Genomic DNA, 57,213 nt, shown 5'->3' with positions numbered 1-57,213 from the left:
TCATTGAAGAGTTGCTTGACGCGCCGATGACCGTGGTCGAGTCGGCACGCCTGGGCAAGGTGTCGCGCATCAACGACGCTGCGGGTCGCTATATCGAGTTCTGCAAGAGCAGTGTGCCGTCCAATACCGACTTCTCCGGCTTGCGTATCGTGCTCGATTGCGCCCATGGTGCAACCTACAAGATCGCCCCGAGCGTATTCCGCGAGCTGGGTGCCGAGGTGTCGGTGATCGGGGCGCAGCCGAACGGCCTGAACATCAATGACAAGTGCGGCTCGACCCATATCGAGGCGCTGCAGGAAGCTGTGCTGGCCGAGCAAGCTGACATGGGGATCGCCTTCGATGGCGATGGCGACCGCGTGATGATGGTGGATCACACGGGAGCCGTGGTCGATGGTGACGAGATTATCTTCCTCATCGCCCGCGACCTGCTCGATCGCGGCAAGCTGCATGGCGGTGTGGTCGGCACGTTGATGAGCAACCTGGGGCTGGAGCTGGCATTGCAGGACCTGAACATCCCGTTCGTGCGCGCCAAGGTCGGCGACCGTTATGTGATGTCCGAATTGCAGGCACGTAACTGGCAGTTGGGCGGCGAGAACTCCGGTCATGTCGTATGCTGCCAGCATACGACGACTGGCGATGCCGTCATTGCGGCATTGCAGGTGCTGATGGCGCTGAAAACGCGCGGGCAGAATCTGGCCGAGGCGCGCATGGGCATCCGCAAGTGTCCGCAGGTGCTGATCAACGTGCGCTTTGCCGGCGGCGATGTGGACCCGCTGGAACACCCCGCAGTCAAGGAGGCCTGTGCCAAGGTTACCGACGAGATGGCGGGCCGTGGCCGCGTTCTTTTACGCAAGTCCGGCACCGAGCCGTTGGTTCGGGTGATGGTCGAGGGTGACGAAGAGAGTCGGGTGCGAGCTTATGCCGAGCAGCTGGCGAAAGTCGTGACTGAGGTATGTGCTTGATTTCTCTTGTCAGTTCTAAATCTGTCGAGTAATATCTGCGCCCACTTTGCTCAGCGAGGTACAGCATGCGTCGACCCCTGGTGGCCGGTAATTGGAAAATGCACGGTACCCGCTCCAGCGTGACGGAGCTGATCAAAGGCCTGCGGCAACTGGCTCTTCCTACGGGTGTCGATGTGGCGGTGTTTCCGCCCTGTCTGTACATCAACCAGGTCAAGCATGGTCTGGAAGGTAAGGCGATTGCCGTCGGTGCGCAGAATTGCGCGGTTGAACCCATGCAGGGTGCCCTTACGGGCGAGGTCGCGGCCAGCCAGTTGGCGGATGCGAGTTGCTCCCTGGTGCTGGTTGGTCACTCCGAGCGTCGCCTGATCCTGGGTGAGAGCGATGGTGTGATCAGTCGCAAGTTTGCAGCGGTTCAGTCGTGCGGCCTGGTTCCGGTGTTGTGCGTGGGTGAAACCCGCGAGCAGCGCGAGGCGGGCAAGACTTTGGAGGTCGTCGGGCGCCAGTTGGGCTCGGTGATCGAAGATTTGGGCGTCGGGGCGTTTTCCCGCGCCGTTGTGGCTTACGAGCCGGTGTGGGCGATTGGGACGGGGCTGACAGCTTCTCCCGAGGAAGCCCAGGAAGTGCACGCGGCGATCCGTGCGCAGCTCTCGGCGGAAAACGCTGAAGTGGCCCGCGGTCTTCGCCTCCTGTACGGCGGCAGCGTCAAGGCAGCCAATGCTGTCGAGCTGTTCGGAATGCCGGATATCGATGGGGGGCTCATTGGTGGAGCTTCCCTGAATGCGGATGAGTTCGGTGCGATCTGTCGTGCCGCAGGAAGCTGAAGATGCTGGAAACAGTTGTAATCGTGATTCACCTGCTGATGGCGCTGGGTCTGGTTGTACTGGTCCTGCTTCAGCATGGTAAAGGTGCCGACGCCGGTGCGTCGTTCGGTGCGGGTGCTTCGGCCACCGTTTTCGGTAGCCAAGGTTCCGCTACCTTCCTGAGCCGTTTTACTGCTATACTTGCTGCAGTTTTTTTCATTACTAGCTTGGGTTTAGCGTATTTTGCTAAAGAAAAAGCTGATATGATTCGTCATGCCGGCCTTCCTGATCCGGTAGTGATGGAGCAAAAGCAGGAAAAGGCTCCGGCAGCTAACGATGTGCCGGGTTCGCAAGAGCAGCAACAAGCTCCTGCGAGCGGTAACAGCGATGTTCCGGCGGCTCCTGAGCAGAAGTAAGCAGGCAAGAGTTTTTGCCGAGGTGGTGGAATTGGTAGACACGCTACCTTGAGGTGGTAGTGGCCATAGGCTGTAGGGGTTCGAGTCCCCTCCTCGGTACCATATACGATAGGCCCGCTGTGCGGGCCTTTTCGTTCCGGAGTTTCGGTTGACCTTCAAGGGGCTCAACCGTATAATTTCGCACCAGCTTTGACGCGGGATGGAGCAGTCTGGTAGCTCGTCGGGCTCATAACCCGAAGGTCGTAGGTTCAAATCCTGCTCCCGCAACCAGTTTGGCAGAGCCCCTTTTCAGGGGCTTTTTGCTAGCTGGACAGTCCGTGCCGCCAGGTCAGGGCGGTCCTTAAGGGATGGGCGTTTCGCCCATTTTTTATTTCTACAGCATACGCGAGGCGATCAGGTGTCGAGCAAGCTAGAACAGTTGCAGGCCTTGTTGGCCCCTGTAGTAGAAGCGCTCGGCTATGAGTGCTGGGGCCTGGAGTTCATTTCCCAAGGTCGCCATTCCCTGCTCCGGGTCTATATCGACCGTCCGGAAGGCATCCTGATCGATGACTGCGAGATTGTCAGTCGTCAGGTCAGCGGCGTCCTGGACGTGGAAGATCCGATCAGTGGCGAGTACACCTTGGAAGTGTCGTCGCCCGGCATGGATCGGCCTCTCTTTACGCTTGACCAGTTCGCCCGCTACGTCGGCGAACAGGTAAAGATCAAGCTGCGCACGCCCTTCGAACGGCGGCGCAATTTCCAGGGCATTCTCCGTGGTGTGGAGGAGCAGGATGTGGTGGTCCTGGTGGACGACCATGAATACCTGCTGCCGGTCGACTCGATCGACAAGGCCAACATCATTCCCCGATTTGAGTGAGCCGCCACAGCGCGGATTCCAATGGATTGAAAGGCGAGGCGTACGATGAGCAAAGAAGTACTGCTGGTTGTTGAGTCGGTATCCAACGAAAAGGGTGTACCGCCTGGCGTGATTTTCGAAGCGCTGGAACTGGCCCTGGCGACCGCAACCAAAAAACGTTTCGAGGACGAGGTTGACCTGCGCGTGGAAATCAACCGCGCCAATGGCAACTACGAGACCTTCCGTCGCTGGACCATCGTCGAGGACGAGGACTACTCCAATCCGGCATCGGAACTGACCGTCGAAGACGTGCAGGAAGAGCACCCCGGCATGAAGGCCGGCGAGGTCATCGAAGAGAAGATCGAATCCATCGAGTTCGGCCGCATCGCCGCCCAGACCGCCAAGCAGGTCATCGTGCAGAAGGTTCGCGAAGCCGAGCGCGCTCAGGTGGTCGACGCCTACCGCGAGAAGGTCAACGAGATCATTTCCGGCACCGTCAAGAAGGTCACCCGCGACAACGTGATCGTCGACCTGGGCAACAACGCCGAAGCGCTGCTGGCCCGCGACCAGATCATCCCGCGTGAAACCTTCCGCGTCGGCACCCGCGTGCGTGCCCTGCTCAAGGAAATTCGCAGCGAGAACCGCGGTCCGCAACTGGTCCTGTCGCGTACTGCGCCGGAGATGCTGATCGAACTGTTCCGCATCGAAGTGCCGGAAATCGCCGAGCAACTGATCGACGTGATGGCCGCCGCCCGCGATCCGGGTTCGCGCGCCAAGATCGCCGTTCGCTCCAAGGACAAGCGTATCGACCCGCAGGGCGCCTGCATCGGTATGCGTGGTTCCCGCGTCCAGGCCGTTTCCGGCGAACTGGGCGGCGAGCGTGTGGACATCGTCCTGTGGGACGACAACCCCGCGCAGTTCGTGATCAACGCCATGGCTCCGGCCGAAGTGGCGGCGATCATCGTCGACGAAGATACCCACACCATGGATATCGCCGTTGCCGAAGATAATCTGGCACAGGCCATTGGCCGCAGTGGCCAGAACGTACGTCTGGCCAGCCAGCTCACCGGCTGGACCCTGAACGTGATGACCGAGGCCGATATCCAGGCCAAGCAGCAGGCTGAAACTGGCGACATCCTGCAACGTTTCGTCGACGAGCTGGATGTCGACGAGGAACTGGCCCAGGTGCTGGTGGAAGAAGGCTTCACCACCCTGGAAGAAATCGCCTACGTACCGATGGAAGAGATGCTCAGCATCGACGGCTTCGACGAGGACATCGTCAACGAGCTGCGCTCGCGAGCCAAGGACCGCCTGCTGACCAAAGCCATCGCCACTGAAGAGAAACTCGCCGACGCACAACCTGCCGAAGACCTGCTCAGCCTCGATGGCATGACCAAAGAGCTGGCCGTTGACCTGGCGCTGCGCGGCGTAACCACCCGTGAAGATCTTGCCGAGCAATCCATTGACGATCTGCTCGACATCGACGGCATGGACGAAGAGCGTGCCGGCAAGTTGATCATGGCCGCCCGGGCCCATTGGTTCGAGTAAGCATTCGCGGCCTGAGGAGAGAAGTGCATGACGCAAGTCACGGTGAAAGAACTGGCCAAGACGGTCGATACGCCGGTGGAGCGCCTGCTGCAGCAGATGCGTGAAGCGGGTCTGCCCCATAACAACGCCGAGCAGGTGGTAACCGACAGCGAGAAGCAAGCGCTGCTGGCCCACCTGAAGGGCAGCCATGGTGAGCGCGCGGAAGAGCCGCGCAAGATCACCCTGCAACGCAAGACCACTTCGACCTTGAAAGTCGCTGGCAGCAAGACCGTCAGCGTCGAGGTCCGCAAGAAGAAAACCTACGTCAAGCGTGACCCCGCAGAGCTCGAGGCCGAGCGTCAGCGTGAGCTGGAAGAACAGCGCGCCGCGGAAGAAGCGGTTCGTCTGAAGGCTGAGGAAGACGCCCGTCAGCGCGCCGCTGAAGAGGAAGCTCGCCGTCAGGCCGAGGCTGCCCGTCAGGCCGCTGAAACTGTTGCCGCTCCGGCTGCTGCGGAGGCACCGCGTGCCGCTGCACCGGCAGCTGCTCCAGCTGCCGCCGCTGCAGTTGCTCCGGCTCCGGCTGCGGACGACCGCAAGAAGGAAGAGCCGCGTCGTGCGCCCAAGCGCGAAGACGAGGACGAACGCCGTGATCGCAAGCATGCCCAGCATCGCCCGTCGATCAAGGAAAAGGAAAAGACCAGCGCTCCTCGCGTCGTACGCGCTGCGGTGGACGACGAAGACAGCTTCGGTCGTCGCGGCGGTGGTCGCGGTAAGGCCAAGCTCAAGAAGCGTAACCAGCACGGGTTCCAGAGCCCGACAGGACCGATTGTGCGCGAAGTCAGTATCGGCGAGACCATTACCGTGGCTGAGCTCGCTCAGCAGATGGCGGTCAAGGGCGCCGATGTCGTCAAGTTCATGTTCAAGATGGGCAGCCCGGTCACCATCAACCAGGTGCTCGACCAGGAAACCGCCCAACTGGTCGCCGAAGAGTTCGGTCACAAGGTCAAGCTGGTCAGCGAGAACGCGCTGGAAGAACAGCTGGCCGAGTCCCTGAAGTTCGAAGGCGAGGCCGTACCGCGTGCGCCGGTGGTGACCGTGATGGGTCACGTCGACCACGGCAAGACCTCGCTGCTCGACTACATCCGTCGTGCCAAGGTGGCGGCGGGCGAAGCCGGCGGCATCACCCAGCACATCGGCGCCTACCATGTGGAAACCGACCGCGGCATGGTCACCTTCCTCGACACCCCCGGCCACGCCGCGTTCACCGCGATGCGTGCCCGTGGTGCCCAGGCGACCGACATCGTCATCCTGGTGGTGGCGGCGGACGACGGCGTGATGCCGCAGACCCAGGAAGCCGTACAGCACGCGAAAGCTGCTGGCGTGCCGATCGTGGTCGCGGTGAACAAGATCGACAAGCCCGATGCCAACCCGGACAACATCAAGAACGGCCTGGCCGCTCTGGATGTGATCCCGGAAGAGTGGGGTGGCGATGCTCCCTTCGTCCACGTATCCGCCAAGATGGGTACCGGCGTCGACGAACTGCTCGAAGCCGTACTGCTGCAAGCCGAAGTACTGGAACTCAAAGCCACTCCGTCGGCCCCGGGCCGTGGCGTGGTGGTCGAGTCCCGCCTGGACAAGGGCCGTGGCCCGGTAGCCACCGTGCTGGTCCAGGACGGTACCCTGCGTCAGGGCGACATGGTCCTGGTCGGCGTCAACTACGGCCGCGTCCGTGCGATGCTCGACGAGAACGGCAAGCCGATCAAGGAAGCCGGTCCGTCCATTCCGGTCGAGATCCTCGGCCTGGATGGCACCCCGGATGCCGGTGACGAGATGACCGTGGTGGCCGACGAGAAGAAGGCCCGCGAAGTCGCTCTGTTCCGTCAGGGCAAGTTCCGCGAAGTCAAACTGGCTCGTCAGCAGTCCGCCAAGCTCGAGAACATCTTCGAGAGCATGGGCCAGGACGAGAAGAAGACCCTCAACATCGTCCTCAAGGCCGACGTTCGTGGTTCTCTGGAAGCCCTGCAGGGCTCGCTGGTTGGTCTGGGCAACGACGAAGTGCAGGTTCGCGTGGTCGGCGGCGGCGTCGGTGGTATCACCGAGTCCGATGCCAACCTGGCGCTGGCCTCCAACGCGGTGCTGTTCGGCTTCAACGTCCGTGCTGACGCTGGTGCGCGCAAGATCGTCGAGTCCGAAGGCCTCGACATGCGTTACTACAACGTGATCTACGACATCATCGAAGACGTCAAGAAAGCCCTGACCGGCATGCTCGGCAGTGATGTTCGCGAGAACATCCTGGGTATCGCCGAAGTGCGTGACGTGTTCCGTTCGCCGAAGTTCGGCGCGGTCGCTGGCTGCATGGTCACCGAGGGTCTGGTGCACCGCAACCGTCCGATTCGCGTGCTGCGCGACGACGTGGTGATCTTCGAAGGCGAACTGGAATCCCTGCGTCGCTTCAAGGACGACGTCGCCGAAGTCCGTGCCGGCATGGAGTGCGGTATCGGCGTGAAGAGCTACAACGACGTTCGCGTCGGCGACAAGATCGAAGTGTTCGAGAAGGTCGAAGTCGCTCGTACTCTGTAAGGGTATTCGAGCGTGAACGCAGCGCCCGGGCCGGCTTTCCAGTCGTCCCGGGCGTTTGCCGCTTTCAGACCCGCAGTCTCAGGGCTCGGGTAAGCAGGTTAGGAAAATGGCCAAAGAGTACAGCCGTACCCAGCGTATCGGCGACCAGATGCAGCGTGAACTGGCGCTGCTGATCCAGCGTGAAATCAAGGACCCGCGTCTGGGCCTGGTGACCATCACCGGCGTCGACGTGGCCCGTGATCTGTCCCATGCCAAGGTGTTCGTCACCGTGATGGGGCAGGATGACAATGCCGCGGTGGTGAAGCAGAACACCGACATCCTCAACGATGCCGCAGGCTTCCTGCGTATGCAGTTGGGCAAGGCGATGAAGCTGCGTACCGTTCCGCAATTGCACTTCAGCTATGACGCCAGTATTCGTCGCGGCGCGGAGCTGTCGGCGCTGATCGAGCGGGCGGTGGCGGAAGATCGCCGCCACGGCGGCGACTCCGAGGAGTAAGGCGTGGCCCAGGTGAAACGCATTCGCCGTGCGGTCAACGGCGTGCTGGTGCTCGACAAGCCGCGTGGCATGAGTTCCAACCAGGCCCTGCAGAAGGTGCGCTGGCTGCTCAATGCCGAGAAGGCCGGCCACACCGGCAGCCTCGATCCGCTGGCCACCGGCGTGCTGCCGCTGTGCTTCGGCGAGGCGACCAAGTTCTCCCAGTACCTGCTGGATGCCGACAAGGCCTATGAGACCGTCGCTCAGCTGGGCGTCACCACTACCACCGGCGATGCCGAGGGTGAGGTGCTCGAACAGCACGAGGTGACCGTCGGTCGGGAAGCGGTGGAGGCCATGTTGCCGCGCTTCCGTGGCGACATAGAGCAGGTGCCGCCGATGTATTCGGCATTGAAGAAGGACGGCCAGCCGCTGTACAAGCTGGCGCGTGCAGGAGAGGTAGTGGAGCGCGAGGCGCGTTCTGTTACTATTGCGCGCTTGGATTTGCTCGCCTTCGAGTCGCCCTGTGCGACGCTGGCCGTTTCCTGCAGCAAGGGCACCTATGTTCGCACCCTGGTCGAAGACATCGGCCGCGAACTTAAGTGTGGCGCCCACGTCGCCGCCCTGCGCCGGACCCAGGCCGGGCCGTTCCAGCTGAACCAGTCGGTGACGCTGGAGGAACTCGAGAAAGTCCATGCCGAGGGCGGCAATGAGGCCCTCGACCGCTTCCTGTTGCCGGTGGATGCCGGCCTGGAGCACTGGCCGCTGCTGCAGCTTTCCGAGCACAGCGCCTACTACTGGCTGCATGGGCAGCCGGTGCGCGCTCCCGAGTTGCCGAAGTTCGGCATGCTGCGGGTGCAGGATCACCAAGGTCATTTCATCGGTATCGGTGAAGTGACCGAAGACGGGCGCCTGGCGCCGCGTCGACTGATTCGGTCTTAAGGCCGAAACCGAGGGTGGCTGTCAGCAGGCACGGTCACTCCTCTTACTATGAACACAGGGAGAAGTCCCTGGCCTGTTACCTCAGAGGAAGCCCCATCATGGCACTGAGCGTCCAAGAAAAAGCCCAGATCGTTAACGAGTACAAGCAAGCTGAAGGCGACACCGGTTCCCCGGAAGTGCAGGTTGCACTGCTGTCCGCCAACATCAACAAGCTGCAGGACCACTTCAAGGCCAACGGCAAAGACCACCACTCCCGTCGTGGCCTGATCCGTATGGTTAACCAGCGTCGTAAGCTGCTGGACTACCTGAAGAGCAAGGACACCTCTCGTTACAGCGCCCTGATCGGTCGCCTGGGCCTGCGTCGCTAAGACGGCAAGCCTGAAGTGGGAAGCTGGGAGTCCGGGGTCGATGAGCGGTTCATACCGCTCATCGGCTCTGGCTCCCGGCTTTCTCGCTTTTATAGGGAATGAATTCGGGTCCGACTCCCGGCATTTCCACGATTTCCCCCAAGGCAACAAAGAGAAGGTAGAGAAACCGTGAACCCGGTAATCAAGAAATTCCAATTCGGTCAGTCGACCGTCACCCTCGAGACTGGCCGCATCGCCCGTCAGGCCACTGGTGCCGTACTGGTCACCATGGACGACGTCACCGTGCTGGTCACCGTGGTCGGCGCCAAGTCCCCGGCCGAAGGCCGCGACTTCTTCCCGCTGTCCGTGCACTACCAGGAGAAGACCTACGCTGCCGGCCGTATCCCGGGTGGCTTCTTCAAGCGTGAAGGCCGTCCTTCCGAGAAGGAAACCCTGACCTCGCGCCTGATCGACCGTCCGATCCGTCCGCTGTTCCCCGAAGGTTTCATGAACGAAGTGCAGGTTGTCTGCACCGTCGTTTCCACCAACAAGAAGTCCGATCCGGACATCGCGGCCATGATCGGCACCTCCGCCGCCCTGGCGATTTCCGGCATCCCGTTCGCCGGCCCGATTGGCGCCGCCCGTGTCGGCTTCCACCCGGAAATCGGCTACATCCTCAACCCGACCTACGAGCAGCTGCAGAGCTCCAGCCTCGACATGGTCGTGGCCGGTACCTCCGACGCCGTGCTGATGGTTGAATCCGAAGCCGACGAGCTGACCGAAGACCAGATGCTGGGCGCCGTGCTGTACGCCCACGAAGAGTTCCAGGCCGTCATCCGTGCCGTCAACGAACTCGCTGCCGAAGCCGGCAAGCCGTCCTGGGACTGGAAAGCCCCGGCCGAGAACACCGTGCTGGTCAACGCCATCAAGGCCGAGCTGGGCGACGCCATCTCCCAGGCTTACACCATCACCATCAAGCAGGATCGCTACAACCGTCTGGGCGAGCTGCGCGACCAGGCCGTTGCCCTGTTCGCTGGCGAAGAAGAAGGCAAGTTCCCGGCCTCCGAGGTCAAGGACGTTTTCGGCCTGCTGGAATACCGCATCGTTCGCGAGAACATCGTTACCGGCAAGCCGCGTATCGATGGCCGTGACACCCGCACCGTTCGTCCGCTGAAGATCGAAGTCGGCGTACTGGGCAAGACCCACGGTTCCGCCCTGTTCACCCGTGGCGAAACCCAGGCCCTGGTCGTTGCCACCCTCGGCACCGCCCGTGACGCCCAGCTGCTGGACACCCTGGAAGGCGAGCGCAAGGACGCCTTCATGCTGCACTACAACTTCCCGCCCTTCTCGGTGGGCGAGTGCGGCCGCATGGGCAGCCCGGGCCGTCGCGAAATCGGTCACGGCCGTCTGGCCCGTCGTGGCGTCGCTGCCATGCTGCCGACCCAGGACGAGTTCCCCTACACCATCCGCGTGGTTTCCGAAATCACCGAATCCAACGGTTCCAGCTCCATGGCTTCCGTGTGCGGTGCGTCCCTCGCGCTGATGGACGCCGGTGTGCCGGTTCGCGCTCCGGTTGCCGGTATCGCCATGGGCCTGGTGAAGGAAGGTGACAAGTTCGCCGTCCTGACCGACATCCTGGGTGACGAAGACCACCTGGGCGACATGGACTTCAAGGTCGCCGGTACCGACAAGGGCGTTACCGCCCTGCAGATGGACATCAAGATCAACGGCATCACCGAAGAGATCATGGAGATCGCCCTGGGCCAGGCCCTGGAAGCTCGCCTGAACATCCTCGGCCAGATGAACCAGGTCATTGCCGCTCCGCGCGCCGAGCTGTCGGAAAACGCTCCGACCATGCTCCAGATGAAGATCGACACCGACAAGATCCGCGACGTCATTGGCAAGGGCGGCGCCACCATTCGCAGCATCTGCGAAGAGACCAAGGCCTCGATCGACATCGAGGACGATGGCAGCGTGAAGATCTACGGCGAAACCAAGGAAGCTGCCGAGGCCGCCAAGCAGCGCGTCCTGGGTATCACCGCGGAAGCCGAGATCGGCAAGATCTACGTCGGCAAGGTCGAGCGCATCGTGGACTTCGGTGCCTTCGTCAACATCCTGCCGGGCAAGGATGGTCTGGTGCATATCTCGCAGATCAGCGACAAGCGCATCGACAAGGTCACCGACGTTCTGCAGGAAGGCCAGGAAGTCAAAGTCCTGGTTCTGGATGTGGACAACCGTGGCCGCATCAAGCTGTCCATCAAGGACGTTGCCGCTGCCGAAGCCTCTGGCGTCTAAGCAGTAGCGAAATGAAGAGAGGGCCCCTTGCGGGCCCTCTTTTTTTGCCTTGGAATGTGCTATTCGCCGATCTCGCTCCAAGGATGCCCCGGGATGGACAAGCGGTATTGCCACTATCACAGCGCCCAGCCTGCCACCTGGCAGTGCCTGCCGTGCGAGCGACATTACGGGGATTGTTGCGTACCGCTGAACTCCGATGCTCCGGAGTATGCGCCGGCTTGTCCGCTCTGCCGGGGTGCGCTGCGCTATCTCGGCGCCGCCAACACCGCACAGCCGTTCTGGGAGCGCCTGCCGCGCTTCTTCGCCTATGGCCTGCAAACCGGTCCTCTGGCCTTTGCCGCACTGCTGGCGTTGGCGTGCGTGTTCATGCCCAGCGTTCTGCTGCTCTGGCTGCTGCTGTTCGCGGTGGCGACCAAGTACCTGCACAGCGTGATCGAGGCCGCCAGTTTCGGCAGCCAGGAGGCCCCGGGCCTGGCCGAGGCATTCCGCCTGGACAGCCTGCGGGCGTTCTTCCAGCAGTTGGCGGTGTTCGTCATTGTGCTGGTGCTGCTCTGGCTGGCGGCGGACTTCCACAGCGAAGCGATCTACTGGGGCGTCAATGTCGCGATCATGCTGGCGTTGCCGGCGAGCATCATCCGTCTGTCACTGGACAAGAGCCTTGGTGCCGCACTGAGCCCGGCGGAGATCGGCCAGGTCATGAGCGCCATGGGCTGGCGTTACCTGATTCTCTGCGTGTTCCTGTTCATCCTCTGGCAGTCGCCCAGCTACGTCGGCTGGTTCCTGTCCCAGGGCCTGCCCCGGGTGGTGATGGTGCCGGTAGTGGCCCTGCTCAGCGGCTACTTCGGCGTGGTGATGTGCGCCATGATGGGATATGCGGTGTTCCAGTATCAGGGCGAGCTGGGTTATGTGGCAGCCGGCGACGAAGCCCCGGCGGGTTTCGCCGCCCCGGAATGGCGTCGTCGCAAGGCGCTGGCCGAGGCCGAGATACGGGTCAAGGAAGGGCAGAGCGGCGCCGCGCTGGAGATATTGCTCGAAGCGCTGCGTGAAGGGGCGCAGGACCTCAAGCTCAATGAACGCTATCACCAGTTGCTGTTCTCGGTGAATGCCCGCAGTGAGTGCTTGAAGCATCTGCCCCATTACCTGCCGTTGGCGGTTCGTCTCAATACCCCCTTGGCGGTCACGGCATTCCTCAATGCTCGCCAGTTGCAGCCGGACTACCTGCCGGAGGATCCCCTGGTCTGCGAACGCATCGCCGAGGTGCTGCTGGAGCGACACAAGGCGCGAGAAGCGCTGAGCCTGCTGCGCAATCTGCACAAGCGCTTTCCGGATTATCCGGGAGTGCCCAGGGCCTATCTGCTGGCGGCGCGGGGTTTTTCCGAGGAGCTTGGGCAGGTCGAACCGGCTCGCCAGTTGCTTGCGTTCATTCGCCAGCGCTACCCGGCATTCGAGCAAATGAGCGAGGTCGTTCAGCTGGAGGCCGTTTTGGCGAATCTTGGCAAGAGTGCCTGACTGCTGCCATGCAAGTTGCATGGCCATTCAGTGGCGACTGTGCAATCTGCACAGCATTTGTTTTTCTAACTTATTGATTTATTGGTGTTTTGGTGGCTGGAAAAGACTGGCACAAGGCTTGCGAGACTTCTGATACAACTGCCGCCAGGAGGAGGTAGCAGTCTTCAACCAGCAGGAGAGACCGCCATGAAACATCGCTTCAGCAAACTGGCCCTTGCCGCCGCCACCGCAACCGCCTTGAGCTTCTCGTTCGCCAACTCGGTGTTCGCCCAGCCGACGACGCTGGCTGCGAACGATACGGTTCAGAAGACCGAGCAGGCGGTTTCCGACACCTGGATCACCAGCAAGGTGAAATCCATGCTGATCGCCAATAAGGATATTGGCGCCACGGGTATCAAGGTCGAGACCAATCAGGGTGTGGTTTCCCTGTCCGGTAACGTCAAGACCGATGCCGAGCGGGAACTGGCCATCAAGACTGCTCAGGACATCAAGGGTGTGAAGGCCGTTTCCGCCGATGGACTGAAGTCGACCGACTAGGGGGGCGACCGCTGCCGAGCATTGGCTGAGTGTCCTATTGTTACCCCGCCGGGCGTGCCCTGGCGGGTTTTTTTTCCCTCAAAGCGTCCGGGGCGACAGATGCTGCTGGTAGACAAGGATCTGCCGGGTCGAGTCGGCATCCGGAAAGTGCTGGCCAAGAAAGCGAGTCATCTCGGCGATGGTTTGGGCGTCCTGCCGTGGATTCAGGCACTTCGCCAACTGCAGAGTCAGTGACGGCAGCTGTTCAGGCCGTTGCCCGGACGCCACCAGCCTGCGCCAGCAGCCCAGCGCGCGCGCCGGTTCGTCGATCAGCAGCAGCTTGCGCAGCAGATGCAACTGGATGGCCGGATGGCTCAGCAGGTGCGGGCTGTGCGCTCCGCTCTCGTCGGCCAGCCGGCGAACGAAGGTGTCGGCTTCCTGGCTGCGCGGCAGGGCGAAGAGTTGTTTGAGCACGGGGCTCATCAAGGTGCGGTCCTGGCGTGCCTTGGCGACTCCGTACAGGCGTTCGATCAGCGGAAGGCGGCCGGGATAGCGTTCGAGCAGTTCGTTCCCGCGTGCCGCGACCTGATCGAGGGCGAAGCGGCCGATCTGTTCGTCGAGGCTGTTCAAGGCACGCTTGAACGGCGCGTCGGGATCCTCCTTGGCGAGATAAGCGTGATCGACTTTCAAACGACCCAGCTGCCGGGGCAGCCAGACGGCAATGAACCCTGATACCAGGCCGCCGATGTGCGCGTAGTAGTTGACGTGATCCGCTGCACGCAGCAGGCCGAAGAGCTCCTTGCCCAGCCACAGCGGCAATATCCACAGTGCCGGGGCGCTGAAGTAGCCGATCAGGGGCCCCAGCCAGTAGAAGAAGCGGATGCGTCGCAGCCCGTAGACGCCGATGTACATGCCCATCAACCCGGAGATCGCGCCGGAAGCGCCGATTCCCGGCACCCAGGCCGGGTCCAGTGCCCACCAGAGCAGCCCCGAACACAGCCCGCAAAGCAGGTACAGACCCAGGTACACCCAGCGGCCCAGGGCGATCTCCAGGGCAAAGCCGAAGATGAACAGGAACACCATGTTGCCGGCCAGGTGCCAGAAGTCGCCGTGGAGGAACATCGAGCCGAACAGGCCCTCGACGGTGAAGCGCGCCGGCACGAAGCCGAAGCGCAGGCTGCTCAGGCGATCCCGTGCGCTTTCCGCCTTGGCGCGGGCGGCTTGCCAGGCGGCGTCCTGGCCATAGGCCGGCAGGCTGCGCAGGTCATGGCCGAATTCCAGGTCGCTGAGGATGAGCCAGGCCAGTTGCTGGCGGGGCAGGGCCTCCACCGTCTGGCGCTGATCCGCCGTGATTCGCTCGCGGCGCTCCAGGGCGGCGCTGAACAGGGGGCGCTCGCGGCTCAGCAGGTCCGCTTCGAGATAGACCCGGACTGCCTGCTCATGCCGCTCGCCATCGCCACTCTGGTAACCGAAGAAGATCAGGACGTTGAGCAGGATGAGCAGCAGCGTGACGACTGGAGGTTTCTTCCAGTCCAGCGGGTGTTCGGCGGGTACGATGACCATGGGCGACCGATCCTTGGCGCAAAGATGCCGCAGGCTAGCACTGGCGGGGCCAGGGTGTCAGTTGCCGCCGCTGCGCTTGCTCTGGATGGTGGTCAGGCGGTTGCCCTCGAAGCGCACGAAATACAGCATGCCGTTCCAGGGGCCGTAGATCCATTCCTCCACGGCCACCTCGTTGCGCTGGCCCCAGTCGCCAACGACTTCCTTGTAACCGAGGAACGAGCGGTCGACGGGCGGGCCGCAGCGATCGAGCACCTCGCTGGTGAGGTTGCCGGTGCTGATCAGCTTGCTGTTGCAGCGCAGGCTGGCGGCTTCGGACTGCCCGGCGAGCAGCAGGAGCAACAGCAGAGCCGGGCGTAGGGTCTTGGATAGGGTCAATTGCGCTTGAACTCGATGCTCTTGAGCCGGTTGGCTTCGAAGGTGAGGATGTAGATGGTGCCGTTGCGCGGGCCGTAGACCCACTCTTCAATGCGATACTCGCGATTGTCGTAACTGCCGAGGGAATAACCGACCTCATCGCGGTGCTCAGGCGGGCCACACTTCTGTTCGACCTCCCAGGCGCGGTCGCCCGCGTTGACCAGGGCACTGCCGCAGCGCATGCTCTCGGCCTGCGCGGTGGCCGCGCAGAGCAGCAGCGTGCAGGCCGCAAGCGCTTTCATGGTGCAGTCCATCATTCGCTGTCCAGGTGGAGTTGGGTCGCCACGTTGCCACCATTCTCCGCCTCGCCGAGGCTCACGTCGATCAGATAGACGCGGTCGTCACCGAGGCCGCCCTTGGACACCAGATAGTCCTTGATCTGCGTGGCGCGCTCCTGGCCGAGCTTACGCAGCAGCAACTGGCTGTCGCTCCAGGAGGCCAGCACCGCCTGTTCCAGCTTCACCGTACGGTCGGCCTGGCTGAGTTCCTTCCACTCATCCGGCGGCTGCTTCTTCAGGCGCGCACGGTAGATCCCTTCCAGCAGGGCGGGCTGCAGGTCCTCGGGCACTTCCAGCTTGCTGGCATCGCTGGGCACCTTGTCGCCACGGCGCTGCAGCATGCTGTAGTAGTTCTTGCGGTACTCCTCCTGCAGACGCTTGCGGGCCAGCAGCGGACCGTCGCTGCTGGCCGCGCTGACACCCTCGACCTCCAGCCTGAGCGCGGGGCGTTGCTTGAGGGCGTCGGCCAGCTTGTCCAGATTGGCCTGGGCGGCGGGTTCCAGCTCGCTTGAGCCCGGGGCGAAGGTCACGCTGCCGAGGTCGGGGCCTTCGCCACCGGCGAGCCCGGCGATGAACTTGAAGGGGGCCTGGACTGCGCGCAGCACCAGGTTGCGCAAGGTCTGCCAGACGATGGGCATGACGCTGAACTGCGGGTTGTTCAGGTCGCCTTCCACCGGCAACTGGATATCGATGTTGCCATTGGCGTCCTTGAGCAGGGCTACCGCCAGTTTCACCGGCAGGTCCACGGCGTCGGGGCTGTCGACCTTCTCACCCAGTTGCAGGTGTTCCACCAGTACCTTGTTGTCGGCTTTGAGCTTGCCCTGGGTGATCTGGTAGTGCAGGTCCAGGTTCAGCCGTCCCTTGCGGATGCGATAGCCGGCGAACTTGCCCGAATAGGGCGTCAGGGTGGTCAGTTCGACGCGTTTGAAGCTGGTGGCGATGTCCAGTTTCTCCAGCGGCGAGAAGGGGTTCAGGCTGCCCTTGATGGTAACCGGCGCGTACTTGTCGACCTTGCCCTTGATGTCCACCGAAGCCGGCTGCGGATTGCGGTTGTCGAGGGTGCCGATTTCCCCGCTCAATTGCTGGATGGCGGTGGCGAAGTCCGGGCGCAGGGTCAGGTCTGCGAAGTTGGCCGAGCCGTTGTTCACCTTGACGCCGCCGATGTGGATGCCCAGCGGCTTGCCGCCGGCGGCGTTCGCGCTGCCGGATTTGCCGGCCGGAGCCGAAGCGGGTTGCGGGATGATCAGCTCGCTGACGTTGGTGGTGCGGTCTTCGTTGATGATGAAGCGAGCGTAGGGCTCTTCGAGCGACACGCTCTGGATCGCCAGGCTGTCGCCGTGGCGATAGGCCAGGCCATCCAGCGTGAGCGTGGTCCATTTGACGAAATCGCGGTCCTTGATGGTGTCCAGGGTATGCAACTGGGTGACCTGGGCGCTGCCGTCGATGCCAAAGGCGAGTGGCTCGGTGCTCTTCAGGTCGACGTTGAGGTCGCTGGCGAGGAAGCCGCTGCGCAGCTCCAGGCGAATGAACGGATCGATATAGGCCTGAGCGACACGCAGGTCGATGTCGCGGGTAGTGACTTTCAGCTTGGCATTGACCGGGTTGAGGTTGACCTGGCCGCTGGCCTCGATCTGCCCGCGTTGGCCCAGGCCGGTCTTGAGCTTGAGCTGCAGGGGGGAGGTGAGCTGGCTGTCGAGGTTCTGCAGGTCCAGGTCCAGCGGGCCGACTTCCAGCGCGACCGGTTTGGCTGGGGCGCGATCGGCCAGGTGGGCCTTGTAGCCGCGCAGTTGGGTATCGCGCAGCACCACATGCCAGGCCTTTTCCGCTTCGGCGGCCGGAGTCGGCTTGTCAGGAGTGGCAACTGCCGGAGCCTGCGTATTTTGTGCGGTGGCGGGTAGGGCCTTCTCAGGTGCCTGGGCGGTGTTTTCTGCCGGCTTGTCTGCGTTGGGTGTCTCCGCCTTGGCTGGAGCGGGCTGCTCGCTGTTCTGTGGCGGTGGCGCCGTTTCGGCCTGGGAAACCGGTTCCTGCGGGCGTTTGTAGGGCTTGAAATTGTCGAACAGTTTCTGCCAGTCCAGTTGCCCGTCCTTTTCCCGCGCGGCCCAGGCTTCCAGTCCCTGGCTGCGGATCTGGCCCACGATGACCTCGCGCTTGGCCAGGTCCAGGCTGGTTTCACCGACGTCCAGGCTGGCCAGTTTGGCCAGGGGCTTGCCGTCGGGCGATTTCAGGCTGAGTTCGTGCACGTTCACGGCCGCCTTGTCGAGCAGCAGCTGGGTGCCCTGGGAGAGGTCCAGATGGTAGTCGGAGGAGACGCCGAGGATGCCACTTTCCAGACTCAGGGGGGCGTTGTCCCGTACGTAGGGCCACCATGCTTTGAGCGGGACGCCCTGAAGCGACAGGGTGCCCCTGGATGTCAGCGGCACCAGGCTCAGATCGCCTTGCCAGTCGAGCTTGCCGCCGTGCGGTCCGGTGGCCACAAGGGTCATCTTGGCGCCATCTTCTGGCAGCGTACTGAGATTGTTCAGCTCGAAACCCATCGGGTTGAAGAGGAACTCCACTGGCTCGCTCGGCCGGCGATCCAGGAAGTGCAGGCTGCCTTCGGCCAGGCGGATGCGGTCGATGCGCAAGGGGAAGGGCCGGCTGGGTTCTTCCTGCTGTGGAGCGGGCTGACTCGGCGGCAGCCTGAACAGCTGGGTCAGGTTCAGCGTGCCGTTCTCGGCGAACAGCAGCTCCGTGTGCGGCGCATCCAGCTCGATGTCGGCGAGATGCAGGTGGCGCTTCCACAGGCTGTCGAGCTCGAGGTTGGCGTACAGGCGCTCGAAGCGCACCTCTTCTTCGCCGTTCTTGCCCAGATGCAGTCCCCACAGGGTCAGTTCGAGGCTGAACGGGTTGAGCTCGATGCGCTCGAGGCGCGCCGGAACGTTCGCATACTGGGCCAGTTGCTGGTTGACCACGCGCAGGGCGACCCCGGGAAGGATCAGGAAGCCCAACAGGCAGTAGAAGAGGAACAGCAGCAACAGTGCGCCGATTGCGCGTATCAATCCTTTGGGCATGGCGGGTGTCGTTTTCCGTCGTGACGTGCTGGTGAAGTATGGCACGGCTGAGCGTTTGCGATCGCACGAATGCCCTGTCGGGCGTTGTTCGCGCGCGGGTCAGTCATTGAGGCGATGGGTGCGGGCGAACTCTACCAGGTCCACCACGCTTTCCAGGTTGAGCTTCTCCAGGATGCGCGTCTTGTAGGTGCTGACGGTCTTCTGGCTGAGGAACAGTTCCTCGGCGATGTCCTTGTTGCTCATGCCGCGTACCAGGCTGCGCAAGACGACCAGCTCACGTGGGGTGAGGCTGGCGACGGGGTCGGCATGGCTGGCGATGTTGAGCGACTTTTCCGGGAAGCAGCGGTAGCCGGAGACCAGCATGCGCGCTGCGTTGAGGATGGCGCTGGTGTCATTGTTCTTGCTGACGAAACCGTGTGCCCCTGCGGCCTCCACCTTGCTCGAGTACAGCCGCTCGTCCTGGGAACTGAGCACCAGCAGGCGGATTTTCTCATCGAAGATGTGGATGCGCGCGAGCAGGTCCAGACCGTCCATCCCTGGCAGGTTGAGATCGAGGATCACCAGGTCCGGGCGTTCCTTGCGAACGGCATCCAGGCCGCCATGACCATCGGCGGCTTCACGGACGACTTCGAACTGCGAGTCCTGCCCGAGTAGCGAGCGGATCGCCAGACGCATCGCAGGGTGATCTTCGACCAGCACGACTCGCTTCTTCATATTTCACTCCCTGAGTATGACCCTTTCAGCGAATTGAGCTTGAAAATAGCGCAAATGTTCAGGGGCCCACGGAAAAATCCTAGGCCTGCGCAGAAAAGCTTGCTCGGGGTCAAGGATCGATCCCCAGCCGCTTAGCGCGGGAATAAAGACTTGCCGTGCAGGGGGAACTCTGCCTGTGAAGAGCCGGCTCAGCGCAGCGGAGGCAGGCCCATGCGCCGCCGGGCCCGGTGCAGCGAGCCATTGCGTACGGCCCAGCGCAGCAGCGGCACGCTGCGCCTGACGCTGGAGCGGATCAGCTGGCGCTGCAGGTTGCCCAGGCTCAGATCGAGCTGGTCGGCGGCCCATTCCGGCAGCAGATCGACGCCGGCGCGCATCATCAGCATGCCGAAGGGTTTGGCCAGGAAGCTGGGGGCCGGGGCGTTGAACAGCACGCCGACTACTTCGCGGGTGCGTTCGTCGTAGCGCAGTTGCGAGCGCATGCACTGCAGGTAGGCGGCCACTTCCGCGCGGGAGCGAGGGATATTGCGTGCGCCGAGACGCTCGGCGATCAGGGCGATTTCGTCGTAATAGCGGTCCTGCTCTTCACCGGACAGGTTGGGGTTCAGGTAGCGCAGGTGCGACGCGAGGAAGCTGCTGACCTCGGCCACATGGACCCAGGTGAGCAGGTCCGGGTCATTGGCCGAGTAGTGGGTTCCATCGGGGAGTCTGCCCTGGACGCTGTCGTGGATGCGCCGAACGCGCTCGATGAGTTTGTCCGCGTCCGCTCGCGAGCCATAGGTGGTGGCGGAGATGAACTGGCCGGTGCGGCGCAGGCGGCCGAGCATGTCGGTACGGAAGTTGGAGTGATCCCAGACGCCGCCCAGTGCGCCGGGATGCAGCATCTGCAGGAGCAGCGCGGTAATGCCGCCGATCAGCATCGAGCTGAAGTCACCGTGGACTTTCCAGCAGCTCGAGTCCGGGCCGAACAGGCCCGGATCACCCTTGGGTGACTCGAAATCGACCCCGCCCAGAGCGAGGCCCGTCAGGCTGAGCACCTGGCTTTCGATATGGCGGCGAACGGTTTCCATTGCTGCGAACAGGCCTCGGGGCAAGGACGGCAGGTCTGTGGGTTTAACCTAGCATCTTTGCCCCTGGGGCCTGAAGCAGGATCAACGATTCAGGCGATTGTCGATCAGCCCTTGCACCACGCTCGGATCGGCCAGCGTGGAGGTGTCGCCGAGGTTCTCCAGCTCGTTGCAGGCGATCTTGCGCAGGATGCGCCGCATGATCTTGCCCGAGCGGGTCTTGGGCAGGCCCGGCGCCCACTGGATCATTTCCGGCTTGGCGAAGCTGCCGATTTCCTTGCTCACCAGCGCCAGCAGTTCCTGCTTGAGCGCGTCGCTGGGCTGGATGCCGTTCATCGGTGTGACGAAGGCATAGATGCCCTGTCCCTTGAGATCATGGGGGTAACCGACCACCGCCGCCTCCGCTACCGAATCGTGCAGCACCAGTGCGCTTTCCACCTCGGCGGTGCCGATGCGGTGGCCGGAGACGTTGATCACGTCATCCACGCGGCCGGTGATCCAGTAGTAGCCGTCCTCGTCGCGGCGCGCGCCGTCGCCGGTGAAGTAGTAGCCGGGGTAGGGCTTGAAGTAGGTATCGATCATCCGCTGGTGGTCGCCATAGACGCTGCGGATCTGGCTCGGCCAGCTGGCCTTGATGGCCAGCACGCCGGAGCCGGGGCCGTCGATTTCCTTGCCCTGCTCATCGAGCAGAACCGGTTGCACACCGAAGAACGGACGGGTCGCCGAACCGGGCTTGAGCGCAGAGGCCCCGGGCAGCGGGCTGATCAGGATGCTGCCGGTTTCGGTCTGCCACCAGGTATCGACGATGGGACAACGCGCGTCGCCGACCACGTGGTAGTACCACTCCCAGGCTTCCGGGTTGATTGGCTCGCCCACCGAGCCGAGCAGGCGCAGGCTGCTGCGCGAAGCCTTCCTGACCGGCTCCTCGCCTTCGCGCATCAGGGCGCGGATGGCGGTGGGGGCGGTGTAGAAGATGTTCACCTGGTGCTTGTCGATCACCTGCCAGAAGCGCGAGGCGTCCGGGTAGTTGGGTACGCCCTCGAACATCAGGGTGGTGGCGCCGTTGGCCAGCGGGCCGTAGACGATGTAGCTGTGGCCGGTAACCCAGCCGACGTCCGCGGTGCACCAGTAGATGTCGCCGTTGTGGTAGTCGAACACGTACTTGTGGGTCATCGCCGCGCCCAGCAGATAGCCACCGGTGGTGTGCAGCACGCCTTTGGGTTTGCCGGTGGAGCCGGATGTGTAGAGGATGAACAGCGGGTCCTCGGCGTCCATCGGTTCCGGCGCGCAGTCTTCGCTGGCGCCGCGCAGGGCCTCGTGGTACCAGATGTCGCGGCCTTCGACCCACGGGATCTCGCCTTGGGTGCGCTCGACCACCACCACGCTGGAGACCTTCGGGCAGTCCTTCAGGGCCTTTTCCACGTTCTGCTTGAGCGGGATGTACTTGCCGCCGCGTACGCCTTCGTCGGCGGTGATCACGACGCGGCAATCGGCATCGAGGATGCGGTCGCGCAGGGCATCGGGGGAGAAGCCACCGAAGACCACCGAGTGGATGGCGCCGATCCGCGCGCAGGCCAGCATCGCGTAGGCGGCCTCGGGAATCATCGGCATGTATATGCACACCCGGTCGCCTTTCTCCACTCCACGGCTCTTGAGCACGTTGGCCAGTCGGCAGACGTGGCTGTGCAGCTTGCGATAGGTGATCTGCGCGGATTCGGCCGGGTTATCGCCTTCCCAGATGATCGCGACCTGTTCGCCACGGGTTTCCAGGTGGCGGTCGATGCAGTTGTAGGTCACGTTGAGCTGGCCACCCTTGAACCAACTGGCCTGGCCGCGGGCGAGGTCGCCATGGTGGACCGAGGTCCAGGGTTTGAACCAGTCGAGGAAGGCCTTGGCCTGTTCGCCCCAGAAGGCTTCCGGGTGGTCCACCGACTGTCGGTACAGGCGCTGGTAGGCGTCGTTGTCGAGGTAGGCACGCTGGCGTACGGCCTCCGGGACGGGGTGAAGGCTGATCTCGTACATGGGGAATCCTTATTGTTGTGTCAGGCGAGATGCCCACAAGGGTGCATCCAAGGCCTGGCGGGTTCAAGGGTTGTCCATGCTGTTTCGACGCGCCTGCCGGGCGGATCGTTCAGGCGAGGCGTATTCGAGCTGGGCGGCGACCAGCTCCCGGGTCGGCTCGCCATAGCGGCTGGCGATGGCGGAGAGGGTCTGCTCCAGGCTGAGGATGGCGTTGCCGGACGACTGCGGCAGTTCCGGCTCGCCTGGCGCCTCGTCAGGCAGGAACAGCAAGCCGCCAGCGCTGGTGACCGGCTGCCGGGCCTTCGCTTTCACCTCGGTGCGGAAGGTGCGCGCCCAGGCATCCACGTTCAGCGCCAGGCCGACTTCGTCGAAACCCGGTTGCAGCACCACGGCGAAGGTGTCGTGGCGCCAGAACGCGAGGTAGTTGCCCACGGCAGTCAGGTAGCCGCTGGCGCCGAGGGTGAAATGCTGGCTGTCGTGCCGCGGCGACCACTCCGACACCCCCAGGTCCTGTGCCAGCTCCATGGCCCTCGCCGTTCCAGCGATGGCTTCCACCAGCGCCAGGGAGGCGGGCAGGGCGGCGGTGACGCCGGCGGTCGTCATGAGATTGCCGTCGACCACGTAGCGGCGGTTCTCCAGCCAGAGCGCATCGGGAAAGTCGGCCTGACGCTGGCCGCGCGAATACCAGTGGCCGGTGGCGCGCCGCTGGTGCAGCAGACCGGCGTGGCCCAGCACCAGCACGCCATCGCAGACGCCGATCACGATCGCGCCCTTCGTTGCCTGCTCGCGGATGAAGCCGACCAGGGCGGGGTCTTCGCTGTCGTGCACGGCCGGCACTACTACGTAGTCCGCCCCTTGGGGAAAACGTTGCCTGAACTCCTCGAGGGTGGCCTGCGGCTGTATTTTCAGCGCCGGCAGCAGTTGTACCGGGCCGGGTTCGGTCGCCAGTGCCTGGACCTCCGCCACGGCGGAGCGGCGCAGCACGCCGAGCGGTACCACATAGTCGGCCAGTTCGGTCATGCGGTTCTGGGCTACCACGGCGATCACCGGCCGCTCTCGGCCGAAACGCGGTTGATACGGCGGTAACGACGCTTCGCCGGCCTCTGTCTGGGCCGTAACGATCAACAGGACGATGAGCAGGAAAGTGTGGGGGCTCATGGCGATCTCCAGGGTGGGGCTTTCAGCTTGCCCGGAGCAAATCTGTCACTTATGACGACAATGGATGAATATCTGCCAATCGCCTCCCTGGAGAGTGTCCCGGATGAATGCTTCTCACCCTGTGCTGTTACTGGTCTTCCCCGACTTCCAGTTGCTGGACGCCACGGGGCCTGCGGACGTGTTCGCCGCGGTGGATGAACACCTTCTGCCGGTCGCGCGACCGGCTTATCGTCTGCAGGCCCTTTCACCTGTCGGCGGGTTGGTGCGCTCCAGTACCGGCCTGGAGCTGGCCACCTTGCCGCTGCCTGAGCCGGCGGAGGCGTCGGGGTGCACGCTGCTGGTCGCCGGCGGTTACGGCGTTCAGTCGGCCATGCAGCAAGGGGAAATCGCCCGCTGGCTGGCCCAGGCGGCGCCCCTGGCCGCACGTTGCGGCTCGGTGTGCACCGGCGCCTTCCTGCTGGCCCAGGCCGGTCTGCTGGACGGCCGTCCGGTGGTGACCCACTGGCGCTACGCCGAGCTGTTGCAGCGGCTGTTTCCTCGCTTGCAGGTGATGCCGGACGCCCTGTTTGTGCGCGACGCGCAGTTCTACAGCTCCGCCGGGGTGACCGCCGGCATGGACCTTTGCCTGAGTCTGGTGGAGGAGGATCACGGTCGCGAGCTGTCGCTGCAGGTTGCGCGAGGATTGGTGATGTATCTGCGCCGTCCCGGCGGACAACGCCAGTTCAGTGCGGAATTGCTGGCCCAGCAGGCTCCGCCGAACGGGCAGATGGAGCAACTGGTGGCATGGCTGCGCAAGAGGCTTGATCAGACGCTGGACGTGGACGCGATGGCCGCGCAGATGGCGATGTCGACGCGCACCCTGCACCGGCATTGCCAGGCGGAGATGGGCATGACGCCTGGCAAGCTGCTGCTGCAGTTGCGTCTGGAAAAGGCCAGCAAATTGCTGGAGGGTGGAGAGTCTTCGCTCAAGCGCGTAGCGCAGAGCACCGGGTTCGGCAGCGAGTACAACCTGCGGCGCGCCTTCGTGCAGGCTCTGGGTGTAACACCCGGGGAATACCGGCAGCGTTTTTGCCGATGAGCAGGGACGGATGCGCGTTGCGCATCCGTCCACTCTGGCCTCAGCCGCGGTGTCGACCGCGGAAGAAGTCGATCAGGCCCTGGGTGGAGGCGTCCTCGGCGGCACTTTCCTCGCTGCCCACCAGGCGGCCGTAGATCGCCTTGCCCAGTTCCTTGCCCAATTCCACGCCCCACTGGTCGAAGGCGTTGATGCCCCAGAGGATGCTCTGCACGTAGACCTTGTGCTCGTACATGGCAATCAGCGCGCCCAGGCGGCGGGCACTGATGCGCTCCATCACCAGGGTGTTGCTCGGGCGGTTGCCCGGGATCACCTTGTGCGGTGCCAGGCGCTGCACTTCCGCTTCGTCCAGCCCCTTGGCGCGCAGCTCGGCCTCGGCTTCGGCGCGGCTCTTGCCGGTCATCAGGGCCTGGCTCTGCGACAGGCAGTTGGCGTACAGCCACTGGTGATGGTCGGCCACCGGATTGTAGCTGGACACCGGGACGATGAAGTCCGCCGGGATCAGGTGGGTGCCCTGGTGCAGCAGTTGATGGTAGGCGTGCTGGCCGTTGCAGCCCACGCCGCCCCAGATCACCGGGCCGGTGCCGGCAGAGACCGGGGTGCCGTCCTGGCGCACGCTCTTGCCGTTGGACTCCATGTCCAGCTGCTGCAGGTGGTCGGTGATGTTCCGCAGGTAGTAGTCGTAGGGCAGGATCGCGTGACTGCGGGCGCCCCAGAAGTCGCCGTACCAGACGCCGAGAAGGCCCAGCAGCACCGGGATGTTCTTCTCGAAAGGCGCGGTGAGGAAGTGCTGGTCCATGTTGTAGGCACCGGACAGCAGTTCCTTGAAGTTGTTGATCCCCACCGACATGGCGATCGGCAGGCCGATGGCCGACCACAACGAGTAGCGGCCGCCGACCCAGTCCCACATCGGGAAGATGTTCTCGGCGCGAATGCCGAAGGCCGTCGCCGCTTCCTTGTTGCTGGAAACCGCGATGAAGTGGCGATACAGCTCCGCCTCGCTGCCACCCTGGGCCAGGTACCAGGCGCGGGCGGCCTGGGCGTTCTTCAGGGTCTCCAGGGTGCCGAAGGACTTCGACGAGACGATGAACAGGGTGGTCTCGGCGTTGAGCCTGGCGGTCATCTCACGGAACTCACTGCCGTCGATGTTCGCCAGGTAATGGCAGCGCACGCCTTTCTGGGCGAACGGCAGCAGCGCCTCGGACACCAACTGTGGGCCGAGGAAGGAGCCGCCGATGCCAATGTTCACCACGTCGGTGATCGGCTTTTCGGTGTAACCGCGCCACAGGCCGTTGTGCACGGCGGCAACCAGCTCGGTCATCTGGTGCAGTACGCGGTGCACCTCGGGCATCACGTCCTTGCCGTCCACCAGCACCTTGTCGCCGATGGGGCGGCGCAGCGCAGTGTGCAGCACCGGGCGGCGCTCGGAGGCGTTGATCACGTCGCCACGGAACATCGACTGGATGGCCTCGCCCAGCCTGGCCTCTTCCGCGAGCTTGACCAGCAGCTCGAGGGTGTCCTGGCGGATCAGGTTCTTCGAGAAGTCGAGGAACAGGCCGCAGGCACTGAGGGAGAAGCGCTTGAAGCGCTCGGGGTCCTGGGCGAATGCCTCGCGCATGGTGAAACTCTGCAGGTCCTGACGGTGGGCGGCCAATGCCTGCCAGCTCGCCAGTCGGGTGGCATCCAGCGGAGTGAGGTGGTGTTCCATGACGTACCTTCGGGGTGTGACGTGCGGGTTTTGAACCTGTGCTCTCGACCTAGAAAGAAGCCCGGAGGTTCCGGGCTTTTTCTGGGTCAGGCGAGCTGAACCGGGATGGCGTTGCTGGTGTGGCTGAGTTCGTTGCCGGGCGCCATGTACAGCATGCGCGGCTTGTAGCCTTCCAGCTCGGCGTCGCTGAACTGAGCGTACGCGCAGATGATCACCCGGTCACCCACCTTGGCCTTGTGGGCGGCGGCGCCGTTGACCGAAATCATTCGCGAGCCTTCCTCGCCACGGATAGCGTAGGTGGTGAAGCGTTCGCCGTTGTCGACGTTGTAGATCTGGATCTGTTCGTATTCGCGGATACCCGCGAGATCGAGCCATTCGCCATCGATGGCGCAGGAGCCTTCGTAATCGAGCACGGCGTGGGTCACTTCGGCGCGGTGCAGTTTGGCTTTGAGCATGATGCTCTGCATGACGTGGCTCCTCTTTTTCTGGATACGGGAGTGCGGTGCGAGTATGCCCGAGCACCGGAGACCCCTCAAGGTCGCGGCTGGCGCGGCCTTGAGGCGAAATTCCGGTAGTCGTGCGGGGATTCAGTCGATGTGGAAGGCGAGATTGTCGATCAGGCGAGTGGTACCGAGGAAGGCGGCCACGAGGATCACCAGCTGACGATCTTCTGCCGTTGCCGGCCGCAGCCCAACCGACTCGCGGATTTCCAGGTAATCGATGCGCAGGCCGGCCTGTTCGATCTGCTGGCGCCCTTCGGCGAGCAGCGTGGCGTAATCGCGTGAGCCGCCACGGACCTGCTCGGCGAGCTGTTTCAGGGTGCGGTAGAGCACCGGCGCAGTAGCGCGTTGCTCGTCGTTCAGGTAGCCATTGCGCGAGGACAGCGCCAGGCCGTCTTCGGCGCGCACGGTCGGTTCGCCGAAGATCTGCACCGGCAGGTTGAGGTCGCGTACCAGCTTGCGGATCACCGCCAGTTGCTGGAAGTCCTTCTCACCGAACAGCGCCATGTCCGGCTGGACCATGTTGAACAGCTTGCACACCACGGTGGCGACGCCATCGAAGTGGCCGGGACGGCTACCGCCGCACAGGCCTTCGGAGACGCCGGTCACGTGCAGGCGGGTCTGGCCGTCCATGCCGTCGGGGTACATCTCCTCGACGGTCGGTGCGAACAGCAGGTGGCAGCCGGCATTGAGCAGCTTCTCCTGGTCCGCGGCAAGGGTGCGCGGGTACTTGTCCAGGTCTTCGCTGGGGCCGAACTGCAGCGGGTTGACGAAGATGCTGGCGACGACGAAGTCGGCGCGCTGGCTGGCCTTGGTCACCAGCGCGGCGTGGCCGGCGTGGAGGTTGCCCATGGTCGGGACCAGCGCGATGCGCTTGCCTTCACTGCGGGCGCGGGCCACCGCGGCACGCAACTCGCGGACTGTCTTTACCGTGTTCATGAGGCGAATCCGTGCTCCGGGCCGGGGAAGGAGCCGTCTTTCACGGCCTTGACGTAGGCGACCATGGCCGAAGCGATATCCGGCTGGCCCTCCATGAAGTTCTTCACGAACTTCGGCGCGCGACCGGTCAGCGACAGGCCGAGCATGTCGTGCATCACCAGGACCTGGCCGTCGGTGCCGGCGCCGGCGCCGATGCCGATCACCGGGATTTTCACCGCTTCGCTGATTTCCTGGGCCAGCGCCGACGGAACGCACTCCAGCAGCAGCATGGCGGCGCCGGCCTGTTCCAGGGCGATGGCGTCGGCGCGCAGCTGACGGGCCTGGTTTTCCTGGCGGCCCTGGACCTTGAAGCCGCCGAACAGGTTGACCGACTGCGGGGTCAGGCCCAGGTGCGCGCACACCGGGATACCGAGCTGCGCCAGGCGCACGATCGGCTCGGCGAGCCAGGCGCCGCCTTCCAGCTTGACCATGTGGGCGCCGGCCTGCATGACCGTTACCGAGTCGCGCAGCAGACGGTCCAGGGAGGTACCCGATTCGAACGGCAGGTCGGTGAGGATCAGCGAACCCTTGTTGCCGCGCTTCACGGCGGCGGTGTGGTAGGCCATGTCCTGGATGGTGACCGGGAGCGTGCTGTCGTGTCCTTGCAGCACCATGCCCAGGGAGTCACCGATCAGCAGCACGTCGGCGCCGGCCTGGCTGGCAACATGCGCGAACGTGGCGTCGTAGGCGGTCAGCATTGCGATCTTCTCGCCGCTTTGCTTGAGACCTTGCAGGGTGGTCAGGGTGACATCAGGCATGAAAGTGTCCTCAGTTCTGCGCCGGGCAGGGGCAAACGGGCACCTATAGTCCGGATGGGGCGGACCGAAGTCAATTGCGGGTGTTACCGGACTGTTACGGCGTTACTGCCACTACGCCCCACATGGGGCGCAGGATGCCTCAGGACAGCCGCTCCAGGCCGGAGAACGGACAGGCGGCCAACAGGTCCGGCAGCGTCTGGCCGTTGGGCAGTAGCAGCTGCGGGGCGAGGTCCGCCAGCGGGTAGAGCACGAAGGCACGGGCGTGCATGTGGTAGTGCGGGACACGCAGGCGCGGTTCGTCGATCAGGCGGTCGCCGAACAGCAGGATGTCCAGGTCCAGTGTTCGCGGCCCCCAGCGTTCGTCCTTGCGCACCCGGCCCTGTTCCAGTTCGATGGCTTGCAGGGCGTCGAGCAGCGCCAGCGGTTCCAGTTCGGTGTCCAGCGCCGCCACGGCATTGACGTAGCGCGGCTGATCCGGCGGACCCAGCGGGTCGCTCGCATAGAGGGGGGAGACCCCCGCCAGCGTGGTCGCCGGCAGTTGCTGAAGGGCCTTCAGCGCCGCCTCGAGTTGCTGGCGCGGCTCGGCGAGGTTGCTGCCGAGTCCGAGGTAGACACGCTCGCTCATTCGTTACCGGCGCCTTCACCGCTGTTACGCGGACCCCGACGACGGCGGTTGGCACCGCCACGACGACGCTTGCGCGGCGCGCCGCTGCTTTCTTCCTGGCTGGAGAGGTTGCGGATCATGCCGCGACGCTCGCCATCGCTGGCTTCCTGGTAGTCGGTCCACCAGTCGCCCAGGCCGCCGGTTTCCTCGCCGGCGCTCTCGCGCAGCAGGAGGAAGTCGTAGCCGGCGCGGAAGCGCGGGTTTTCCAGCAGCAGGTCGGCTTTCTTGCCCTGGCGGCGCGGCAGGCGTTCCTGCATGTCCCAGATCTCGCGGATCGGGATGGTGAAGCGCTTGGGCACCGCCGTGCGCTTGCACTGCTCGATGATCAGCTCGTGGGCGGCTTCCTGCATCGCCGGGATCGGCGGCATGCCGCGCTCCTGCAGCTTCAGCGCGCGAGCGGGCAGGGCGGGCCAGAGTAGGGCGGCGAACAGGAAGGCCGGCGTAACCGGCTTGCCCATGCGGATGCGTTCGTCGGTGTTGGCCAGGGCCTGGCGCATCAGTTTGCCGGCGTATTCGGGGTCTGCTTTCAGCGCCTTGGCGCTGGCCGGGAACAGCGGTGCGAACAGGTCGTACTCGGTGAGCAGCTCGAAGGTGCGTTCGGCTTTGCCGCTGAGGAACAGCTTGAGCACTTCGTCGAACAGGCGCGCCGAAGGGATTTCGTTGAGCAGGTGCGCCAGGCGGCGGATCGGCGCGGCGCTGTGCTTCTCGATCTCGAAGTCCAGCTTGGCGGCGAAGCGTACGGCACGCAGCATGCGTACCGGGTCTTCCAGGTAACGCTGCTCCGGGTCGCCGATCAGGCGCACCAGGCGGTTGCGGATGTCATGCACGCCGTGGGCGTAGTCGAGGATGCGCTCACCGGTGACGTCGAAATATAGGGCGTTGATGGTGAAGTCGCGGCGCTGCGCATCATCTTCCAGCGTGCCGTAGACGTTGTCGCGCAGGATGCGACCGGCTTCGTTGCGCGAGGCGTGGGCGCTGTCGGCATCGTCATCGGTCTGCGGATGGTTGGCGCGGAAGGTGGCGACCTCGATGATCTCGCGGCCGAAGTGGACATGGACCAGCTTGAAGCGGCGGCCGATCACCCGTGCGTTGCGGAATTCCGCGCGAACTTGCTCGGGGGTTGCGCTGGTGGCGACGTCGAAGTCCTTCGGCGCAATGCCCAGCAGCGGGTCGCGTACGCCGCCGCCGACGATGTAGGCCTGGTAGCCGGCCTTGGTCAGGCGCTCCACGACATTCACCGCGTTCCTGCTGAACTGATCCCGCCGCAGCGAATGCTGATGGTTGCCAATGACTTCCGGGGTAGTGCGGACGGCGCGCGGACGGCGCAGTGGGGATCGGATGGACTGGATCAGCTTTTTCAGCATGTGTGCACTATCGGGGAATGAATGTAGGGGTAGCCAGCGCAGAACCCTGTAGCCTGGGGCTTTCGAGGGGATGTCTGCTGCCTGGAAACAAATGGCAGCAATTCCGGTGCCGTCTGCGCCGCGGCGATTCTAGCATCGTGGGGTGGGATGATGAAGAAAAGAGGAAAAAAGGACTTGCGGGGAGGAGGGGAGAGGGTGTAGCAAAAGCTACTGGGGGAGCCGAGGCTCCCCCCCAAATAGGTGCGTGCTTTGTTTTTATTATGATGCCGGGCTTGTTGTTTTTGTTTGTTGACCCGTCCCTCGAAGCCAGTTGCTTCGGGGATGCTCCCCATGAGGGGATCCAATAGCAAACGGATTGCTTTGGTCGCTGAGTAAGCGATGATCTTGCGATCCAACCAGTCCTCGTGCTGCCTTCAAGCAGTTTTATTCTTCTCTGACTGGTTGCGGGACTGATCCCGACGGCTACTCTTCTCCAAAAGAATCAGTTAGCTGCGCCTCCGCGATTTTGTTTTTGTTGTGCTGGAGTCGTTTCGTCTTGTTCTTATTTTGAGTTGTCGTGCTTGTTATTGTTGTTGTGCCAATAACAAAGCAGATGCCGTGCCAACTTTTGCAAATCCTTATTTTTCAATGGTTTGCGAGGATTCATCGCTGAGGGGCAGGCACAAAAAAGCCGGGTTTTCGTTACCGATGAACCCGGCTTTTGTTACGGAGCATGTCCCCGGTAACAGTGTGGGGACCTGTTACGAGTCCGCCGAAGCACCCGATTTGCGGCGCGGGATGCCCAGGCGCTGGCGGCGTTCCCACAGGCATTTGCGGCTGATACCCAGCTTGCGGGCCAGCTCGGTTTCGGTCATGTGATCCTGGTGCTCGAGGACGAAGTGCTGGAAGTAGTCTTCCAGCGACAGGTCCTCGGTGGGCTCGTGGTTGCTGGCGCTGCCGTTGCTCGGACGGGCGTCGAGCTCTTCCGCGAAGTCGTCTTCCAGATCGTCCAGCTCGATGTCGATGCCCAGCAGGTCGGCCGGAATCTCCTGGCCTTCGCTGAGGATCACCGCGCGCTCGATGGCATTCTCCAGCTCGCGCACGTTACCCGGCCACGGGTAGTGGCGGATGGCCTGTTCGGCTTCGTGGGAGAAGCTCAGCACCGGGCGCCCCATCTGGGAGCACTGGCGCGCCAGGAAGGCGCGTGCGATCTCCATGACGTCCGCGCCGCGCTCGCGCAGGGGGGGCAGTTTCAGCGAGATGACGTGCAGGCGGTAATAAAGGTCTTCGCGGAACTGGCCGGTCTTGGCGAGCATCTTCAGGTCGCGGTGGGTGGCGGCGATCAGGCGCACGTCGACCTTCTGCGACTGCACCGAACCCACGCGGCGGATTTCGCCTTCCTGCAGCACACGCAGCAGGCGCGCCTGGGCTTCCAGCGGCAGTTCGCCGATCTCGTCGAGGAACAGGGTGCCACCGTCGGCGGCTTCCACCAGGCCGGCACGGCCGGCGCTGGCGCCGGTGAACGCGCCCTTCTCGTGGCCGAACAGTTCGGATTCGATCAGGGTTTCCGGGATCGCCGCGCAGTTCACCGAAATCAGCGGTGCCTTGGTGCGCTTGGACAGGTTGTGCAGGGCGCGGGCGACCAGTTCCTTGCCGGTACCGGACTCGCCCTGGATCAGTACGTTGGAATCGGTGGGAGCGACCTTGCGAATCTTGGTGTACAGCTCCTGCATCGGCGGGCAGGAGCCGATGATGCCGATTTCGCCGTCCGCCGGGGCGGTGTTACCGCTGCTACGCTCGGCCGCCTTGGCGTTACCGCGGGCTTCGGCCGGGGCGTTACGGGCTTCCTGGCGATCCTTGAGGATGCGCGCCACGGCCTGGAGCATTTCGTCGTGGTCGAAAGGCTTGGCGATGTAGTCCACCGCGCCCATCTTCATCGAGTCCACTGCCGAACGCAGGCTGGCGTAGCTGGTCATGATCAGCACCGGGGTGCCCTGGGCCAGCTTGATCAGTTCGGTGCCGGGTGCGCCGGGCAGGCGCAGGTCGCTGACGATCATGTCGAAGGTCGGGATGCTGTAACGCTCCTGGGCCTCCTGCACCGAGCCAGCTTCGCTGACCTGGTACTGGTTCCGCTCGAGCAGCCGTCGCAGGGCGGAACGGATGATGGTTTCGTCTTCGACGATGAGGATATGTGCCATGTATTCAGCTCTCTCGACGTGCTCGTTTACTGCTCGGCCGTCGGGCCAGGATGCCGCGGCAAAGTGACGCTGATGCGGGTGCCGCATTCGCGTTCGGGGTCAGCCGGGCTGTCTATGGTGATTTGCCCATAATGCTCTTCCACGATCGAATAGACCAGTGCGAGGCCCAGGCCGGTCCCCTTGCCAGGGTCCTTGGTCGTGAAGAAGGGCTCGAACAGGCGCTCGATGATCGATTTGGGAATCCCGCTGCCTTCGTCCTCGACGATCAGGTCGACGGTTTGTTCCTGGGCCTCGGTGCGTACGCGGATCGCGCCGTTGGGCGGCGAGGCGTCACGGGCGTTGGAGAGCAGGTTGATCAGCACCTGGGCCAGGCGCTGGGAATCGCCTTCGACCCAGTGCGCCGGATCGCACAGGTTGAAGAACTGCACGTCGACGCTGCGCTTGTTCAGCGACAGCAGGCCGATGGCTTCCTGGGCGACGTCGGCCAGGCACACCGGCTCGGCCGCCACCTGCTTGCCGCCGGCATGGGCGAAGCTCATCAGCGACTGCACGATGCGCGACACACGCTTGGTCTGTTCGAGGATCTGCCCGCTGATTTCGGTCAGCTCGCTGTCGCCCTCGCGCTCTTCGCGCAGGTTCTGCGCGAGGCAGGCGATGCCGGTGATCGGGTTGCCGATCTCGTGGGCGACGCCGGCGGCCAGGCGGCCGATGGAGGCCAGGCGCTCGGAGTGGATCAGCTTGTCTTCCAGGGACTGGGTCTCGGTGAGGTCCTCCACCAGCAGCACCAGGCCACTGTTGCCGGGTGCGAGGGGTTCCTCGATCGCCGCCTTGTGCAGGTTCAGCCAGCGGGTCTGGCCCTCGATGGCCAACCGCTGCTTGTGCAGGTGTTCGTCCGGCGCTTCGATGAAGCCTTCCAGAAGCCCCTTCCAGGGATCGGGCAGGGCGGCGAGGCGCGAGCCGACCACGCGTTGCGCGCTGACCCCGGTGAGGTCTTCGATGGCGCGGTTCCACATGAGGATTTCCTGGTCCTTGGCCAGCGAGCACACGCCCATCGGCAGATCCTGCAGGGTCTGGCGATGGTAGCGGCGCAGGGTGTCGAGCTCGGCGGCCAGGCCGGTGAGTCGGGAGTGGTAGTCCTCCAGGCGGCTCTCGATGAAGTGGATGTCCTCGGTGACGTAGCTTTCGCTGCTGGCTTTATAGGGCAGGAAGGTTTCCACCATGTCCTGGGCCACGCTCGGGCCCATCAGGCCGGAGAGGTTGGCCTCGATGCGGTCGCGCAGGCGGCGCAGGGCATAGGGACGGCGTTCGTCGAAGGGCAGGTGCAGGTCGCGCAGGGCCTGCTCTACCTCGCGCTGGGCGGTCTTGGCGCCCAGCGGCTTGGACAGCTGGCTGGCGAACTCCTGCGGAGAGACGGCGATCAGCTCGCGACGTTGCGGGCGGCGGACATTGTCCACGGCGCAGGCTTCGGCGGCGCCTTTTTCCTCGTCGCTGGCCTCGGTGAACAGCGAGACCAGGGTGAATACCAGCACGTTGGCGGCCAGCGAGGCCAGCGCCGCGAGGTGCCAGGTAGTGTCGTCGAGCACGTAGAGCGAATCGAACAGCGGTACGTAGATGCTCTGCAGGTTCGCCATCAGCGGAGTGAGCATGGTCATGCCCCACACCAGCATGCCGGCCACCAGGCCGGCGATGAAGCCGCGGCGATTGGCGGTCGGCCAGTAGAGCACGGCCAGTGCGCCGGGGAGGAACTGCAGGGTGGCGACGAAGGAAACAATGCCCAGGTTCGACAGGTCCTGTTCGGCGCCCAGCAGCAGATAGAAGGCATAGCCGGCCATGATGATCGCGGCGATCAGTGCGCGGCGGGTCCACTTCAGCCAGCGATAGATGTTGCCTTCGGCCGGCGGCTGGTAGAGCGGTAGCACCAGGTGGTTGAGCACCATGCCCGAGAGCGCCAGGGTCATCACGATGATCAGGCCGCTGGCGGCGGAGATGCCGCCGATGAAGGCGGTGAGCGCCAGGGCCGGGCTGTCCATCGAGATGCCGAGGCCCAGGGTGAAGTACTCCGGGTTGGTCGAGGCGCCCAGGTGCAGGCCGGCCCAGAGGATCGGCGGCACCGCCAGGCTCATCGGCAGCAGGAACAGCGGCAGCCCCCAGCTGGCGCTGAGCAGCGCGCGCGGGTTGAGGTTCTCGGTGAAGGTCATGTGGAACATGTGCGGCATCACGATGGCCGAGGCGAAGAACACCAGCAGCAGCGTGCGCCACGGCCCTTCGGCCAGCGGCGTGTGCAGGGTGCTCAGGGCTTCCTGGTTCTGCAGCAGCCAGACTTCCAGTCCATCCGGCCCGCCGAACACGCCATAGAGCGCGAACAGACCGATGGCGCCCAGCGCCACCAGCTTGACCAGCGACTCGAAGGCGATCGCCATCACCAGCCCTTCGTGGCGCTCGCGGGTGGCGATATGGCGCGCGCCGAAGAGGATGGCGAACAGGGTGATCAGTGCGCAGAACGCCAGTGCCGCGCGGTTGGGCTCGGACTCGCGGGTGAGGATGCTGATCGAGTCGGTCACCGCCTGGATCTGCAACGCCAGCATCGGCAGCACGCCGATCAACATGAACACCGTGGTCAGCGCGCCGGCCCAGGTGCTGCGGAAGCGGAAGGCGAACAGGTCGGCCAGCGAGGACAACTGGTAGGCGCGGGTGATGCGCAGGATCGGGTAGAGCAGTACCGGCGCCAGCAGGAAGGCGCCGGAGACGCCCAGGTAGATCGCCAGGAAGCCGTAGCCGTACTGGTAGGCGAGACCGACCGTGCCATAGAAGGCCCAGGCGCTGGCGTACACGCCCAGCGACAGGGTGTAGATCAATGGATGGCGCACCAGCCAGCGGGGCACGAAGCCGCGCTCGGTGATCCAGGCGACACCGAAGAGAACCATCAGGTAGGAGGCGCTGATCAGGATCAGCTGGGTGAGGCTAAAGCTCGTCAGCATCGCGCTGGCTCTGCAGGATGAAGGTGACGACGATCAGGATCAGCCACAGCAGGTAGGGGCGGTACCAGGCGCCGTGGGGTTCGATCCACCAGTCCATGATGGCCGGTGAGAACAGGTAGATGCCCACGACCAGGAGCAACACCAGTCGATAGATGTACATGTCGTCTCTCTCGTTGTTCGGCGGGCAGGCTACCTGTGCGCACAGTCGCCGGCAAGCCGGCCGCCACTGGGGACAGGTACAAGTCTAGAGCCGCGCGTCTTCCAGCGTCAGGCTGCGGGGGATGGCGGTCGCGTCCCAGTTCGCGATACCCCAGGCGAGCACGTCGCGTGGCGTGGCCTGCAGCAGCTCGGCGGGCGGGTTCTGGCCCAGCGCTTTCAGGGCGCGCACCAGCAGCGGAGCGGCCTGGTCGGCTTCCAGCGGCGGCGAGCGGTAGGACTTGCCCAGCTTGTGGCCATCGGGCTGGATGATCAGCGGCACGTGCAGGTAGCGCGGCGCGGCGATGCCGAGCAGCTCCTGCAGGTAGAGCTGCCGCGGGGTGTTGTCCAGCAAGTCGGCGCCGCGAACGATATCGGTCACGCCTTGCCAGGCATCGTCCAGCACCACGGCCAGCTGGTAGGCGAACAGCCCGTCGCGGCGACGGATGACGAAGTCGCCCACTTCGCGGCCCAGGTGCTGGTGGAACTCGCCCTGCAGGCGGTCGGTGAAGCGGTATTCCAGCTCCGGTACGCGGATGCGAATGGCGACGTCGCCGTGCCAGTCATGCTGGGCGTCGCGGCAGGTGCCGGGGTAGATGCCGTGGGTGCCCTCGAGCTGCTTGCGCGAGCAGGTACAGGCGTAGGCCAGGCCACTGCGCAGCCATTGTTCGACCTGGGCGGCGTAGGCGCCGTGGCGGTCGCTCTGGCATTCCACCGGGCCGTCCCATTCGAAGCCGTAGCGCTCGAGGGTTTCCAGGATCGCCGCCTGGGCGCCGGGCATCTCCCGCGGCGGGTCGAGGTCTTCCATGCGCACCAGCCACTTGCCGCCTACTGCGCGCGCGTCCAGGTAGGACGCGACGGCGGCCACCAGCGAACCGAAGTGCAGGTAGCCGCTGGGCGTGGGGGCGAAGCGTCCGACGTAGCGGGAGGCGGGCATGGACAGTCTCTGGAACAGGAAAGGCACAAACGAAACGGGGCGCCGCAGCGCCCCGTTCGGGATCAACCGGGCTCAGGAGCCCAGCTGCTTTTCCTTGATTTCCGCCAGGGTCTTGCAGTCGATGCACAGGGTGGCGGTGGGGCGGGCTTCCAGACGGCGGATGCCGATCTCGACGCCGCAGGAATCGCACCAGCCGTAATCGTTGTCTTCGATCAGCTGCAGGGTCTCGTCGATCTTCTTGATCAGCTTGCGCTCGCGGTCGCGGGCGCGCAGCTCGAGGCTGAACTCCTCTTCCTGGCTGGCACGGTCGGCCGGGTCCGGGAAGTTCGCCGCTTCGTCCTGCATGTGGTGCACGGTGCGGTCCACTTCTTCCATCAGCTCAACTTTCCATTTGTTGAGGATGGAGGTGAAGTGCGCGCGCATGCGATCGCTCATGTACTCCTCGCCCTTGGTTTCCTGGTAGGGCTCGAAGCCACGAATCAGTTGGCTGCTCTGTTGTTTTGCTTTGGTGGGCATGGATGACCGCCTCTCACTCTCGCTAATCCTCTCGCGGATGGTCCTTCTCCGGCACTGCCGGCCCCGCGCTCGCAAGCGGGCGAACTTACCAGAACGATTCCCGGGACGCTACTCCCGGTTGTCGAGCCTGCCGTCTCCCGCACATGACCTGGCGACCTGGTCGCCGATTCGATGGACACCGCTATCGAAATTTTTGCAAACACTTGCACGATCGCCTGTTTTTCATGAACGAAACGCGCATTTTCAACGAGCAATAACCGGGCTTCGATGGCGCCCCTGTGTCACTCGGTGGCCTGTTAGAATCCCCACCTTGTCGTAAAGTTCGGAAAACCTATGGCTACTCCCTACAGTGCACGCAGCCGCGCCATCGAGCCCTTCCACGTCATGGCGCTGCTGGCGCGCGCCAACGAGTTGCAGGCCGCGGGCCATGACGTCATTCACCTGGAAATCGGCGAGCCGGATTTCACCACCGCCGCGCCGATCATCGCCGCAGGCCAGGCTGCGCTGGCCGCCGGGCATACCCGCTACACCGCCGCCCGAGGCATACCGGCGCTGCGCGAGGCCATCGCCGGCTTCTACGCCGAGCGTTATCGCCTGTCGATCGACCCGCAACGCATCCTCATCACGCCCGGCGGCTCCGGTGCGCTGCTGCTCGCCAGCAGCCTGCTGGTGGACCCGGGCAAGCACTGGCTGCTGGCCGATCCGGGCTATCCGTGCAATCGCCACTTCCTGCGCCTGGTCGAAGGTGCCGCGCAGCTGGTGCCGGTGGGGCCGGAGAGCCGCTACCAGCTCACGCCCGATCTCATCGAGCGGCACTGGGATCATGACAGTGTAGGCGCTCTGGCGGCATCGCCAGCGAATCCTACGGGCACGGTGTTGCACCGGGATGAACTGGCCGCGCTGTCCGCCGCGCTGAAGGCGCGTGGCGGCCATCTGGTGGTCGACGAGATCTACCACGGCCTGACCTATGGCATGGACGCCTCCAGTGTGCTGGAAGTGGATAACGATGCCTTCGTACTCAACAGCTTCTCCAAGTATTTCGGCATGACCGGCTGGCGCCTGGGCTGGCTGGTGGCACCGCTCGATGCGGTCGGTGAGCTGGAGAAACTGGCGCAGAACCTCTACATCAGCGCGCCGAGCATGGCCCAGCATGCCGCACTGGCCTGCTTCGAGCCGGATACCCTGGCGATCTTCGAGGAACGCCGCGCCGAGTTCGCCCGTCGCCGCGACTACCTTCTGCCGGCACTGCGGGAGCTGGGCTTCAGCATCGTGGTGGAGCCGGAGGGTGCCTTCTATCTGTACGCGGACATCAGCGCCTTCGGCGGCGATGCCTATGCGTTCTGCCAGCACTTCATCGAGACCGAACACGTCGCCTTCACCCCGGGGGTGGACTTCGGCCGCTACCAGGCCTCGCACCATGTGCGCTTCGCTTATACCCAGAGCGTCGAGCGCCTGCAGCAGGCGGTGGAGCGCATCGCCCGTGGCCTGAAGAGCTGGCGTCCCTGATGCATTTCGAACCGGCGCTGGAGGAGGCGCGCCTGATCAAGCGCTACAAGCGCTTTCTGGCGGACATCGAGACCGCCGGTGGCGAGCGTCTGACCATCCACTGCCCGAACACGGGCTCGATGCTCAATTGCATGAGCGAAGGTTGCCGGGTCTGGTTCAGTCGCTCCAATGATCCCAAGCGCAAGCTGCCGGGTACCTGGGAACTGGTGGAAACCCCGCAGGGTCGCCTGGCCTGCGTGAACACCGGGCGCGCCAACCGGCTGGTGGAGGAAGCGCTGCTGGCCGGGGGCGTGACGGAACTGGCGGGCTTCGAGGAGCTTCGCCGCGAGGTGGCCTATGGGCAGGAGAACAGTCGCGCCGATTTCCGCCTGATGTTTGCCGGCAAGCCGGTGTACGTCGAAGTGAAGAGCGTGACCCTGGGCTTCGACGACACCAGGGTCGCCGCTTTTCCCGATGCCGTGACCCTGCGTGGCGCCAAGCACCTGCGCGAGCTGGCGGCGCTGGCCCGCGAAGGCATGCGGGCCGTGCTGCTGTATGCGGTGAACCTCTCGGACATCGATGCGGTGCGCCCGGCGGCGGAGATCGACGCCGCCTATGCCGCGGCGTTGGCGGAGGCGCACAACGCCGGGGTGGAAGTGCTGGCTTATGGCGCGCAGATCGATACGCAGGAAATCCGTCTTGGTCAGCCGTTGAAGGTGTTGTTGTAGTCCGGATTCCGCTGCGAGGATCCTTCGCGAGCAAGCTCGCTCCTCCAGGTCTGCGTCGCGCTGCTCTTCGTAGGAGCGAGATTGCTCGCGAACCGCCCCAGGTACAGTTCCCAACCTAGTCCTCTTCCTGCTCATCCAGCCAGACTCCCTGCTCATCTTCCCGGCAGGGCAGGGCCTCCAATCCATCTCCCAGGCACGGTCCCTGGATGCACTCCCCGGTTTCGATCAGGAACAAGGCCCCATGGTGGCCGCACTGCAACAGGCGGCCACTGCCATCGAGAAAGTTCTCCGCGTCATAGCCCAGCGGGATTTCCCGGTGGGGGCAGCGGTTGCGGTAGGCGTAAAGGCGGCCTTGGCGGCGCACCACGAAAAGGTTCAGGCCGCCGGCCTTGAAGCCCCGGCTCTGGCCTTCGGCCAGTTCGTGCGGGGCGCAGAGCAGGATCATCGGGTTCTCCATTCGGGGCGGGCATTATCCGCGCGTGGAGGGCTGGATCGGAAGAGGGTGCACATCCTTGTGCTGAAGAGGGGCCGGCTGGCCGTCACAAAGCGGCCGGGCTGGGTGCGGAGATCCGGGGCGGGCTGTTCTTGAATGGCGCGCCAGGGGATCTTCATCCAGCCGTTCAGGTCCGGCGGTCGTGATCGCCAGGCGAGTACGGGAAATTTCGGTTTCGTCGATGGGGTGCCGGGGGCGACAACGGTTAGAACGGGGTTCGGCGAAGTATTTGCGGGGGAGCATCATACGCTAGGCTGGGCACACCATGGGTTGAGGCTGCTGTGTGCTGAGTAGCGGCAGACCGAAGACGGGCTGGGTGGAAGCGCGACGCAGACCATAATCGCAGATGGGCATAAATGCAAATTGTTATCAATAACTAGACTTGTTGCGGCGCTTCCGGTCTGCGGCCCGGGGCCGCGCATACCGGCTGGATTGGCCAGTCTCTCCCGGGCCTTTTATCCTTCCGCGCAGGCCCTGAACTCGGAAAGTCGTCCTTGACTCGGATCGTTGCTGCTCGACCGCTGTTCCTGCTCCTTGGTTTTCTTCTACTGCTGGTGGTCTGGTTGTCGCTGGCCCTTGGGCCGGTGAGCCTGCCGTTGGGCGACACCCTGCGGGCACTGGCGCGCCTGATCGGCTTGCCGGTATCCGCCGACGCCCTGGGGCAGGCCGAGCTGATCGTGGGCCAGATCCGCCTGCCGCGCACCCTGCTGGGCATCGCCACCGGCGGCGTGCTGGCGCTGGCTGGCGTGGCGATGCAGGGGTTGTTCCGCAATCCGTTGGCCGACCCCGGCCTGATCGGCGTTTCCAGCGGCGCGGCCCTGGGGGCGGCGATCGCCATCGTCTTCGGTGCCTCCATCGGCGGGCTGCCGGAAGCACTAGCACCTTATCTGCTGTCCGCCTGCGCCTTCGCCGGAGGCCTGCTGGTGACAGCGCTGGTCTATCGCCTGGGCCGGCACAACGGGCAGACCAGCGTGGCCACCATGTTGCTGGCGGGTATTGCGCTCACGGCGCTGGCCGGGGCGCTGATCGGGCTGTTCACCTACCTGGCCGACGACGCCACCCTGCGTACCCTGACCTTCTGGAACCTGGGCAGCCTGAACGGCGCCAGCTATCCCCGGTTGTGGCCGTTGCTGCTGATCACTTTGCTGGTGGCCTGCTGGTTGCCGCGCCGGGTGGATGCGCTGAATGCGCTGCTGCTGGGCGAGTCCGAAGCGCGTCATCTGGGTTTCGACGTCGAACGCCTGAAGGTCGAGCTGATCCTGTGCACCGCGCTGGGCGTCGGCGCGGCGGTGGCGGCGGCCGGCATGATCGGCTTCATCGGCCTGGTGGTGCCGCATCTGCTGCGCCTGATCGTCGGCCCCGATCACCGGATACTGCTACCGGCGTCCATGTTCGGCGGCGCCATCCTGCTGCTGCTCGCCGACCTTGTGGCACGGCTGGCGCTGGCGCCGGCGGAACTGCCGATCGGCATCGTCACCGCGCTGATCGGCGCGCCGTTCTTCCTCTACCTGCTGATACGGGGGCGCTCCTGATGCTGACGGCGGAGAACCTGCTGGTGAAGCGCGGCGCGCAGACGGTCCTGCAGGGCGCGAGCCTGGCCTTGCAGCCGGGCGAGGTGCTTGGCGTTCTGGGGCCGAACGGCGCCGGCAAAAGTACCTTGCTGGGTGCTCTCAATGGCGAGCTGCCGCTGTCCGGCGGCGCCGTGCGCCTTGATGATCGTCCGTTGGCGGATTGGCAGGGTACCGACCGGGCGCGCCGCCTGGCGGTCCTGCCGCAGTCTTCGACGCTGAATTTCGCGTTCACGGTCGAAGCGGTGGTCGGCTTCGGACGCCTGCCCCACGACAGCGGCCGCCAGCGCGACCGCGAGATCGTCGCGGCGGCGCTGGATGCCGCGGATGCCGCCCATCTGGCCGGGCGCAGCTACCTGGCGCTCTCCGGAGGGGAGCGCCAGCGCGTGCATCTGGCGCGTGTACTGGCGCAGCTGTGGCCGGGCGGCGCGGAGCAGGTGTTGCTGCTGGACGAGCCGACCTCGGCGCTCGATCCGCTGCACCAGCACACTACGCTGCAAGCGGTGCGCGAGTTCGCCAATCGCGGCGCGGCGGTGCTGGTGATCCTGCATGACCTGAACCTGGCGGCGCGTTACTGTGATCGCCTGTTGTTACTGCACCAGGGACGGCCGCACCTGCAGGGCACACCGGAGGAGGTGCTGCGAGCCGAGCCGCTGCGCACCGTGTTCGGGCTGGACGTGCTGGTCCAGCGGCATCCCGAGCGCGGCCACCCGCTGATCATCGCCCGCTGAATGGAGCTCACGTGAAGTACCTGCTGATTCCCCTGCTGGCGCTGTTGGCGGCTTGCCAGAGCACCACCTCCGCGCCGCCGCTGCCGGCCTGGCAGAGTCCGGAGGGGCGTGACAGCGCTGAGCTGGGTGTCATTCGTGACCTGCGCAGCGGAGAGCGACTCACGCCGCAACAGTTGCTCGACCGGCTGGCCACGGCGCCGCGTGTGGTGGTGGGCGAGCAGCACGACAATCCGGACCATCACGCCCTGGAACTCTGGCTGGCGCGCGCCCTCGCGGAGCGTCGTCCGAGTGGTAGCGTGCTGATGGAGATGATCAATCCGAACCAGCAGTCGCGGGTCGCCGCTGTCCAGGCGGCAGCGGCCAGGGACGAGATGCCGACGGACCTGCTCGGCGCACTGGCGTGGCAACCGGGCTGGGACTGGTCGCTCTATGGGCCGTTGGTGACCTGGTCGGTGAAGCAGCCAGCGCCTCTGCTCTCGGCCAATCTGGATCGCGGCGAGATCATGCGTATCTATGCCGAGCAGCCGGTGCTGGAGGGAGGTCGCTCCGCGACGGATGCCGTGCGCAACAGCCTGTTGGATGACATTCGCGAATCCCACTGCGGCCTGCTGCCGGAAAACCAGTTGCCGGCGATGCTGGCCGTACAGCAACAGCGCGACCGGCGCATGGCGGAGCGTCTGAAGGCCGCGCCGGGGCCTGCGCTGATGATTGCCGGCGGCTTCCATGCACGGCGCGACCTGGGCGTGCCGCTGCACCTGGAGGACCTTGGGGCGGGACAGGGGCTGCAGGTGCTGATGCTGGCCGAGGTGGGCAAGACGGTTGCGCCGGCGCAGGCGGATTACGTCTGGTACACACCGGCGCTGCCGCCGACGGACTATTGCGCGACGCTGCGCCGGTAGCGCAAGCCGCCGAGCATGGACGGGCCCCGTTTTCGTTGGCCATGCTTTTTTCGTAGGCAAAAAAAGACCCGGCAAACTGCCGGGTCGAAACCGTGATTAGCCTGATGAGGAGATAATCTGAAGAGTCCGACTGCGGGGGCTCTCGAGCTTATCCAACTGGCCTCGCGGCCAGTTAGTTAATAATAACCATTATCACTTGAGAGTCAATGCTTTTTCTTTCCTCGTGATCGGATAACCGGGGTAGTGCTGCGCGTCGCCCTCGATGAAAAAACGCGGGCAAAAAAAGACCCGGCAAAGTGCCGGGTCGAAACCGTGATTAGCCTGATGAGGAGATAATCTGAAGAGTCCGACTGCGGGGTCTCTTGAGCTTACCGTCTGGTCTCGCGACCAGATGAGTCAATAATAATCATTATCATTTAAGAGTCAACCTCCTTTCGCAAAGATTTTCCGCGACTGTGAAAACCTCCTCCCGAAAACGAAAAAGCCCGGCGCAGGGCCGGGCTTCTGGTCTGGATGAGTCTCAGCTGGCCTGGCGCTGCACGCGCAACTGGGTGACTTCCTTGTTCAGCAGGTCGATGCGCCGGGCCATGCCTTCGATCAGGCTGTGGGCGATGCGCGGGTTGCTCTGCATCAGGCCGAGGAACTGGTCCTTGGGGATGACCATTACCGTGCACGGCTCGCTGGCGATCACCGTGGCGCTGCGTTTCTCGCGGGTGAACACCGCCATGGCGCCGAAGATCTCGTCCTTCTGCACGTCACCGACCTTCTGCCCGTCGACGAAGGCTTCCGCGTGTCCCTCGATGATGATGAACACATGCTCGGCGTCGTCGCCCTGCTGGATCAGCTGAGCGCCGGCGGCGAAATGCTGGAAGCCGGTGGCCGGGCGGATCTCCGGCTGTTTCAGGTGCGCCAGGGCGTCGGAGAGCAGGGCGGTGTGGCCGATCAGATAGTGCAGGAACAGTTCCTGGCGCTGCTCGTCGGCATGGATATGGCGGAGCACGTCGCTGCGCGAATACGGGATCAGGCACAGTGGCTCTTCGGTGACGTACCGGCAGGGCGGCAGATCGATACCCTGGCGCAGGCCGATCAGGTCGCCTTCCTGCAGATAGAACAGCGGGCGTTCGTCTACCAGCGCGTGGACCAGGCCATTCTCGGTGAGAAACAGCTGCTTGTCGGGCAGTTCGGCCTCGAGATCGTCGGAGCGTTCGAGGCGGATCGGTTCGCCGCAGGGCGCCAGGCCAGCGAGCAGTTGCACCGGAATTCCCTGCAGGCGGTTGATCAGCTCATCGGCATAGGCAGGTTGTTCACCGAGTAGGTACATGGCCGTAATTCCTTGGATGGCGGCGGTCGAGGGCGCACGAAGGGCCCTGAGACCATAAGCGGACAGGTACTTTTGCGTAAAGATTTTCCCACGGAGCTTGTGAGCTAGCTCTTGTTCCTCATGGGGAAAGTCTCAAGCTCGCCGAGAAGAGCGGCCTTGTGGGCCGGTGGAAGGTCATTCCAGTGTACGTCGAGCAGGGCCCCTTCGATGGCATACAGCAGCACCTTCGAAGCACGGAAACCACGGGCCCTGACCGCCCGGTAAGCGCCAACGGCACCCAGCCGGCGAAGGTCGGAGGCACTGTGGATACCTACGGCATGCAGCCACTGGGCGGAGGTCTTGCCAAGATTCTTCAGGTGCAGCAGTTCGTCGTTCATCGTCGGTCCTTGCGATGCGGCACGATCAGGCATGGGGTTCGGGGCCGTGAACTGCTCATAGCGGCCGGATATACACAAGGGAAGTGTAGCGTGGCTTTGTGATATCGCCCTGCGTGAGTGGCAGGGCGGGAAGGGGCGGGGATACGCGGGCCGGAAGTGCCGTCCTGGCGATTCCGGCCGGTGCAGGGGTCAGAGCCCCGGGAGGCGCTGGCGGATGCTGGCGACCAGGGCGTCCAGGCTGGCGGCATCCGGGGTGTCGACGCGCTTGCTGTGCTGCTGCTCTTCGTCGCTGAGCGGCTCGCGGGCGGCCTGCTGGGCCTGGATGGTCGTCAGGGTGGCGTCCGACGGGTCGTTGCCTTCGCTCTGGCGTTGGGCGAGCCAGCCGGCGATGACGCTTTCCGGCGCATGGCAGTCGAGGATGAGGAAGGGCACGCCGGTTCCCTCGGCCATCTTCCAGGCGGCTGCACGCTGGTCGCGCTTGAGGAAGGTGGCGTCCAGCACCACCGGGTAGCCGGCGCGCAGGATGTCCGCGGCCAGGGCGTTCAGGCGCTGGTAGGTCGCCAGTGTGGCGTCGGCGGAGTAGATGCCGCTCTGGTGCTGGCCGCGTTGCTCGGCGCTTTGTTCGCCGAACAGGCGCTTGCGCTCGACGTCGGAACGCAGGCGGATGGCGCCCAGGGCCTCCACCAGGCGCAAGGCCACCTGGCTCTTGCCAACGGCGGACACGCCGACGGTCACGGCCAGGAAGCGCGACGGGATGGCACTGTAGCTTTCCGCCAGGTTGGCGTAGTTGCGGTACTGGCGCAGGGTCGCGGCCTTCTGCACGGCGTCGGTCTGGTGCGCCAGGCTGAACAGCGCGATCTTGGCGCGCACCAGGGCGCGATAGGCCTTGTAGAAGTTCAGCAGCTCCAGCGACTGGTAGTCGCCGGTGAACTCCAGGTACTGGCTGACGAAGCGTCGCGACAGGCACTTCAGGCCGCGGTCTTCAAGGTCCATGGCGAGGAAGGCGTAGTCGGCGGTGACGTCGGTGAAGCGGAACGGTTCGTTGAACTCGATGCAGTCGAACAGCACCACCTTGTCGTCGATGATGGCGGCGTTGCCCAGGTGGATATCGCCGTGGCACTCCCGGATGAAGCCGTTGGCCTTGCGCGACTCGAACACGCCGTGCAGGCGCTCGAAACTGGACTCGGCCCAGGCTTCCAGGGCATCGAGTTGCAGCAGATCGGCCTTGTCCGAAAGCATCGGGCGGATCTGCTCGAAGTTCTGCCGCACGGGAGCCATGCAGGCGTCCGGGGTGCCCAGCGGGTGTTCGACCGGGACCTGCGGGGTGCGCAGGTGGAAGTCGGCGATCTGCAGGGCCAGGCCGTCGATATGCGGGGCACCGAGTTCGCCGCGGGCCTGCACTTCGCTCAGCAGCTGGGATTGCGGGAATTCACGGCACTGGATCATGTACTCGATGGCCGGACCCTCGCCGCCCAGGCGCGGAGCACTCTCGCTGCCGGTGATCGGCAGCACGTCGAGGTACAGGCCTTCGGTGAGGCGCTGGTTCAGGCGCAGCTCTTCCTCGCAGAAGTGCTTGCGCGCGGCCAGGTCGGTGAAGTCGAGGAAGCCGAAGTTGACGGGCTTCTTGATCTTGTAGACGTAGGAGCCGGTGAGCAGGACCCAGGAAATGTGGGTTTCGATGACCCGGAAGCTTTCGACCGGATGAGGGTAGAGCGCCGGGTTCTGCAGCGCAGCGATCAGAGTCTGGCTCACGTTATGTCCTTGTCTGTCTATTTTCGAGAGGCAGGCATTATGGCCGCTGGGTCTGGTGGTGCAAACCCGCGAGGCAACCATTCCGTCGCGCCGGGGTCGAAGCACGGCAGTCCCGGCGCCACCGTGCGCCAGTGCCTGGCAAGAACCCGGATACCGTCTGGAACGGTGTCTGTCCCCTGTGGATAAAGTACGTATAATGCGCCGCCATGACGCGTCCCCGATCTTCCAAATCCCGTAAAAAAAGCGGCAAATCGTCGCCTGCCATGCGCAAGTGGCTGGGCTGGGCTCTCAAGCTCGGTCTGGTCGGCATTGTGCTGCTCGCCGGTTTTGCCGTGTATCTCGATGCGGTTGTCCAGGAGAAGTTCTCCGGCAAGCGCTGGACCATTCCTGCCAAGGTGTATGCCCGTCCGCTGGAACTGTTCGTCGGCCTGAAACTGGGCAAGGACGACTTCCTGCGCGAGCTGGATGCGCTGGGCTATCGCCGCGAAAACGCGGTGAACGGTCCGGGCGCTGCCTCGGTCTCCGGCAATTCGGTCGAGCTCAACACCCGCGGCTTCCAGTTCTATGAAGGCGCCGAGCCCGCCCAGCGGATTCGCGTGCGCTTCTCGGGCAACTCCGTCACCGGGTTGAGCGCCGCCAATGGCGCCGACCTCGCCGTGGCGCGCATGGAACCGCTGTTGATCGGCGGCCTCTACCCGGCGCACAACGAAGACCGCATCCTGATCAAGCTCGATCAGGTGCCGCCGTACCTGATCGACACCCTGGTGGCGGTGGAAGACCGCGACTTCTGGACTCACCACGGGGTTTCGATCAAGTCGATCGCCCGTGCCGTCTGGGTCAACGCCAGTGCCGGCCAGCTGCGCCAGGGCGGCAGTACCCTGACCCAGCAGTTGGTGAAGAACTTCTTCCTGACCAACGAACGCAGCCTGTCGCGCAAGCTCACCGAAGCCATGATGGCGGTGCTGCTGGAGCTGCATTACGACAAGCGCGAAATCCTCGAGAGCTACCTGAACGAGGTGTTCCTCGGCCAGGACGGCCAACGCTCGGTGAACGGCTTCGGCCTCGCCAGCCAGTACTTCTTCAGCCAGCCGCTGTCGGAGTTGAAGCTGCCGCAGGTCGCGCTGCTGGTCGGCATGGTGAAGGGGCCTTCCTATTACAACCCGCGCCGCAACCCGGAGCGCGCGCTGGAGCGCCGCAACGTGGTGCTCGACGTGCTCGCCGAGCAGGGTGTCATCACTCCCGAAGAGGCCGCCACCGCCAAGCAGGCGCCGCTGGGAGTGACCCGTCAGGGCAGCATGGCCAACAGCTCCTACCCGGCCTTCCTCGACCTGGTGAAGCGTCAGCTGCGCGAAGACTATCGGGATGAAGACCTGACCGAAGAAGGCCTGCGCATCTTCACCAGCTTCGACCCCATCCTGCAGATGAAGGCCGAGTCCGCCGTCAGCGAGACCTTCAAGCGCCTCGACGGGCGCAAGGGGGTTGCCGAGACCGAAACCGCGATGGTCGTGACCAACCCGGAGACCGGCGAGATCCAGGCGCTGATCGGCAGTCGCGACCCGCGCTTCGCCGGCTTCAACCGCGCCATCGACGCGAAGCGGCCGATCGGCTCGCTGGTCAAACCGGCGGTCTACCTGACCGCGCTGGAGCAGCCGAGCCAGTACACCCTGACCAGCTACATCCAGGACGAGCCGTTCCAGGTGAAGGGCAAGGATGGGCAGGTCTGGAAGCCGCAGAACTATGACCACCAGGCGCGCGGCACCATCTTCCTCTACCAGGGGCTGGCCAACTCGCTGAACCTGTCCACGGCCAAGCTCGGCCTGGACCTGGGCGTGCCGAACGTGCTGAAGACCCTGGAGCGCCTGGGCGTCACGACGGACTGGCCGGCCTTCCCATCGATGTTGCTGGGCGCCGGTGCGCTGAGCCCGATGCAGGTGGCGACCATGTACCAGACCATCGCCAGCGGTGGCTTCAATACCCCGCTGCGGAGCATTCGCAGTGTGCTGGCGTCCGATGGCCAACCGCTCAAGCGCTATCCATTCCAGGTCCAGCAGCGTTTCGATCCGGGCGCCATCTATCTGGTGCAGAACGCCATGCAGCGCGTGATGCGCGAGGGCACCGCGCGCTCGGTCTACAACCAGTTGCCGTCTTCGCTGACCCTGGCCGGCAAGACCGGCACTACCAACGATTCCCGCGACAGCTGGTTCTCCGGTTTCGGCCAGGACCTGCTGGCGGTGGTCTGGATCGGCCGCGACGACAACGGCAAGACGCCGCTGACCGGCGCCACCGGTGCGCTGCAGATCTGGACCAGCTTCATGCGCAAGGCCGATCCGCTGCCGCTGGACATGCCGATGCCGGATAATGTGGTGCAGGCCTGGGTCGATCCGCACACCGGGCAGGGCACCGATGCCAACTGCCCCGGCGCGGTACAGATGCCTTATATTCGAGGAAGCGAACCGGCCGCTGGCGCCGGTTGCGGAATCCAGGCGCCGGCCAACGAAGTCATGGACTGGGTGCGTGGCTGGCTGAATTGATGCGAGAGGTTTGGAAGTGAGAAAAGCTTGGTTTGCGGCGTCGGCGACTCTGGCGCTCCTGTCCGGTTGTGCGACCCCGCAGCACGGGGCGATCCCGGTGCAGGACTCCGGCACCTCCGTCTCCAACTCGGAGCGCGTGGGCCGCAGCGGCGGCAACTACAAGGCGCCGGTTTCCGCCAGCGCCGGCCAAAGCATTCCCCAGGGTGACTCCGGCGTTACCGTGATGATCCCGAAGGATGCGGGTGCCGCACCGATCCAGACCTTCCCGGCACAGACTGGCGCGGCGCCGATCAGCACCTCGCCGATGACGACCGCGCCGGGCAATGCCGGCTCGCCCTATTCGCAGCAACCGATCTCCACCAGCGGCGGTATCACCTCCAGCGGTGGTTTCCAGTCGCAGACCTACCAGCAGCCGGCGTACCAGACCCCGTCTGCGGCACCGTCCACCCAGGGCGGCACCTACAACCCGGGCGATGCCTACAAGGCGCCGTCGGGCATTCCGTCGAGCAACACGGGCCTGGCTGCTGACGAGCAGCTCGATGGCCCGGTACTGGCGCTGCTGACTACCGCCTCGCAACAGCAGGGTGGTGGTGATCTCAATGGCGCCGCCGCCAGCCTGGAGCGCGCCCAGCGCATCGCTCCTCGCGAGCCGCAGGTGCTCTACAAGCTGGCCCAGGTTCGCCTGGCCCAGGGCGATGCCGCGCAGGCCGAGCAGGTCGCGCGCCGTGGCCTGACGCTGGCCGGAGGTCGCCCGACCCTGCAGGCCAGCCTGTGGGATCTGATCGCCAAGTGTCGTGAGCGGCAGGGTGACGCCGCCGGCGCCGCCGAAGCCCGGCAGAAAGCCAAGGTAACCCTGTGATGGATGATCGACTGCCAGCGATAGCGGATCAGTTGCTGCTGATCGAGCAGGAGATGCGTGGCATCGGCCTGTGGGGAAGCGAGACTCCGTCGCCCGAGCGGCTCTCCAGTCACGAGCCGTTCTGCGTGGATACGCTGGCGCTGGAGGAGTGGCTGCAGTGGATCTTCCTGCCGCGGATGAAGCAGATCGTCGAGAGCGGGGCTGATCTGCCTGCCGCCTCCGGTATTCGCGAGATTGCCGAGGAGGCCTACGCCACTGAGGGGGCTCGCGTGCTGCGGCTACTGGAAGCGCTCGGCGAGTTCGACCGGCTGATCACTGCGGGGCGCTGAGCGCTCCCGCACTGCCTCAATTGCAGTTTTCCTGGACGGCCTTTTCGTTCTCGACGATGCGCGCCTGCCGTTCTTCTTCGGTGATGCGGCGGTACTCGCCGTTCTCTTCCTTCACGCGGACGCGTGGATTGTTCTTCAGCTGAGCCACATTCTCCCGCGCCTGACTGCAATTCTGCGCGCGCGTGGCTTCCTGCTGGGCGACGTCCTGCTTCACCTTGTCATCCACGGCTTTCTGCTTTTCATCCACGGGGGGAGTTGCCACCGGCTTGGGTGGGGGCAGCGGGAAGTTCGACTTGGGCGGGGCAGTGTTGGTGTTGACGGCCGAGGCATGGGTGCCTTCCGGCGGCTGCGCACCGAAGTGCGTGACACCCTGGGCGTCGACCCATTTATAGACCTGCGCGGCCATCACGGTCGGGGCCAGAGCGAGCAGCAGGCTGCCCATGAAAATCGTCCGTCGCATGAGTTGTCGATCCTTGGGGTGCGGAGTCTGTCGATAACTATAACCAAAACGCCAGCTTATTCATCCGGAGAAGTTCACATCCCGGCTTCATCCAAAAACTATATATGGCTTGACTTGCCCGCTTCGTTTCAGAAGAATCCAAGGTTCGCTGCAGTGGGCCGGCCGCAAGCTGGTTTTACTCGGCAGACAAGAGGTGCTACCCGCGCCGCAAAGTTTCACCCTGTTTCGCGTTACCTCGCGCTGGGTGGAGGCTCTCCGTAACACAAACAGGAGTGTCTCCAGGTTCTGCTCAATCGGCAGTCGACGTAGCCGGCGATTACATTCGCCCATGTCTGCCGGGCAGCCATCCAAGTCGGTCCCCCACGTTGGGGGTTTCCGTATATAGCGTTCTAGAGGTGACAACGTGGAACTTTTATCCGGCGCTGAAATGGTCGTCCGCTCGCTGCGTGACGAAGGCGTTAAGTACATCTACGGGTACCCGGGCGGTGCCCTCCTGCATATCTACGACGCTCTCTTCAAAGAGAACGAAGTAACCCACATCCTGGTTCGCCACGAGCAGGCCGCCACTCACATGGCCGACGGCTATGCGCGTGCCACCGGCAAGCCCGGCGTGGTGCTGGTGACCTCCGGTCCCGGCGCGACCAACGCCGTCACCGGCATCGCCACCGCCTACATGGACTCCATCCCGATGGTGGTGATCTCCGGCCAGGTGTCGAGCAACATGGTCGGTACCGACGCGTTCCAGGAAACCGACATGGTCGGCATTTCCCGTCCGATCGTGAAGCACAGCTTCATCATCAAGCACCCGTCGGAAATCCCGGAGGTCATCAAGAAGGCCTTCTACATCGCCCAGTCCGGCCGTCCCGGTCCGGTGGTGATCGATATTCCGAAGGACATGGGCGACCCGACCCAGAAGTTCGAATACAACTACCCGAAGAAGGTCAAGCTGCGCTCCTACAGCCCGGCGGTCCGTGGCCACTCCGGCCAGATCCGCAAGGCTGCCGAGATGCTGCTGGCCGCCAAGCGCCCGATCATCTATTCGGGTGGCGGCGTGATCATGGGCAATGCAGCCGAGCCGCTGACCGAAGTGGCGCGCATGCTCAACGTGCCGGTGACCAACACCCTGATGGGCCTGGGCGGCTATCCGGGTACCGATCGCCAGTTCGTCGGCATGCTCGGCATGCACGGCAGCTACACCGCGAACCTTGCAATGCACCACGCTGACGTGATCTTCGCCGTCGGCGCGCGCTTCGACGACCGCGTGATCAACGGTGAGACTGCGGCCAAGTTCTGCCCGAACGCCAAGATCATCCACGTCGACATCGACCCGGCCTCGATCTCCAAGACCGTCAAGGCCGACATCCCGATCGTCGGCCCGGTGGACAGCGTCCTGACCGAAATGGTCGCGATCCTCAAGGAAATCGGCGAGACCCCGAACAAGGAAGCCCAGGCTGCCTGGTGGAAACAGATCGAAGAGTGGCGCGGCACCCGCGGCCTGTTCCCGTACAACATGGGCGACGGCAGCATCATCAAGCCGCAGACCGTGATCGAGACCCTCTGCGAAGTCACCCATGGCGATGCCTACGTGGCGTCCGACGTGGGCCAGCACCAGATGTTCGCGGCCCAGTACTACCGCTTCAACAAGCCCAATCGCTGGATCAACTCCGGCGGCCTGGGCACCATGGGCTTCGGCTTCCCGGCCGCCATGGGCGTGAAGCTGAACTTCCCCGACGCCGACGTCGCCTGTGTGACCGGTGAGGGCAGCATCCAGATGAACATCCAGGAGCTGTCCACCTGCCTGCAGTACGACCTGCCGGTGAAGATCATCAACCTGAACAACGGTGCGCTGGGCATGGTCCGCCAATGGCAGGACATGCAGTACAACAGCCGCTACTCGCACTCCTACATGGAATCGCTGCCGGACTTCGTCAAGCTGGCTGAAGCGTATGGCCACGTCGGCATGCGCATCACCGACCTGAAGGACCTGAAGCCGAAGATGGAAGAAGCTTTCGCGATGAAGAATCGCCTGGTCTTCCTCGACATCCAGGTTGATACCAGCGAGCACGTCTACCCGATGCAGATCCGCGGCGGTGCGATGCGCGACATGTGGCTGAGCAAGACGGAGCGTACCTGATCATGCGACACATCATTTCCCTGCTGCTGGAAAACGAACCCGGCGCGCTCTCCCGCGTCGTCGGCCTGTTCTCCCAGCGCAACTACAACATCGAAAGCCTGACGGTCGCCCCCACCGAGGACCCGACGCTGTCGCGCCTGACCCTGACCACCGCTGGTCAGGATGAGGTCATCGAGCAGATCACCAAGAACCTCAACAAGCTCATCGAGGTGGTAAAACTGGTGAACCTCTCGGAGAGCGCACACATCGAGCGCGAACTGATGCTGGTGAAAGTGAAGGCCACCGGCGCCCAGCGCGCCGAGGTCAAGCGCACTACCGACATCTTCCGCGGGCAGATCGTCGACGTCACCAGCAGCGTGTACACCGTGCAGCTGGCCGGCACCAGCGACAAGCTGGACAGCTTTATCCAGGCCATCGGCACCGCGTCGATCCTCGAAGTCGTCCGCAGTGGCGTCACCGGCATCGCCCGTGGCGACAAGACTCTCAGCATCTGATTTGAAATACGGCCCACGAGGCCAACTGACAGGGGAATTCCCAAATGCGCGTTTTCTACGATAAAGACTGTGACCTCTCCATCATCCAGGGCAAGAAAGTTGCCATCATCGGTTACGGTTCCCAGGGTCATGCCCACGCCTGCAACCTGAAAGACTCCGGCGTCGACGTCACCGTCGGCCTGCGTGCGGGTTCTTCTTCCGTTGCCAAGGCTCAGAACCATGGCCTGAAAGTCGCCGAAGTGGCCGAAGCCGTTGCCGCGGCCGACCTGGTCATGATCCTGACTCCGGACGAGTTCCAGGGCCGCCTGTACAAGGACGAGATCGAGCCGAACCTGAAGAAGGGCGCCACCCTGGCCTTCGCTCACGGCTTCTCCATCCACTACAACCAGGTCGTTCCGCGCGCTGACCTCGACGTGATCATGATCGCGCCGAAGGCCCCGGGCCACACCGTACGCTCCGAGTTCGTCAAGGGCGGCGGTATCCCTGACCTGATCGCCATCTACCAGGACGCTTCGGGCAATGCCAAGAACGTCGCCCTGTCCTACGCCTGCGGCGTTGGCGGCGGCCGTACCGGCATCATCGAAACCACCTTCAAGGACGAGACCGAAACCGACCTGTTCGGCGAGCAGGCCGTTCTGTGCGGCGGTTGCGTCGAGCTGGTTAAAGCCGGTTTCGAAACCCTGGTCGAAGCCGGTTACGCTCCGGAAATGGCCTACTTCGAGTGCCTGCACGAACTGAAGCTGATCGTTGACCTCATGTTCGAAGGCGGCATCGCCAACATGAACTACTCGATCTCCAACAACGCCGAATACGGCGAGTACGTGACCGGTCCGGAAGTGATCAACGCCGAATCCCGTGCTGCCATGCGCAATGCCCTGAAGCGCATCCAGAACGGCGAATACGCCAAGATGTTCATCTCCGAAGGCGCCACCAACTACCCGTCGATGACCGCCTACCGCCGCAACAACGCTGCCCACGGCATCGAGGTTGTTGGCGAGAAGCTGCGCGCCATGATGCCGTGGATCGCTGCCAACAAGATCGTCGACAAGACCAAGAACTAAGGTCTTTTCGACAAACGAAGAAACGCGGCGCTTGCCGCGTTTTTTCGTTCTGGGGCGGTGTTCTGGTATAAAGCGGGGGCGCCGGGTAAGTCAGCGCAGTAGCGTGCCCCGGCGAATCTCAGCCTCAACGAGTTCTCAAGGAATCGTCCATGAGTGAAGGTCACGAGGAGCCGAACAAGGCTTCCGACACCGAAGAAAGTCTGCTGCCCATCGATGAGCACATCGAAGAGGGCCACGACGCCGAAGGCCGCAAGGTCCGCCATCGCGGCATCTACCTGCTGCCCAACCTCTTTACCACCGCGGCGCTGTTCACCGGCCTCTACGCCATCATCAACGCCATGAGCGGCGATTTTTCCAATGCCGCCATCGCCATCTTCGTCGCCATGGTGCTCGACGGTCTCGACGGTCGTGTTGCGCGCCTGACCAACACCCAGAGCGCCTTCGGCGCCGAGTACGACTCGCTGTCCGACATGGTCGCCTTCGGCGTCGCACCGGCACTGGTGGCGTTCGAATGGGCGCTGAGCAGCCTGGGCAAAGTGGGCTGGATGGTCGCCTTCATCTATGTGGCGGGCGCCGCGCTGCGTCTGGCGCGCTTCAACACCCAGGTGGGCAAGGCCGACAAGCGCTACTTCATCGGTCTGGCCAGCCCGGCCGCCGCGGCTCTGGTCGCCGGCACCGTATGGGCCTTCGCCGACTTCGACGTTCAGGGCGCCAAGGTGTCCCTGCTGGTCGCGCTGATGGTTGCTGCCGCGGGCATGCTGATGGTCAGCAACATCAAGTACTACAGCTTCAAGGACCTCGACCTGCGCGGCCGCGTGCCGTTCGTGGCGATCCTGGTCGTGGTGCTGGCCTTCGCCGTGGTCTTCACCGACCCGCCGCGCATCCTGCTGCTGCTGTTCCTTGCATACGCCGCCTCCGGCCCGGTGCAATACTTGCTTCAGTTGCGCCGTCGCAAGCAGCCGCCTGCCGTGTAATTTCCAGCGGGCTCCGCAGTCTACTGGCGCATACAGCCAGTCGTTGCGGAGCCCGCCATGCTGATCAAGTCGTCCCGCCGTTCCGATTGCCACGAATCGGAAGTCACACCTGAATCCCTCTACTTCTCCCGTCGCCAGTTCATGTCCGGTGCGATAGCGGCTGCCGCGCTGTCCGGACTGCCTCGTTTGAGCTTTGCCGAAGGCGGGCGTTACGCCGATGTCGAAGCAGTGCAGTCTCCTGCGTGGCTGAGCGAGAAACTCGCCGCCACGCATTGGGATGCCGTCACGGTGAAGAATGAGGCGATCACGCCCTTCAAGGACGCGACGAACTACAACAACTTCTATGAGTTCGGTCCGGATAAAGGCGATCCTGCCGCCAATGCCGGAGCGCTGAAAACCGAACCCTGGTCGGTGGTGATCGACGGCGAGGTGAACAAGCCTGGCAAATACGCCTTGGAAGACTTCATCAAGCCGTATCAGCTGGAAGAACGCATCTATAGATTGCGCTGCGTCGAAGCCTGGTCGATGGTCATTCCCTGGATCGGCTTCCCGATCTCCGAGTTGATCAAGCGGGTCGAGCCGACCGGCAACGCCAGGTTCGTGCGTTTCGAGACTCTGGTGGATCGCCAGAGCATGCCCGGTGTGCAGTCCAATTTTGCCCTGATCGACTGGCCCTACGTCGAGGGACTGCGCATGGATGAGGCCATGCATCCCCTGGCCATTCTCGCGGTCGGCATGTATGGCCGGGTGCTGGCTAACCAGAACGGTGCGCCGCTGCGGTTGATCGTACCGTGGAAATACGGCTTCAAGGGTGCCAAGTCCATTGTGCGCATCAGCTTCGTCGAGGAGCAGCCGAAGACCACCTGGCAGAGCCTCGCACCCGACGAGTACGGCTTCTATGCCAACGTCAATCCGACTGTCGACCACCCCCGCTGGAGTCAGGCGCATGAGCGTCGCCTGCCCAGCGGACTATTCAGCCCCAATGTTCGTCCCACCCTCATGTTCAACGGCTATGCCGATGAGGTGGCCTCGCTCTATGCGGGCATGGATCTGAGGAAGGAATACTGATGCGCAACCCATTGTGGCGTGGCGGTGTGTTCATCGCTGCCTTGTTGCCGCCGCTGTATTGGCTGTACCAGGCGTGGATCTTCGCCCTTGGGCCGGATCCGGGAAAGGCCCTGGTCGACCGGCTGGGGCAGGGCGGATTGATCCTGCTGTTGATCACCTTGGCGATGACGCCGCTGCAGAAGCTCACTCGCTGGACTGGCTGGATACAGGTGCGCCGGCAACTGGGCTTGTGGTGCTTCACCTATATAGTGCTGCACCTGAGTGCCTATGCCGTCTTCATCCTCGGGCTGGACTGGGCGCAACTGGGCGTCGAACTAAGCAAGCGTCCTTATATCTTGGTCGGCGTCACCGCCTTCCTTGGGTTGCTGGCCATGGCGATTACCTCCAACCGATACAGCATGCGCAGGTTGGGGACTGGCTGGAAGAAACTGCATCGCCTGATATATGTCATCCTCGCCCTGGGGTTGTTGCATATGCTGTGGGTCGTGCGTTCGGATCTGGAGCGATGGGCCATATATGCGGCTATCGGGTGCTTCCTGATGCTTTTGCGGTTGCCGCCAGTGGCGCGCCAATTGCCTTTGCTGCGCAGTCGATTCGTACCCAACTGAAATTTCTTGCAGAAATGTGTTGACGGG

51 protein-coding genes and 2 tRNA genes (1 of these 53 running past the window's edge) are annotated in these 57,213 nt (G+C 64.1%); 29 read left to right on the top strand and 24 right to left on the bottom strand.

Annotation, left to right across the window (positions count from 1 at the left end; translation table 11 throughout):
• The 14 genes from glmM to ACAW63_RS00500 form a co-directional block, all read left to right on the top strand.
• A protein-coding gene (gene glmM, locus ACAW63_RS00565) for a phosphoglucosamine mutase (protein ID WP_371230937.1) crosses the window boundary here: on the top strand, positions 1-962 show its 3' portion. 379 nt of this gene lie to the left of the window's left edge; only the last 962 of its 1,341 coding nucleotides appear in the window; its start codon lies beyond the left edge, outside the window; it ends in the stop codon at positions 960-962.
• A gap of 65 nt (positions 963-1,027) precedes the next feature.
• Entirely contained in the window at positions 1,028-1,783 is a 756-nt protein-coding gene (tpiA, locus tag ACAW63_RS00560; protein ID WP_275608713.1) for a triose-phosphate isomerase, read from the top strand.
• A gap of 2 nt (positions 1,784-1,785) precedes the next feature.
• Positions 1,786-2,178 (top strand): preprotein translocase subunit SecG, encoded by a 393-nt coding sequence (secG, locus tag ACAW63_RS00555; RefSeq protein ID WP_371230935.1) that lies wholly within the window; start codon positions 1,786-1,788, stop codon positions 2,176-2,178.
• Between the two features lie 16 nt (positions 2,179-2,194).
• Positions 2,195-2,280 (top strand) — tRNA-Leu (locus ACAW63_RS00550).
• Between the two features lie 91 nt (positions 2,281-2,371).
• Positions 2,372-2,448, top strand: a tRNA-Met gene (locus ACAW63_RS00545).
• Between the two features lie 127 nt (positions 2,449-2,575).
• On the top strand, positions 2,576-3,034 hold the full coding sequence (gene rimP, locus ACAW63_RS00540; protein ID WP_371230933.1) for a ribosome maturation factor RimP: 459 nt from the start codon (positions 2,576-2,578) through the stop codon (positions 3,032-3,034).
• 45 nt (positions 3,035-3,079) lie between these two features.
• Positions 3,080-4,561: a transcription termination factor NusA gene (nusA, locus tag ACAW63_RS00535; protein WP_015478930.1), complete on the top strand. Its 1,482-nt coding sequence runs from the start codon at positions 3,080-3,082 to the stop codon at positions 4,559-4,561.
• Between the two features lie 27 nt (positions 4,562-4,588).
• The gene (infB, locus tag ACAW63_RS00530) at positions 4,589-7,120 is read left to right on the top strand and encodes a translation initiation factor IF-2 (protein ID WP_371230930.1); all 2,532 of its coding nucleotides are present in this window, start codon (positions 4,589-4,591) and stop codon (positions 7,118-7,120) included.
• Between the two features lie 106 nt (positions 7,121-7,226).
• Positions 7,227-7,616, top strand: coding sequence for a 30S ribosome-binding factor RbfA (gene rbfA, locus ACAW63_RS00525; RefSeq protein WP_275608710.1), 390 nt, complete (start codon positions 7,227-7,229; stop codon positions 7,614-7,616).
• Between the two features lie 3 nt (positions 7,617-7,619).
• Positions 7,620-8,534 carry a tRNA pseudouridine(55) synthase TruB gene (truB, locus tag ACAW63_RS00520; RefSeq protein WP_371230928.1) on the top strand — a complete coding sequence of 305 codons (915 nt, stop codon included), beginning with the start codon at positions 7,620-7,622 and terminating at the stop codon, positions 8,532-8,534.
• 98 nt (positions 8,535-8,632) lie between these two features.
• Positions 8,633-8,902 (top strand): 30S ribosomal protein S15, encoded by a 270-nt coding sequence (gene rpsO / locus ACAW63_RS00515; RefSeq protein ID WP_017518939.1) that lies wholly within the window; start codon positions 8,633-8,635, stop codon positions 8,900-8,902.
• Between the two features lie 168 nt (positions 8,903-9,070).
• Positions 9,071-11,176: a polyribonucleotide nucleotidyltransferase gene (gene pnp, locus ACAW63_RS00510; protein WP_371230926.1), complete on the top strand. Its 2,106-nt coding sequence runs from the start codon at positions 9,071-9,073 to the stop codon at positions 11,174-11,176.
• Positions 11,177-11,269: 93 nt separating this feature from the next.
• On the top strand, positions 11,270-12,685 hold the full coding sequence (locus ACAW63_RS00505) for a hypothetical protein (RefSeq protein WP_371230924.1): 1,416 nt from the start codon (positions 11,270-11,272) through the stop codon (positions 12,683-12,685).
• 186 nt (positions 12,686-12,871) lie between these two features.
• A complete protein-coding gene (locus tag ACAW63_RS00500; RefSeq protein WP_371230922.1) occupies positions 12,872-13,222 on the top strand; it encodes a BON domain-containing protein in 351 nt (116 codons plus the stop codon).
• Positions 13,223-13,300: 78 nt separating this feature from the next.
• Here ACAW63_RS00500 and ACAW63_RS00495 read toward each other — a convergent pair whose 3' ends face one another.
• From ACAW63_RS00495 to ACAW63_RS00460, 8 genes are all read right to left on the bottom strand, one after another.
• Positions 13,301-14,764 (bottom strand): rhomboid family intramembrane serine protease, encoded by a 1,464-nt coding sequence (locus ACAW63_RS00495; RefSeq protein WP_371230920.1) that lies wholly within the window; start codon positions 14,762-14,764, stop codon positions 13,301-13,303.
• A 57-nt stretch (positions 14,765-14,821) separates the two neighbouring features.
• Positions 14,822-15,139, bottom strand: a complete 318-nt coding sequence (locus ACAW63_RS00490; protein ID WP_371230918.1) for a DUF2845 domain-containing protein — start codon at positions 15,137-15,139, stop codon at positions 14,822-14,824.
• Positions 15,136-15,420 carry a DUF2845 domain-containing protein gene (locus ACAW63_RS00485; protein ID WP_371230916.1) on the bottom strand — a complete coding sequence of 95 codons (285 nt, stop codon included), beginning with the start codon at positions 15,418-15,420 and terminating at the stop codon, positions 15,136-15,138. Before ACAW63_RS00485 ends, ACAW63_RS00490 begins: the two co-directional genes overlap by 4 nt.
• Positions 15,421-15,431: 11 nt before the next feature.
• A complete protein-coding gene (locus ACAW63_RS00480; RefSeq protein WP_371230914.1) occupies positions 15,432-18,506 on the bottom strand; it encodes a DUF748 domain-containing protein in 3,075 nt (1,024 codons plus the stop codon).
• A gap of 99 nt (positions 18,507-18,605) precedes the next feature.
• A complete protein-coding gene (locus ACAW63_RS00475) occupies positions 18,606-19,220 on the bottom strand; it encodes a response regulator (RefSeq protein WP_371230912.1) in 615 nt (204 codons plus the stop codon).
• Positions 19,221-19,408: 188 nt separating this feature from the next.
• Complete coding sequence (locus ACAW63_RS00470; protein WP_371230910.1) at positions 19,409-20,287, bottom strand: oxygenase MpaB family protein; 879 nt, start codon at positions 20,285-20,287, stop codon at positions 19,409-19,411.
• A gap of 81 nt (positions 20,288-20,368) precedes the next feature.
• Positions 20,369-22,306: an acetate--CoA ligase gene (acs, locus tag ACAW63_RS00465; RefSeq protein ID WP_371230908.1), complete on the bottom strand. Its 1,938-nt coding sequence runs from the start codon at positions 22,304-22,306 to the stop codon at positions 20,369-20,371.
• 63 nt (positions 22,307-22,369) lie between these two features.
• Positions 22,370-23,464: a DJ-1/PfpI family protein gene (locus tag ACAW63_RS00460; protein WP_371230906.1), complete on the bottom strand. Its 1,095-nt coding sequence runs from the start codon at positions 23,462-23,464 to the stop codon at positions 22,370-22,372.
• Between the two features lie 103 nt (positions 23,465-23,567).
• Between ACAW63_RS00460 and ACAW63_RS00455 the strand changes: the two genes are divergently transcribed.
• Positions 23,568-24,542, top strand: a complete 975-nt coding sequence (locus ACAW63_RS00455; RefSeq protein ID WP_371230904.1) for a GlxA family transcriptional regulator — start codon at positions 23,568-23,570, stop codon at positions 24,540-24,542.
• A gap of 40 nt (positions 24,543-24,582) precedes the next feature.
• Here the strand turns inward: ACAW63_RS00455 and pgi are convergent, their stop codons facing one another.
• The 11 genes from pgi to dksA all read right to left on the bottom strand — a co-directional run bounded on the left by pgi (position 24,583) and on the right by dksA (position 37,314).
• On the bottom strand, positions 24,583-26,247 hold the full coding sequence (gene pgi / locus ACAW63_RS00450; RefSeq protein ID WP_371230902.1) for a glucose-6-phosphate isomerase: 1,665 nt from the start codon (positions 26,245-26,247) through the stop codon (positions 24,583-24,585).
• 86 nt (positions 26,248-26,333) lie between these two features.
• Positions 26,334-26,714, bottom strand: a complete 381-nt coding sequence (gene panD / locus ACAW63_RS00445; protein ID WP_045216800.1) for an aspartate 1-decarboxylase — start codon at positions 26,712-26,714, stop codon at positions 26,334-26,336.
• A gap of 120 nt (positions 26,715-26,834) precedes the next feature.
• Entirely contained in the window at positions 26,835-27,686 is an 852-nt protein-coding gene (panC, locus tag ACAW63_RS00440; protein ID WP_371230900.1) for a pantoate--beta-alanine ligase, read from the bottom strand.
• Positions 27,683-28,483, bottom strand: a complete 801-nt coding sequence (panB, locus tag ACAW63_RS00435) for a 3-methyl-2-oxobutanoate hydroxymethyltransferase (RefSeq protein ID WP_371230898.1) — start codon at positions 28,481-28,483, stop codon at positions 27,683-27,685. Before panB ends, panC begins: the two co-directional genes overlap by 4 nt.
• A gap of 139 nt (positions 28,484-28,622) precedes the next feature.
• Positions 28,623-29,108, bottom strand: coding sequence for a 2-amino-4-hydroxy-6-hydroxymethyldihydropteridine diphosphokinase (folK, locus tag ACAW63_RS00430; RefSeq protein WP_371230896.1), 486 nt, complete (start codon positions 29,106-29,108; stop codon positions 28,623-28,625).
• On the bottom strand, positions 29,105-30,511 hold the full coding sequence (locus ACAW63_RS00425; protein WP_371230894.1) for a polynucleotide adenylyltransferase PcnB: 1,407 nt from the start codon (positions 30,509-30,511) through the stop codon (positions 29,105-29,107). The genes folK and ACAW63_RS00425 overlap by 4 nt, the downstream gene beginning before the upstream one ends.
• A 740-nt stretch (positions 30,512-31,251) precedes the next feature.
• Positions 31,252-32,688, bottom strand: coding sequence for a sigma-54-dependent transcriptional regulator (locus ACAW63_RS00420; protein WP_371230892.1), 1,437 nt, complete (start codon positions 32,686-32,688; stop codon positions 31,252-31,254).
• Positions 32,689-32,714: 26 nt separating this feature from the next.
• Entirely contained in the window at positions 32,715-35,666 is a 2,952-nt protein-coding gene (locus ACAW63_RS00415; RefSeq protein ID WP_371230890.1) for an ATP-binding protein, read from the bottom strand.
• The gene (locus ACAW63_RS00410; protein ID WP_275608689.1) at positions 35,650-35,826 is read right to left on the bottom strand and encodes a hypothetical protein; all 177 of its coding nucleotides are present in this window, start codon (positions 35,824-35,826) and stop codon (positions 35,650-35,652) included. Before ACAW63_RS00410 ends, ACAW63_RS00415 begins: the two co-directional genes overlap by 17 nt.
• 84 nt (positions 35,827-35,910) lie before the next feature.
• Positions 35,911-36,798 carry a tRNA glutamyl-Q(34) synthetase GluQRS gene (gene gluQRS / locus ACAW63_RS00405; protein ID WP_371230888.1) on the bottom strand — a complete coding sequence of 296 codons (888 nt, stop codon included), beginning with the start codon at positions 36,796-36,798 and terminating at the stop codon, positions 35,911-35,913.
• Positions 36,799-36,870: 72 nt separating this feature from the next.
• A complete protein-coding gene (gene dksA / locus ACAW63_RS00400) occupies positions 36,871-37,314 on the bottom strand; it encodes an RNA polymerase-binding protein DksA (protein ID WP_015478905.1) in 444 nt (147 codons plus the stop codon).
• Between the two features lie 333 nt (positions 37,315-37,647).
• Between dksA and ACAW63_RS00395 the strand changes: the two genes are divergently transcribed.
• Complete coding sequence (locus tag ACAW63_RS00395) at positions 37,648-38,820, top strand: pyridoxal phosphate-dependent aminotransferase (protein ID WP_371230886.1); 1,173 nt, start codon at positions 37,648-37,650, stop codon at positions 38,818-38,820.
• Entirely contained in the window at positions 38,820-39,527 is a 708-nt protein-coding gene (gene sfsA, locus ACAW63_RS00390) for a DNA/RNA nuclease SfsA (protein WP_371230884.1), read from the top strand. Before ACAW63_RS00395 ends, sfsA begins: the two co-directional genes overlap by 1 nt.
• Before the next feature lie 115 nt (positions 39,528-39,642).
• Here the strand turns inward: sfsA and ACAW63_RS00385 are convergent, their stop codons facing one another.
• Positions 39,643-39,972 carry a Rieske (2Fe-2S) protein gene (locus ACAW63_RS00385; protein ID WP_371230882.1) on the bottom strand — a complete coding sequence of 110 codons (330 nt, stop codon included), beginning with the start codon at positions 39,970-39,972 and terminating at the stop codon, positions 39,643-39,645.
• A gap of 596 nt (positions 39,973-40,568) precedes the next feature.
• Between ACAW63_RS00385 and ACAW63_RS00380 the strand changes: the two genes are divergently transcribed.
• The 3 genes from ACAW63_RS00380 to ACAW63_RS00370 are packed head-to-tail and all read left to right on the top strand — an operon-like array spanning position 40,569 to position 43,218.
• The gene (locus tag ACAW63_RS00380; protein WP_371234529.1) at positions 40,569-41,552 is read left to right on the top strand and encodes a FecCD family ABC transporter permease; all 984 of its coding nucleotides are present in this window, start codon (positions 40,569-40,571) and stop codon (positions 41,550-41,552) included.
• Entirely contained in the window at positions 41,552-42,319 is a 768-nt protein-coding gene (locus ACAW63_RS00375) for a heme ABC transporter ATP-binding protein (RefSeq protein ID WP_371230880.1), read from the top strand. Before ACAW63_RS00380 ends, ACAW63_RS00375 begins: the two co-directional genes overlap by 1 nt.
• Before the next feature lie 11 nt (positions 42,320-42,330).
• The gene (locus ACAW63_RS00370; protein WP_371230878.1) at positions 42,331-43,218 is read left to right on the top strand and encodes a ChaN family lipoprotein; all 888 of its coding nucleotides are present in this window, start codon (positions 42,331-42,333) and stop codon (positions 43,216-43,218) included.
• A gap of 520 nt (positions 43,219-43,738) precedes the next feature.
• Here ACAW63_RS00370 and ACAW63_RS00365 read toward each other — a convergent pair.
• The 3 genes from ACAW63_RS00365 to ACAW63_RS00355 all read right to left on the bottom strand — a co-directional run bounded on the left by ACAW63_RS00365 (position 43,739) and on the right by ACAW63_RS00355 (position 46,668).
• Entirely contained in the window at positions 43,739-44,539 is an 801-nt protein-coding gene (locus ACAW63_RS00365) for a Crp/Fnr family transcriptional regulator (RefSeq protein WP_371230876.1), read from the bottom strand.
• 104 nt (positions 44,540-44,643) lie between these two features.
• On the bottom strand, positions 44,644-44,916 hold the full coding sequence (locus tag ACAW63_RS00360) for a TfoX/Sxy family protein (protein ID WP_207882802.1): 273 nt from the start codon (positions 44,914-44,916) through the stop codon (positions 44,644-44,646).
• 189 nt (positions 44,917-45,105) lie between these two features.
• On the bottom strand, positions 45,106-46,668 hold the full coding sequence (locus ACAW63_RS00355) for an AAA family ATPase (RefSeq protein WP_371230874.1): 1,563 nt from the start codon (positions 46,666-46,668) through the stop codon (positions 45,106-45,108).
• A gap of 206 nt (positions 46,669-46,874) precedes the next feature.
• Between ACAW63_RS00355 and mrcB the strand changes: the two genes are divergently transcribed.
• The 3 genes from mrcB to ACAW63_RS00340 are packed head-to-tail and all read left to right on the top strand — an operon-like array spanning position 46,875 to position 50,387.
• Positions 46,875-49,199, top strand: coding sequence for a penicillin-binding protein 1B (gene mrcB / locus ACAW63_RS00350; protein WP_371230872.1), 2,325 nt, complete (start codon positions 46,875-46,877; stop codon positions 49,197-49,199).
• Between the two features lie 16 nt (positions 49,200-49,215).
• Entirely contained in the window at positions 49,216-50,058 is an 843-nt protein-coding gene (locus ACAW63_RS00345) for a tetratricopeptide repeat protein (RefSeq protein ID WP_371230870.1), read from the top strand.
• Positions 50,058-50,387 (top strand): YqcC family protein, encoded by a 330-nt coding sequence (locus ACAW63_RS00340; RefSeq protein WP_343577219.1) that lies wholly within the window; start codon positions 50,058-50,060, stop codon positions 50,385-50,387. The genes ACAW63_RS00345 and ACAW63_RS00340 overlap by 1 nt, the downstream gene beginning before the upstream one ends.
• A 16-nt stretch (positions 50,388-50,403) precedes the next feature.
• On the opposite strand, the gene ACAW63_RS00335 is transcribed toward ACAW63_RS00340, so the two are convergent.
• On the bottom strand, positions 50,404-50,847 hold the full coding sequence (locus tag ACAW63_RS00335) for a DUF4124 domain-containing protein (RefSeq protein ID WP_371230868.1): 444 nt from the start codon (positions 50,845-50,847) through the stop codon (positions 50,404-50,406).
• 403 nt (positions 50,848-51,250) lie between these two features.
• On the opposite strand from ACAW63_RS00335, the gene ACAW63_RS00330 reads away from it, so the two are divergent.
• From ACAW63_RS00330 to msrQ, 6 genes are all read left to right on the top strand, one after another.
• Positions 51,251-52,981: an acetolactate synthase 3 large subunit gene (locus tag ACAW63_RS00330; RefSeq protein ID WP_275608676.1), complete on the top strand. Its 1,731-nt coding sequence runs from the start codon at positions 51,251-51,253 to the stop codon at positions 52,979-52,981.
• Positions 52,982-52,983: 2 nt separating this feature from the next.
• Positions 52,984-53,475, top strand: coding sequence for an acetolactate synthase small subunit (ilvN, locus tag ACAW63_RS00325; protein ID WP_017516326.1), 492 nt, complete (start codon positions 52,984-52,986; stop codon positions 53,473-53,475).
• Between the two features lie 44 nt (positions 53,476-53,519).
• Complete coding sequence (gene ilvC / locus ACAW63_RS00320) at positions 53,520-54,536, top strand: ketol-acid reductoisomerase (protein WP_275608675.1); 1,017 nt, start codon at positions 53,520-53,522, stop codon at positions 54,534-54,536.
• A 149-nt stretch (positions 54,537-54,685) separates the two neighbouring features.
• Positions 54,686-55,510, top strand: coding sequence for a CDP-diacylglycerol--serine O-phosphatidyltransferase (pssA, locus tag ACAW63_RS00315; RefSeq protein ID WP_015478888.1), 825 nt, complete (start codon positions 54,686-54,688; stop codon positions 55,508-55,510).
• Positions 55,511-55,567: 57 nt separating this feature from the next.
• The gene (gene msrP / locus ACAW63_RS00310) at positions 55,568-56,578 is read left to right on the top strand and encodes a protein-methionine-sulfoxide reductase catalytic subunit MsrP (RefSeq protein WP_371230867.1); all 1,011 of its coding nucleotides are present in this window, start codon (positions 55,568-55,570) and stop codon (positions 56,576-56,578) included.
• Positions 56,578-57,186: a protein-methionine-sulfoxide reductase heme-binding subunit MsrQ gene (msrQ, locus tag ACAW63_RS00305; protein ID WP_371230865.1), complete on the top strand. Its 609-nt coding sequence runs from the start codon at positions 56,578-56,580 to the stop codon at positions 57,184-57,186. Before msrP ends, msrQ begins: the two co-directional genes overlap by 1 nt.
• Positions 57,187-57,213: the final 27 nt, after the last annotated feature.

The organism is Pseudomonas sp. QE6 (assembly GCF_041379005.1).
GTDB lineage: Bacteria > Pseudomonadota > Gammaproteobacteria > Pseudomonadales > Pseudomonadaceae > Pseudomonas.
The sequence above is the reverse complement of the archived record's forward strand: the minus strand, read 5'-3'. Positions and strand labels throughout refer to the sequence as shown.

Bases quoted from the DNA above. Each gene is read 5' to 3' on its own strand.
- ACAW63_RS00365 (WP_371230876.1), bottom strand. From the start codon at position 44,539: ATGTACCTACTCGGTGAACAACCTGCCTATGCCGATGAGCTGATCAAC.
- ACAW63_RS00420 (WP_371230892.1), bottom strand. From the start codon at position 32,688: ATGGCACATATCCTCATCGTCGAAGACGAAACCATCATCCGTTCCGCC.
- gluQRS (WP_371230888.1), bottom strand. From the start codon at position 36,798: ATGCCCGCCTCCCGCTACGTCGGACGCTTCGCCCCCACGCCCAGCGGC.
- ACAW63_RS00360 (WP_207882802.1), bottom strand. From the start codon at position 44,916: ATGAACGACGAACTGCTGCACCTGAAGAATCTTGGCAAGACCTCCGCC.
- panD (WP_045216800.1), bottom strand. From the start codon at position 26,714: ATGCAGAGCATCATGCTCAAAGCCAAACTGCACCGCGCCGAAGTGACC.
- msrP (WP_371230867.1), top strand. From the start codon at position 55,568: ATGCTGATCAAGTCGTCCCGCCGTTCCGATTGCCACGAATCGGAAGTC.
- secG (WP_371230935.1), top strand. From the start codon at position 1,786: ATGCTGGAAACAGTTGTAATCGTGATTCACCTGCTGATGGCGCTGGGT.
- ACAW63_RS00500 (WP_371230922.1), top strand. From the start codon at position 12,872: ATGAAACATCGCTTCAGCAAACTGGCCCTTGCCGCCGCCACCGCAACC.
- ACAW63_RS00410 (WP_275608689.1), bottom strand. From the start codon at position 35,826: ATGTACATCTATCGACTGGTGTTGCTCCTGGTCGTGGGCATCTACCTG.
- pgi (WP_371230902.1), bottom strand. From the start codon at position 26,247: ATGGAACACCACCTCACTCCGCTGGATGCCACCCGACTGGCGAGCTGG.
- ACAW63_RS00425 (WP_371230894.1), bottom strand. From the start codon at position 30,511: ATGCTGAAAAAGCTGATCCAGTCCATCCGATCCCCACTGCGCCGTCCG.
- ACAW63_RS00480 (WP_371230914.1), bottom strand. From the start codon at position 18,506: ATGCCCAAAGGATTGATACGCGCAATCGGCGCACTGTTGCTGCTGTTC.
- panB (WP_371230898.1), bottom strand. From the start codon at position 28,483: ATGCCTGATGTCACCCTGACCACCCTGCAAGGTCTCAAGCAAAGCGGC.
- acs (WP_371230908.1), bottom strand. From the start codon at position 22,306: ATGTACGAGATCAGCCTTCACCCCGTCCCGGAGGCCGTACGCCAGCGT.
- ACAW63_RS00340 (WP_343577219.1), top strand. From the start codon at position 50,058: ATGGATGATCGACTGCCAGCGATAGCGGATCAGTTGCTGCTGATCGAG.
- ACAW63_RS00460 (WP_371230906.1), bottom strand. From the start codon at position 23,464: ATGAGCCCCCACACTTTCCTGCTCATCGTCCTGTTGATCGTTACGGCC.
- ACAW63_RS00375 (WP_371230880.1), top strand. From the start codon at position 41,552: ATGCTGACGGCGGAGAACCTGCTGGTGAAGCGCGGCGCGCAGACGGTC.
- ilvN (WP_017516326.1), top strand. From the start codon at position 52,984: ATGCGACACATCATTTCCCTGCTGCTGGAAAACGAACCCGGCGCGCTC.
- ACAW63_RS00385 (WP_371230882.1), bottom strand. From the start codon at position 39,972: ATGATCCTGCTCTGCGCCCCGCACGAACTGGCCGAAGGCCAGAGCCGG.
- ACAW63_RS00475 (WP_371230912.1), bottom strand. From the start codon at position 19,220: ATGAAGAAGCGAGTCGTGCTGGTCGAAGATCACCCTGCGATGCGTCTG.
- ACAW63_RS00470 (WP_371230910.1), bottom strand. From the start codon at position 20,287: ATGGAAACCGTTCGCCGCCATATCGAAAGCCAGGTGCTCAGCCTGACG.
- pssA (WP_015478888.1), top strand. From the start codon at position 54,686: ATGAGTGAAGGTCACGAGGAGCCGAACAAGGCTTCCGACACCGAAGAA.
- rbfA (WP_275608710.1), top strand. From the start codon at position 7,227: ATGGCCAAAGAGTACAGCCGTACCCAGCGTATCGGCGACCAGATGCAG.
- ACAW63_RS00505 (WP_371230924.1), top strand. From the start codon at position 11,270: ATGGACAAGCGGTATTGCCACTATCACAGCGCCCAGCCTGCCACCTGG.
- ACAW63_RS00335 (WP_371230868.1), bottom strand. From the start codon at position 50,847: ATGCGACGGACGATTTTCATGGGCAGCCTGCTGCTCGCTCTGGCCCCG.
- mrcB (WP_371230872.1), top strand. From the start codon at position 46,875: ATGACGCGTCCCCGATCTTCCAAATCCCGTAAAAAAAGCGGCAAATCG.
- infB (WP_371230930.1), top strand. From the start codon at position 4,589: ATGACGCAAGTCACGGTGAAAGAACTGGCCAAGACGGTCGATACGCCG.
- ACAW63_RS00455 (WP_371230904.1), top strand. From the start codon at position 23,568: ATGAATGCTTCTCACCCTGTGCTGTTACTGGTCTTCCCCGACTTCCAG.
- ACAW63_RS00485 (WP_371230916.1), bottom strand. From the start codon at position 15,420: ATGAAAGCGCTTGCGGCCTGCACGCTGCTGCTCTGCGCGGCCACCGCG.
- ACAW63_RS00495 (WP_371230920.1), bottom strand. From the start codon at position 14,764: ATGGTCATCGTACCCGCCGAACACCCGCTGGACTGGAAGAAACCTCCA.
- ilvC (WP_275608675.1), top strand. From the start codon at position 53,520: ATGCGCGTTTTCTACGATAAAGACTGTGACCTCTCCATCATCCAGGGC.
- panC (WP_371230900.1), bottom strand. From the start codon at position 27,686: ATGAACACGGTAAAGACAGTCCGCGAGTTGCGTGCCGCGGTGGCCCGC.
- dksA (WP_015478905.1), bottom strand. From the start codon at position 37,314: ATGCCCACCAAAGCAAAACAACAGAGCAGCCAACTGATTCGTGGCTTC.
- sfsA (WP_371230884.1), top strand. From the start codon at position 38,820: ATGCATTTCGAACCGGCGCTGGAGGAGGCGCGCCTGATCAAGCGCTAC.
- ACAW63_RS00395 (WP_371230886.1), top strand. From the start codon at position 37,648: ATGGCTACTCCCTACAGTGCACGCAGCCGCGCCATCGAGCCCTTCCAC.
- folK (WP_371230896.1), bottom strand. From the start codon at position 29,108: ATGAGCGAGCGTGTCTACCTCGGACTCGGCAGCAACCTCGCCGAGCCG.
- msrQ (WP_371230865.1), top strand. From the start codon at position 56,578: ATGCGCAACCCATTGTGGCGTGGCGGTGTGTTCATCGCTGCCTTGTTG.
- nusA (WP_015478930.1), top strand. From the start codon at position 3,080: ATGAGCAAAGAAGTACTGCTGGTTGTTGAGTCGGTATCCAACGAAAAG.
- ACAW63_RS00415 (WP_371230890.1), bottom strand. From the start codon at position 35,666: ATGCTGACGAGCTTTAGCCTCACCCAGCTGATCCTGATCAGCGCCTCC.
- tpiA (WP_275608713.1), top strand. From the start codon at position 1,028: ATGCGTCGACCCCTGGTGGCCGGTAATTGGAAAATGCACGGTACCCGC.
- rpsO (WP_017518939.1), top strand. From the start codon at position 8,633: ATGGCACTGAGCGTCCAAGAAAAAGCCCAGATCGTTAACGAGTACAAG.